The 42,462-nt window shown below is 49.0% G+C and carries 45 protein-coding genes and 1 pseudogene; 5 read left to right on the forward strand and 41 right to left on the reverse strand.

Going from position 1 to position 42,462, the window contains the following annotated elements; translation table 11 throughout:
* Positions 1-279 precede the first annotated feature (279 nt).
* The 14 genes from ACFO8Q_RS01275 to ACFO8Q_RS01340 form a co-directional block, all read right to left on the reverse strand.
* The gene (locus tag ACFO8Q_RS01275; protein ID WP_380023696.1) at positions 280-642 is read right to left on the reverse strand and encodes a hypothetical protein; all 363 of its coding nucleotides are present in this window, start codon (positions 640-642) and stop codon (positions 280-282) included.
* A 38-nt stretch (positions 643-680) separates the two neighbouring features.
* Positions 681-1,628, reverse strand: a complete 948-nt coding sequence (locus tag ACFO8Q_RS01280) for a hypothetical protein (RefSeq protein WP_380023699.1) — start codon at positions 1,626-1,628, stop codon at positions 681-683.
* A 252-nt stretch (positions 1,629-1,880) separates the two neighbouring features.
* Positions 1,881-2,081, reverse strand: coding sequence for a hypothetical protein (locus tag ACFO8Q_RS01285; RefSeq protein ID WP_380023700.1), 201 nt, complete (start codon positions 2,079-2,081; stop codon positions 1,881-1,883).
* A 48-nt stretch (positions 2,082-2,129) separates the two neighbouring features.
* Positions 2,130-2,819, reverse strand: coding sequence for a ribonuclease III (gene rnc / locus ACFO8Q_RS01290; protein ID WP_380023701.1), 690 nt, complete (start codon positions 2,817-2,819; stop codon positions 2,130-2,132).
* A gap of 175 nt (positions 2,820-2,994) precedes the next feature.
* Complete coding sequence (gene fabF / locus ACFO8Q_RS01295) at positions 2,995-4,239, reverse strand: beta-ketoacyl-ACP synthase II (protein WP_380023703.1); 1,245 nt, start codon at positions 4,237-4,239, stop codon at positions 2,995-2,997.
* 154 nt (positions 4,240-4,393) lie between these two features.
* Positions 4,394-4,627 carry an acyl carrier protein gene (acpP, locus tag ACFO8Q_RS01300; protein WP_380023705.1) on the reverse strand — a complete coding sequence of 78 codons (234 nt, stop codon included), beginning with the start codon at positions 4,625-4,627 and terminating at the stop codon, positions 4,394-4,396.
* Between the two features lie 53 nt (positions 4,628-4,680).
* Positions 4,681-5,421, reverse strand: coding sequence for a 3-oxoacyl-[acyl-carrier-protein] reductase (fabG, locus tag ACFO8Q_RS01305; RefSeq protein ID WP_380023706.1), 741 nt, complete (start codon positions 5,419-5,421; stop codon positions 4,681-4,683).
* Positions 5,421-6,362, reverse strand: coding sequence for an ACP S-malonyltransferase (gene fabD, locus ACFO8Q_RS01310; RefSeq protein ID WP_380023707.1), 942 nt, complete (start codon positions 6,360-6,362; stop codon positions 5,421-5,423). Before fabD ends, fabG begins: the two co-directional genes overlap by 1 nt.
* A gap of 14 nt (positions 6,363-6,376) precedes the next feature.
* Complete coding sequence (locus tag ACFO8Q_RS01315; RefSeq protein WP_380023708.1) at positions 6,377-7,363, reverse strand: beta-ketoacyl-ACP synthase III; 987 nt, start codon at positions 7,361-7,363, stop codon at positions 6,377-6,379.
* Entirely contained in the window at positions 7,360-8,358 is a 999-nt protein-coding gene (plsX, locus tag ACFO8Q_RS01320; protein ID WP_380023710.1) for a phosphate acyltransferase PlsX, read from the reverse strand. Before plsX ends, ACFO8Q_RS01315 begins: the two co-directional genes overlap by 4 nt.
* The gene (gene fapR, locus ACFO8Q_RS01325; RefSeq protein ID WP_380023764.1) at positions 8,355-8,948 is read right to left on the reverse strand and encodes a transcription factor FapR; all 594 of its coding nucleotides are present in this window, start codon (positions 8,946-8,948) and stop codon (positions 8,355-8,357) included. The genes plsX and fapR overlap by 4 nt, the downstream gene beginning before the upstream one ends.
* 175 nt (positions 8,949-9,123) lie before the next feature.
* Positions 9,124-9,318, reverse strand: coding sequence for a small, acid-soluble spore protein, alpha/beta type (locus tag ACFO8Q_RS01330; RefSeq protein WP_380023712.1), 195 nt, complete (start codon positions 9,316-9,318; stop codon positions 9,124-9,126).
* Positions 9,319-9,439: 121 nt separating this feature from the next.
* Positions 9,440-9,616, reverse strand: a complete 177-nt coding sequence (rpmF, locus tag ACFO8Q_RS01335) for a 50S ribosomal protein L32 (protein ID WP_380023714.1) — start codon at positions 9,614-9,616, stop codon at positions 9,440-9,442.
* 47 nt (positions 9,617-9,663) lie between these two features.
* Positions 9,664-10,170, reverse strand: a complete 507-nt coding sequence (locus tag ACFO8Q_RS01340) for a YceD family protein (RefSeq protein ID WP_380023717.1) — start codon at positions 10,168-10,170, stop codon at positions 9,664-9,666.
* Positions 10,171-10,285: 115 nt separating this feature from the next.
* On the opposite strand from ACFO8Q_RS01340, the gene ACFO8Q_RS01345 reads away from it, so the two are divergent.
* Entirely contained in the window at positions 10,286-11,515 is a 1,230-nt protein-coding gene (locus ACFO8Q_RS01345; protein ID WP_380023718.1) for a nucleotidyltransferase, read from the forward strand.
* Here ACFO8Q_RS01345 and ACFO8Q_RS01350 read toward each other — a convergent pair.
* The 9 genes from ACFO8Q_RS01350 to ACFO8Q_RS01390 form a co-directional block, all read right to left on the reverse strand.
* Positions 11,499-12,539, reverse strand: coding sequence for a SepM family pheromone-processing serine protease (locus ACFO8Q_RS01350; RefSeq protein ID WP_380023719.1), 1,041 nt, complete (start codon positions 12,537-12,539; stop codon positions 11,499-11,501). The two genes, ACFO8Q_RS01345 and ACFO8Q_RS01350, sit on opposite strands and share 17 nt — an antisense overlap.
* The gene (locus ACFO8Q_RS01355) at positions 12,517-13,326 is read right to left on the reverse strand and encodes a patatin-like phospholipase family protein (RefSeq protein WP_380023720.1); all 810 of its coding nucleotides are present in this window, start codon (positions 13,324-13,326) and stop codon (positions 12,517-12,519) included. The genes ACFO8Q_RS01350 and ACFO8Q_RS01355 overlap by 23 nt, the downstream gene beginning before the upstream one ends.
* 19 nt (positions 13,327-13,345) lie before the next feature.
* Positions 13,346-13,837: a pantetheine-phosphate adenylyltransferase gene (gene coaD, locus ACFO8Q_RS01360; RefSeq protein WP_380023722.1), complete on the reverse strand. Its 492-nt coding sequence runs from the start codon at positions 13,835-13,837 to the stop codon at positions 13,346-13,348.
* Positions 13,834-14,397, reverse strand: a complete 564-nt coding sequence (gene rsmD, locus ACFO8Q_RS01365) for a 16S rRNA (guanine(966)-N(2))-methyltransferase RsmD (RefSeq protein WP_380023724.1) — start codon at positions 14,395-14,397, stop codon at positions 13,834-13,836. Before rsmD ends, coaD begins: the two co-directional genes overlap by 4 nt.
* Before the next feature lie 32 nt (positions 14,398-14,429).
* Entirely contained in the window at positions 14,430-14,588 is a 159-nt protein-coding gene (locus tag ACFO8Q_RS01370) for a hypothetical protein (RefSeq protein WP_380023725.1), read from the reverse strand.
* Positions 14,589-15,021: 433 nt separating this feature from the next.
* Positions 15,022-15,573 carry a hypothetical protein gene (locus tag ACFO8Q_RS01375; protein ID WP_380023726.1) on the reverse strand — a complete coding sequence of 184 codons (552 nt, stop codon included), beginning with the start codon at positions 15,571-15,573 and terminating at the stop codon, positions 15,022-15,024.
* A 261-nt stretch (positions 15,574-15,834) separates the two neighbouring features.
* Entirely contained in the window at positions 15,835-17,889 is a 2,055-nt protein-coding gene (gene recG, locus ACFO8Q_RS01380) for an ATP-dependent DNA helicase RecG (protein WP_380023729.1), read from the reverse strand.
* Positions 17,890-17,901: 12 nt separating this feature from the next.
* On the reverse strand, positions 17,902-19,572 hold the full coding sequence (locus ACFO8Q_RS01385) for a DAK2 domain-containing protein (protein ID WP_380023730.1): 1,671 nt from the start codon (positions 19,570-19,572) through the stop codon (positions 17,902-17,904).
* Between the two features lie 10 nt (positions 19,573-19,582).
* Complete coding sequence (locus ACFO8Q_RS01390; RefSeq protein ID WP_380023731.1) at positions 19,583-19,948, reverse strand: Asp23/Gls24 family envelope stress response protein; 366 nt, start codon at positions 19,946-19,948, stop codon at positions 19,583-19,585.
* Positions 19,949-20,234: 286 nt separating this feature from the next.
* Between ACFO8Q_RS01390 and rpmB the strand changes: the two genes are divergently transcribed.
* Positions 20,235-20,426: a 50S ribosomal protein L28 gene (rpmB, locus tag ACFO8Q_RS01395; protein ID WP_380023733.1), complete on the forward strand. Its 192-nt coding sequence runs from the start codon at positions 20,235-20,237 to the stop codon at positions 20,424-20,426.
* Positions 20,427-20,463: 37 nt separating this feature from the next.
* On the opposite strand, the gene spoVM is transcribed toward rpmB, so the two are convergent.
* From spoVM to ACFO8Q_RS01470, 15 genes are all read right to left on the reverse strand, one after another.
* Positions 20,464-20,547: a stage V sporulation protein SpoVM gene (gene spoVM / locus ACFO8Q_RS01400; RefSeq protein ID WP_380023766.1), complete on the reverse strand. Its 84-nt coding sequence runs from the start codon at positions 20,545-20,547 to the stop codon at positions 20,464-20,466.
* 210 nt (positions 20,548-20,757) lie between these two features.
* A complete protein-coding gene (rpe, locus tag ACFO8Q_RS01405; RefSeq protein WP_380023735.1) occupies positions 20,758-21,405 on the reverse strand; it encodes a ribulose-phosphate 3-epimerase in 648 nt (215 codons plus the stop codon).
* Positions 21,406-21,407: 2 nt separating this feature from the next.
* Complete coding sequence (rsgA, locus tag ACFO8Q_RS01410) at positions 21,408-22,289, reverse strand: ribosome small subunit-dependent GTPase A (RefSeq protein WP_380023736.1); 882 nt, start codon at positions 22,287-22,289, stop codon at positions 21,408-21,410.
* Between the two features lie 15 nt (positions 22,290-22,304).
* Entirely contained in the window at positions 22,305-24,257 is a 1,953-nt protein-coding gene (gene pknB / locus ACFO8Q_RS01415; RefSeq protein WP_380023737.1) for a Stk1 family PASTA domain-containing Ser/Thr kinase, read from the reverse strand.
* Positions 24,254-25,024 carry a Stp1/IreP family PP2C-type Ser/Thr phosphatase gene (locus ACFO8Q_RS01420; RefSeq protein WP_380023738.1) on the reverse strand — a complete coding sequence of 257 codons (771 nt, stop codon included), beginning with the start codon at positions 25,022-25,024 and terminating at the stop codon, positions 24,254-24,256. The genes pknB and ACFO8Q_RS01420 overlap by 4 nt, the downstream gene beginning before the upstream one ends.
* 11 nt (positions 25,025-25,035) lie before the next feature.
* Entirely contained in the window at positions 25,036-26,142 is a 1,107-nt protein-coding gene (gene rlmN / locus ACFO8Q_RS01425; RefSeq protein ID WP_380023740.1) for a dual-specificity RNA methyltransferase RlmN, read from the reverse strand.
* Positions 26,106-27,488 (reverse strand): 16S rRNA (cytosine(967)-C(5))-methyltransferase RsmB, encoded by a 1,383-nt coding sequence (gene rsmB / locus ACFO8Q_RS01430; protein WP_380023741.1) that lies wholly within the window; start codon positions 27,486-27,488, stop codon positions 26,106-26,108. Before rsmB ends, rlmN begins: the two co-directional genes overlap by 37 nt.
* Positions 27,478-28,416 carry a methionyl-tRNA formyltransferase gene (fmt, locus tag ACFO8Q_RS01435; RefSeq protein ID WP_380023743.1) on the reverse strand — a complete coding sequence of 313 codons (939 nt, stop codon included), beginning with the start codon at positions 28,414-28,416 and terminating at the stop codon, positions 27,478-27,480. Before fmt ends, rsmB begins: the two co-directional genes overlap by 11 nt.
* Positions 28,417-28,460: 44 nt before the next feature.
* Positions 28,461-28,925, reverse strand: a complete 465-nt coding sequence (gene def / locus ACFO8Q_RS01440) for a peptide deformylase (RefSeq protein WP_380023744.1) — start codon at positions 28,923-28,925, stop codon at positions 28,461-28,463.
* Between the two features lie 91 nt (positions 28,926-29,016).
* The gene (gene priA / locus ACFO8Q_RS01445) at positions 29,017-31,500 is read right to left on the reverse strand and encodes a primosomal protein N' (protein ID WP_380023746.1); all 2,484 of its coding nucleotides are present in this window, start codon (positions 31,498-31,500) and stop codon (positions 29,017-29,019) included.
* The gene (gene coaBC / locus ACFO8Q_RS01450) at positions 31,497-32,714 is read right to left on the reverse strand and encodes a bifunctional phosphopantothenoylcysteine decarboxylase/phosphopantothenate--cysteine ligase CoaBC (RefSeq protein WP_380023747.1); all 1,218 of its coding nucleotides are present in this window, start codon (positions 32,712-32,714) and stop codon (positions 31,497-31,499) included. The genes priA and coaBC overlap by 4 nt, the downstream gene beginning before the upstream one ends.
* A gap of 71 nt (positions 32,715-32,785) precedes the next feature.
* The gene (rpoZ, locus tag ACFO8Q_RS01455; RefSeq protein ID WP_380023749.1) at positions 32,786-32,992 is read right to left on the reverse strand and encodes a DNA-directed RNA polymerase subunit omega; all 207 of its coding nucleotides are present in this window, start codon (positions 32,990-32,992) and stop codon (positions 32,786-32,788) included.
* Positions 32,973-33,608: a guanylate kinase gene (gene gmk, locus ACFO8Q_RS01460; protein ID WP_380023750.1), complete on the reverse strand. Its 636-nt coding sequence runs from the start codon at positions 33,606-33,608 to the stop codon at positions 32,973-32,975. The genes rpoZ and gmk overlap by 20 nt, the downstream gene beginning before the upstream one ends.
* Positions 33,609-33,618: 10 nt before the next feature.
* Positions 33,619-33,885, reverse strand: coding sequence for an extracellular matrix/biofilm regulator RemA (gene remA, locus ACFO8Q_RS01465; protein WP_380023752.1), 267 nt, complete (start codon positions 33,883-33,885; stop codon positions 33,619-33,621).
* A 25-nt stretch (positions 33,886-33,910) separates the two neighbouring features.
* Entirely contained in the window at positions 33,911-34,792 is an 882-nt protein-coding gene (locus ACFO8Q_RS01470; protein WP_380023754.1) for a YicC/YloC family endoribonuclease, read from the reverse strand.
* A 181-nt stretch (positions 34,793-34,973) separates the two neighbouring features.
* On the opposite strand from ACFO8Q_RS01470, the gene ACFO8Q_RS01475 reads away from it, so the two are divergent.
* Positions 34,974-35,267 (forward strand): HesB/YadR/YfhF family protein, encoded by a 294-nt coding sequence (locus ACFO8Q_RS01475; RefSeq protein ID WP_380023756.1) that lies wholly within the window; start codon positions 34,974-34,976, stop codon positions 35,265-35,267.
* Positions 35,268-35,409: 142 nt separating this feature from the next.
* Positions 35,410-36,693, forward strand: coding sequence for a glycoside hydrolase family 18 protein (locus ACFO8Q_RS01480; protein WP_380023758.1), 1,284 nt, complete (start codon positions 35,410-35,412; stop codon positions 36,691-36,693).
* Between the two features lie 62 nt (positions 36,694-36,755).
* On the opposite strand, the gene ACFO8Q_RS01485 is transcribed toward ACFO8Q_RS01480, so the two are convergent.
* On the reverse strand, positions 36,756-39,485 hold the full coding sequence (locus ACFO8Q_RS01485) for a calcium-transporting P-type ATPase, PMR1-type (RefSeq protein WP_380023760.1): 2,730 nt from the start codon (positions 39,483-39,485) through the stop codon (positions 36,756-36,758).
* 154 nt (positions 39,486-39,639) lie between these two features.
* On the opposite strand from ACFO8Q_RS01485, the gene ppnP reads away from it, so the two are divergent.
* The gene (gene ppnP, locus ACFO8Q_RS01490; protein ID WP_380023761.1) at positions 39,640-39,957 is read left to right on the forward strand and encodes a pyrimidine/purine nucleoside phosphorylase; all 318 of its coding nucleotides are present in this window, start codon (positions 39,640-39,642) and stop codon (positions 39,955-39,957) included.
* Positions 39,958-40,370: 413 nt separating this feature from the next.
* On the opposite strand, the gene ACFO8Q_RS01495 is transcribed toward ppnP, so the two are convergent.
* Positions 40,371-41,843, reverse strand: a complete 1,473-nt coding sequence (locus ACFO8Q_RS01495; RefSeq protein WP_380023762.1) for a flavin monoamine oxidase family protein — start codon at positions 41,841-41,843, stop codon at positions 40,371-40,373.
* A gap of 200 nt (positions 41,844-42,043) precedes the next feature.
* Positions 42,044-42,373: pseudogene (locus ACFO8Q_RS01500) on the reverse strand (RNA-guided endonuclease TnpB family protein); the annotation flags it as partial.
* Between the last annotated feature and the right edge of the window lie 89 nt (positions 42,374-42,462).

Below are 42,462 nucleotides of genomic sequence, written 5' to 3' on the forward strand. Positions count from 1 at the left end.
CTTTCCCTCCCGGTAATGCATGATGAGAATATTTTGCTTCTGGATCAATTGGATCATCTCTCCCGGCCCCGACATCACTGATCTTCTGCTCTGTGAGGATTATCGGTCAAGGTGGGGGAAGTTTCAATGAGCGGTGTGGCGTATTTTTAGGTTACCGTATACAGGAATTTACCCCTCGGCTGATGTGATATAGATTTTCATTATAGAAAAATGAAATTTCATGCCCTTGTTTGATATCATCTTGAAATTGTTCGTACGAATAATTAAACATTATAGTATTCACCCCTGAGCCGTTATTTGATCCTGAACCATTGTTTGTCCCTGGCCAATTGTTAATCGGTTCACTTCTAAAATCTTTAGTACCCAGCTTCGTCCAATCAAAAGTATGTCTATGCGGAGTGGAGTTTTTTCTGGAGTACCATGATCACCATAATCTATATCCAATTCGACTTTACCATCTTGGTCATAATATCTTCTAGTGACAAGACTGCCATCAGGATTTACCAAATCCTTTGATGAGTAGGCTTCGCCTTCTTTCGGTAAGTTTCTATTTTGTGCATCCTTTACTTGAATTGAATGATTATCCGGAACCGATTCACCCTTCTGCTTTGCTTCATCATACGTCGCGTTTGTAATGATCAATTGCCCCGGTTGAACTCCTACAAGTCCGTCAACTGTAGCTACCGGATTCCCAGCCCCGTCTTTTGGTATCGAAACGATTTGCTTGTCAGATCATAGCCAGGCGCCTGAAGAACTTGCCGATCTAAAACTGCTTCTGCTCCTTTAAACAGATATGTGGAATCCACCAGATAGTGAGCATTTCGCAACTCATTCGAATTATCGGAATACAACGACCCTCTATGTGAAAATCTAAGGTTTCCACTAGTATCATTCATTGTAAATGCCTGTGTACCTGCTATATATAATGTCATTGTTGAACCTAATATGTCGATACGAAACGGCATTTGTGAGCCTAAAGCATAGGACTTGATTAAGCCCGAATCATAAATGGGAGCAGATTTGAAAGGATCTTTCACCTGTACTTTATAGTACCTGTAAATAGTACTGCCTATTACCTCCGTACCATATGGCAAAGAGACATAGTAAGAGTAGGAACTCGTATAGTTAGACTTAAAGTAAATTACATTATTAACAGAGGAGTTGTTTTTCATCCAATGATCAGCCGCAAACGACCCCTGAGGCGCGGGGAATGTCCATGTTGCTTTGTTCCCAGCACTTGTATAATTAATGGTACCGTAATCATTGGGGTTAAAATAGTCCAACTTCTGACCCTCTGTATAATTCCAAGAATCGATGTAAGATTTTAACTTAGAGAAAAGAGAAGCAGTCACATAGATGGAACCGGTAAGTGCAGCATCCTGAATCGTTTTCCTATCAATGTCGGGCAATGTCTCTAAAAACTTGTGAGCTGTTGACGCAATTGCATCTCGATTCGTATAGGTAAGGCCGCCTGCAATTAGCAGAGTGGCCGCTGCAGTCAACTCCGTTGCCGTCAATCCTAACAGCAGGGGAGCAATAGCCCGTGCCGTTTGAATTGGTGTGAACACACTTGAAAAGGAAATCATAAACACAACAAGAAAACTAGAGACATACTTTTTTAGCAGCATATAAAAAGCTCCTTTTTCAGGAAAAAATATGTGCATTTTACCAATTCGACATTACATGGAATAATCCTCCAACTATTTTTGCTTTATTTCATGTGCATCCGTCTCAAATCCTTCAGCAATGTACCGCCCGTTTGAAACCCGTTGCATAGCCCTCATTAGTTCGGCAGGAAAATAATATCCCCCTTACCGTTGCACATAACGGATAAGGGGGATTGTTTCACAATGTTCATTTAACATTACGACTCTTTGTTTTTACAGACTCTTTGTTGTGTTGATTTTGGACCTATCGATTTGACCCTGTTGATTCTCGCCCTTCGGAAGCAAATCGGGATGTACAGCTTTCCCGAGCAATTTCGGAATATCGACTTCCATTTGGGACATATCCCAATCGAAGACTTCTCCTTCTTCCTCGGTGCCCCATTGGAATTTGTGATTTGTGCGATCATCCGCCATCCTAAGCCCTCCTTTGCAGTCGGAACTAGTATGCGCAAAATGTCCGATTTATCGTCCCAACATGACCAAAGTTTGATGGGCAGCCCGTTGTTCCGCTTCTTTTTTCGAACGTCCCGTTCCGGTTCCGTAGGGAATATCGTTGATAAAAACACAGGAAACAAATTCCCGATTGTGGGCAGGACCCCGTTCCTCGAGAATCTTATAGGTTAAAGCTCCCAGGTTTTCGCGTTGCACATGCTCCTGCAGCAAAGTCTTGAAGTCAGAGAGTAACAGGCCGTGCACGTTTTCCAACTCCGGCAGTACATGAGTTTGCAAAAACGATCTCACCGCCTCCAACCCCTGGTCCAGATACAACGCCCCCATGAATGCTTCAAACACGTCAGCCAATAAAGCAGGCCGTCTTCGACCGCCGGACAATTCTTCTCCCCGTCCGAGGCGTATGTATTTGTTGAATTGAAGTTTTACAGCAAACTTCACCAGCGACGGTTCACAAACAATCGCCGCCCGCATCCGCGTCAACTCGCCCTCCGGGAGAGTCGGGTAGCGTGTGTACAAAAACTCGCTGATCAACAATTCGAGGACCGCATCCCCCAGGAATTCAAGCCGTTCATTGTCTTGTCCGCTCTCCCCCCGATGCTCGTTCCGATAGGATGCGTGTGTGAAGGCTTGTTTTAATAAAGCAATATTCGAAAATCGGAGCTGCAGAGATTGCTGCAACAAATCAAATTTACCCGCCACGTTTCTCACCTATAAATGGGCCCATCAAAGTGACATAAAGAACACCCACGAAAGTGACCATCAGCTTCGAAGCGAATTCCGAGTACTTTCGTGGGGGCCCCGAAAAAACATCTAGATACCGAGTACTTTGATGGGGACCCGTATAAATTCTTTGTTACATCAAGTTGACAGTCACTTACCCTTCATATTTTCGCAAAATGATGGAAGCATTATGCCCGCCAAACCCAAATGAATTGGACATCACCACATCCACCTTCGCCCGGCGCGCCTCATTTGGAACATAATCGAGGTCACACTCAGGGTCCGGATTCTCCTGATTGATCGTCGGCGGGAGAATTTGATCCTGAAGAGCCTTCACACAAGCAATCGCTTCAACGCCACCGGCAGCCCCCAGCAGATGTCCGGTTACCGATTTGGTGGAAGAAACCGCCAGTTTGTAGGCATGTTCCCCAAATACATTTTTAATGGCAAGGGTTTCAAATTTGTCGTTAAAATCGGTTGATGTTCCATGTGCATTGATGTAATCAATCTCTTGCGGTTGGATTCCCGCATCATGCACTGCTGCACGCATAGCGCGAGCCGCACCTGCCCCTTCCGGTGCCGGCTGGGTAATGTGATACGCATCTCCGCTCATGCCATACCCGATAATTTCCGCATAGATTTTCGCACCGCGCTTTTTGGCATGTTCGAGCTCTTCCAGAACAAGAATTCCGGCACCTTCCCCCATAACAAACCCGTCACGGTCACGATCGAAGGGACGACTGGCCTTCTCAGGAGCATCATTAAAAGAAGTAGCCAGCGCCTTGGCAGATGAGAATCCTGCAACCGCCAGCGGGAGAATGGTTGCTTCCGCCCCGCCCGTTATCATTACATCAGCCGCTCCGCGCTCTATGATTTTATACGCGTCCCCAATCGCATTCGTACCTGTAGCACAAGCTGAAATTGGGGAAGAATTCGGCCCTTTTGCTCCCAAAAAGATTGAAATCTGACCTGTTGCAATATCTCCGATCATCATCGGAATGAAAAACGGCGATACTCGTCGCGGTCCTTTTTCCAAAAGAATCCGATATTGTTCCATGAGCGTTTCAAGTCCGCCGATCCCGGAACCCACATAAACTCCAACACGCTCATCATTTTCTTCCGTAATTTCCAACTTGCTGTCTTCCATCGCCATTCTGGCGGCCGCCACGGCGTACTGGGCAAACCGGTCCATCCGGCGGGCTTCTTTCTTGTCAATGTAGTCCTCAGGATTGAAGTCTTTCACTTCCGCCGCGATCTGGCAAGGATATTCGGAAGCATCAAACCTCGTGATCTTGCCGACTCCTGATTTTCCGGCTACAAGACTTCCCCAAAACGTGGAAACCTCGTTTCCGACCGGGGAAATGACCCCCATACCCGTCACAACCACTCGTCTTTTCATGTAGGTAATCACCCTACCTTTTTAAAATTGGATAACTCGATTGACTGCCTGGTATATAAATAAGTCCTCTTTTCCCTTTTGAGGAACAGTTCTTTTTGAAAAGAGAGTCCCGAGGACACCCGCGGGACTCTGCGCTGCCACGAGAAAACGGAGGTTATGCCTTGTGGGACTCTATGTACTTCACAACTTCCCCAACTGTGCTGATCTTCTCCGCATCTTCGTCAGAAATCTCCAGATCGAACTCGTCCTCGAGTTCCATAACGAGTTCCACAACGTCGAGAGAATCGGCTCCCAAATCATCTTTGAAAGAAGCCTCCATGGTAACAGCAGATTCATCAACGCCCAAACGGTCAACGATGATCTTTTTCACGCTTTCAAAAACAGACATGCCTTTCACCTCCTCCTCAGAGTATACACGATTCCAATTCTCAAGTCAGCTTTTTACATGACCATTCCGCCATCAACCGTCAATACTTGACCGGTGATGTAGGATGCATCGTCAGAAGCAAGGAACGCAACCGCCTTTGCAATGTCATCGGGGTCGCCGAGACGCCCCAGCGGAATCTGTTTGCTCAGCGATTCCTTTACGTCCTCATTCAGCGTTGCCGTCATATCGGTCTTAATATAACCGGGTGCCACCGCGTTCACGGTAATATTCCGGGAAGACAGTTCCCGGGCGTTGGATTTGGTCAATCCGATCACCCCTGATTTGGCCGCCACATAATTGGCTTGCCCGGGATTGCCCATGAGAGCCACGACCGAGGTTACATTGATAATGCGTCCGTACCGCTGCTTCATCATAACTTTCGACGCAGCTTTGGTGCAATTAAAGACACCTTTCAGATTGGTGTCGATTACCGCATCCCAATCTTCTTCTTTCATGCGGATCAACAGATTGTCTCTGGTGATCCCCGCGTTATTCACAAGAATATCAAGTCTGCCAAACGTTTCGGTTGCCGTATTCACCATCTTCTCCGCATCTTCAAACGCGGCTACGTTCCCTTGTACCGCTACGGCTTCACCGCCCATCTCACGAATCTTTGCAACTACTTCTTCGGCGGCTGCCTGATTTCCTGCATAGTTGACCACTACTTTTGCTCCGCGTTCGGCTAACAACAGAGATACTGCGCGACCTATCCCGCGGGATGCGCCTGTTACAAGAGCAACTTTTCCCGTGAGCATCATGACCCTCCCTTCAAAGTGGAGACCGTTTTTTCAAAAGTGGCCGGATCCTGAATCGATAAAGTGGGGATTCGACGGTTCACCTTCTTGATCAATCCGGACAATACTTGACCGGGACCGATTTCAACAAAGGTTTCAACCCCCTGTTCCAGCATATACTTGACAGAATCTTCCCAGAGAACGGAAGAGGCCACCTGTTCGTAAAGAGCGCCTCTTATTTCGTCAGCAGACAGCACAGGCCTTGCCGATACATTGGCCACTACCGGTATCTCCGCATCCCGAACCGTAACTCGATTCAGAACGTCCACCAATTTATCCGCAGCCGGTTGCATAAGGGAGCTGTGGAATGGGCCGGAGACTACCAGCGGAATCACACGCAACCCTTTTTCCGCCAACAGTTCCCCCGCTTTGGCTACCGCTTCCGCTTTGCCTGAAATCACGATTTGTCCGGGAGAATTAATATTCGCAAGTTCTACAACGCCCGTTGTTTGGGAGACCTGTGCACAAACCTCTTGAATATCTGCGCGATCGCCGCCAATAATGGCTGACATGGCTCCGAGTCCGGCCGGAACTGCTTCATCCATCAACTTGCCGCGCGCATGTACTACACGCACTGCATCAGCAAAGTCAATCGCCCCTGCCGCGACCAACGCGGAATACTCACCTAAGGAATGTCCCGCCGTAAAGGCGGGTACGAAGCCTTCCTTTTGAAACACCCGATACAATGCGATACTGGTTGTCAGAATCGCTGGCTGCGTGTAGTAGGTCAAACGAAGTTTGTCTTCAGGACCTTCAAAAATAATCTGGCTTAACGGGAAGCCGAGAGCTTCGTCCGCTTCCTGAAAAACGGACCGGGCAGCAGGATAAGTATCTGCCATTTGCTTACCCATTCCTACCACTTGGGCACCTTGCCCCGGAAAAACAAACGCCAGCTTAGTCATTGACTTGCCTCCCTCTACCAACGAATTGCAGCGGCACCCCATGTTAACCCGGCACCGAAACCGACCAGCATTACAAGGTCACTCTCTTTAAACTTGCCCAGCCGCTTCGCTTCATCGAGCGCAACCGGAATCGACGCGGATGACATATTCCCGTACCGGTCCAAGTTGACAATCACTTTATCTTCCGGCAAACCAAGCCGTTCGCGCGCGTAATCGATGATCCGCGTATTTGCCTGATGAGGCACCAGGAAATCCACATCTTCTGTCGTTAAACCGACTTTCCGCAGTACTTCTTCTGTAGCTGTATTCATGACCCGGACGGCGAACTTGAATACTTCTTTCCCGTTCATGGTGATCGTGTGCTGTCCGTTCATGACCGACTCTTGTGTTGCCGGGTTGCGGGAGCCGCCTGCAGCCAGCAGCAATTGCTCACCACCGCTCCCGTCCGCCCCCAGATCAAATCCAAGAAAACCGCGACCTTCCGGAACCTGCCCGAGCACAACGGCACCGGCTCCGTCCCCGAACAGGACACATGTATTGCGGTCTGTGTAATCCGTAATTTTAGACAGGGTGTCCACCCCGATCACCAGCGCATTCTTTGCCACTCCCGCTTGAATCATCGGCACGGCAGTAGCCAGCGCATACAGAAATCCGCTGCAGCCGGCGGACAAGTCGAACGCTCCGGTCTTCTTGATTCCCAACCGGTTTTGGACCAAACATGCTGTGGCCGGAAACATATAATCGGGTGTAACAGTCGCACAGATAATCAAATCAATGTCTTCCGGATCAATTCCCGCATCTGCAATGGCTTTGCGGGCCGCCTCAACTGACAGATCGGAGGAAGCAGTCTTTTCATCCGCAATCCGCCGTTCACGAATGCCTGTTCTTGCGACGATCCACTCATCAGACGTGTCAACCATTTTCTCAAGGTCCGCATTCGTCAAGACACGCTCCGGAAGCGCAGAGCCTGTTCCTAAAACACCTACCGGGATCCCTTTCATCTTGTCTCATCTCCCTTAACTCCAGAACGTATTTGATCCAAAACGCCATGGAGTAAAAATTGTCTTCCTTGATGAATCGCCATCTCGAAAGCTCGGGCATTTGATGAACCGTGCGCTTTGATGCACACACCGTTTACTCCAAGAAGCGGCGCGCCTCCATATTCCGAATAATCGAATTTCCTTTTAAACTTTCTTAACCCCGGCTTTAACGTGAAAGCCGCAAGCTTCGCAACAGCATTGGCCATAAACACTTCTTTTAATTCATCCAACATGCCGAGTCCCATGCCTTCAATCAGCTTTAACATCACATTTCCGACAAACCCGTCGCAAACCACAACGTCACAAATACCGTAAAGAATTTCGCGTGCTTCGACATTGCCAACGAAGTGAAAGTTCTGATTTTCAAAAATCGGATAGGTCTCTTTTGTTAATGTATTGCCTTTTCCCGGTTCCGCACCTACATTTAAAAGCCCCACACGAGGCATCTCAACAGAGAGAACGTATTTTGCGTACAGATTTCCCATCACAGCATATTGCAGCAAATGACCTGGGTCTGCATCCATATTGGCTCCCACGTCGAGAACCAATACCCCGCGTCCATCAAAAGTAGGCCATACAGTCGCGAGTGCGGGTCGCTCAATCCCTTCAAGTCGTCCGATCACCAGTAAACCGGCGGCCATCAAGGCACCGGTGTTCCCCGCGGATACAAATCCGTCGGCCTTTCCCTCTTTCACCATTTGAGCGGCTACGGTAAGAGATGCTTCTTTTTTCCGGCGAACTGCGCGGACCGGTTCATCGTCTGCGGTAATTGCTTCCGAAGTATGTACAACCGAAATGTTTGAGGGGATCTGTTGTCCAAGAATCGCACGAATCCTCTTTTCTTCCCCAATCAATGTCAATTGCAGATCCGGATATTTCTCTGACGCTTGCAAAGTGCCCCTGACGATCTCATCAGGCGCGTGATCCCCGCCCATTGCGTCAATTGCCAATCTCAAGGTTCCATACCTCCAATGACTGAATCAATTCCAAGTTTTACGACAACGAATTCTCCGGAAAAAATCACGTCTTCTCCTACTCGAGTTGTTACTTCAACTTGCGCGCGATCTGACTTGTTGGAGGTCACTACCGCTTTACAGACCAATCGTTCGCCGAGTCTTGCAGGGCGAACAAAACGCAGCTTCGCAGTACGGGTAAGAACAACATCCGCGTCGATTACAGCGACGGCGAGTGAATTGGCTTGGGCAAACAAGTGATGTCCCCGAACAATCCTCGTTTTGCTGAATACGTGAACCGGTTCTATATCGAAAATCGAAATCGCGATCTCGTTAAGTGTCAGTTCGATTAATTCACCTATTACTTCGGTTCCTTCAAGGGAACGCAGTTCACTTTGTTTTGTTTCGGCGACTGCCTTGATTCTTTCCCGCAGTTCAGGGATTCCAAGCGCAAGTCGATCAAGTCGAATCGTTTGAATACTCACGTCGAATTGTTTCGCCAAGTCCTCGTCGGTTACGAAAGGTTCCTTTTCCAAGAGTTGCAACAGCGCCGCTTGGCGTTCTTTTTTGTTCATTCCCGCCACAGACAGCACCTCCAAGCAGGATAGAGAAAAACTTTGCTGGTTTACGCCATGGTATACAGTATTAGTACCTAGTGCTAAGAACAGTATATATGTAAATTCCAAAACGTACAACCGAAAACAAAGAAATAGGGTATGTAACTGAGAAAGCCCCCTCGCGGGGGCTTTTTATAGCGTATTCATGATGTTATTGCGCTCGACCGGAAAGAGACTGTTCAGCAAACTTCACCAGACGCTTGGTGATTTCTCCACCCACTGAACCATTCTGGCGAGAAGAAGTGTCTGCACCAAGGTTCACACCAAACTCAGAAGCAATTTCGTATTTCATTTGATCCAGAGCTTGCGCTGCACCTTGTACAAGCTTTGTGTTGTTAGCTGGCATGTTGGTTTCCCTCCTTTCCAGTGGTGTATCCTTACGTTGTGCAAAGAACGACCGGTTTACACTAGTAATTTCTGGACTGAGAGAGAAAAAGGCGAAGCCAAAGGCTTCGCTTTTAGATTGATTACTCAGCGTTTACAACAGCGCGGCCTTTGTAATAGCCGCAGTTTTTGCAAACACGGTGAGCCAATTTCATTTCATTGCACTGCGGGCACGCTACCATGCCTGGAACGGTCAGTTTGAAATGAGTGCGACGCATGCGTTTACGGGTTTTTGATGTACGTCTTTGCGGTACTGCCATGTGTTCCACCTCCTTGAAAGAGACAACTGCCTTCATTCAACTGAAATCTATTCTGATTTCAATAATTTTGCCAAGTCTGCCAACCGCGGATCAATCCGTTCCGTCTTACATTCACAGACATGCTCATTCCGATTGATGCCGCATTCCGGACATAACCCGGCACATGACTCCTTGCATACGGGAGTGTACGGCATTGCAAGCAGAATTTCCTGTTCCAGATAAGGATCCAGCTCGATTGCATCTCCTGCTACCGGATTCCGTTCGTCTTCCTCGGACAACTGATCGGCATCGGCTCGAACAAACTGTTCGGTAAAAGAGGTTGAAAGCTCGTCCTTGAAATCCGTCAGGCAACGAGAGCAACGGTAGGTAACAGGACCACTTAACTTCCCGTTTACCGTAAGGGTATCGGACACTACCTGGGCGTGCAGATCCATTTCGATGGGCCCCAAGGCGATTACCTGCCGATTTTCCTTCACCAAATTCGGTAATTCGATCGTTTCACGCAAATGAATGCCTTTAGGCTGCTCGTGAACCTCTCGCCAACGCAGAATCAACGATATCACCTCATTAAGCAACGAATCTCATTATATCTACTTGCCGAGAAATTGTCAACGACAGATAACCTCTGCTATAATAACCAAGAATTAACAAAAATGCGAGGGGTCCACCATGCCTGTAGCCGGAATCGTTGTTGAATACAATCCCATGCATAACGGTCACTGTTATCATATACAAAAAACGAAAGAAAAAACAGGCGCCGACACTGTAGTTGCCGTAATGAGCGGGCATTTTCTCCAGCGCGGAGAACCTGCCATAGTAAACAAATGGGCCCGCACCCGAATGGCCCTGCAAAACGGCGTTGATTTGCTGCTGGAACTGCCTGTTGTTTACAGTACGCAAAGTGCTCGCTTGTTTGCATTCGGATCGGTGGCAACTTTGGACGCCCTGGGTCTTGTCGACGTTCTTTGCTTTGGGAGCGAAAAAGGGGACCTGGGCTCCCTGATGCAGCTCACCGATCTCATAGCGGAGCCTCCGGCGTTATTGCAGACAGAGCTGGAGAAAGAGCTGGAAAAGGGTCTTGCCTATCCGGCTGCTTTCGCTGCCGCACTTCGCTCTTATGTTTTACAAACAAAAGAATTGGATCCCGATTTGGTTAACCATCCAAATAATATGTTAGGCCTTGAATACCTGCACGCTTTACGGAAATTGAAGAGCCCGATCCGCCCTTACACGATTCAGCGTTTGGCAGCCGGTTATCACGATGTCACTTTCACTCACGCAGAAATCGCAAGCGCAACCGCGATTCGAAAGGCAATCGCGGAGAATCGGGCAATGAATGCATTCCTGCCTTCCGTCAATTTCGACATCTTAAAACAGGAGTTTGACAACGGACGAGGTCCGGTTACTTGGAATTCCTTCACACAGCCATTATTCGCTTTAATCGCTCGTTCTACCCCTGATGATCTGCGGTCGTATGCTCATTTTGACGATGAAGGGTTGGAAACGAGAATCATCGAGGCTTTACCCTACGTATCATCCGTTTCAGAACTTATCTACAAAGTAAAGACCCGCCGATACACGTGGACACGAATACAACGTGCTCTTACAGCACTTTTGCTTGGGTTCACCAAAGAAAAACTGCGACCGCTGAAACTGGACAGCGGGCCTGACTCAATACGCGTACTTGGTTTCACAGAAAAGGGGCGCACCCTCCTGAAAAAGAGTGCGTCCACTGCCCGCTTGCCCATATTCACTAACATATCGGAGAATGTTCCGGCGATGATTGATCTGAATATCCAGGCAACAACCGTTTACAGCCTGGGTTTTCCGCAAAGCAGCGCGGACAATCGTCTTCGGGAACCGCAAATCCCCGTTGTTTACATCAAGGAAGATTTTTAAGGTATTCCACGGCTTCCCGTAGTGTACGCACGGGGACAACTTTCATTGAAGTGCCAATTTCCTCCGCTCTTGCTTTCGCAACCTTCGTATTTGTATCATCAGGTTGTACATCTGCCGGGCTGAAAAAGATTTCGGCCCCTTTTTCATGGGCCGCAACGATCTTATGCTCGATCCCGCCAATCTGCCCAACGTTCCCATCCGCATTGATTGTACCGGTACCGGCAATCTTATGGCCTTTTGTCAAATCCCCCGGGGTCAGCTGGGAAACAATTTCAAGGGCAAACATGAAACCGGCGGAAGGGCCTCCGATATCCTCCGTTTTAAAATTCACCCGCAGCAAATTTTCCACCTTCTGTTTTGTCATCGGCTCAATGCCTAAGCCCGCCCGCCCCGGGACCGGATTTCCGCGAGGATCCAGGAGAGTGACAAGTTCGACTTCCTCAGTTTTTTTGGCGTTATCACGAACAAGCTCTACTTTTACCTTCTCACCCGCCTGCTTGGTTCCAAGATACTCCAGAAGGTCTTCGGTTTTGGAAATCTTGCGATTATCCACTCTTTCAATCAGATCCCCGATCTGAAGAATTCCTTTCGCCTTCGAATAGTTGGCGACTCTGCTTACGATCACGCCCATATAGTTGATAGTAACCGGCCTGTTCAGATACCGCATTGCTGCTACGATTGAATTTTCTTGCGAAGTGCTCATCATATGCTCCAGCAATTTTGAATACTCCTCATGAGACATCCCTCGATTCACCTGCTCTTTGGGAACAATCTCACTGTGCGGCATCACTCGGCCATATAAGTAATAGTAGATGTTCTCGGTCGGAACGGAAAGAACAGTGGTTAGCATAAGTGCCCCTTTTTCGTCTTTCTGTCCCCCTTCCACAGACAGGATCGGCTGAAGTTCCTCAGCCGAACCGGGTCGGTACACGTAATAGGGCAAAGGAATAAAAAAGGAAAGAATCACGAGCAGCAGAACAACTACCCGAGTTACAAATCTTTTAGCCGTTAATCTGGTCGCCAACCGCCAGTTCCCCTTTCCAATTCTCGATTGTTTGCCGTATGTGACCCATGACTTGTCTGGCGGCATTCCGACCTTCTTCAATGCACTCCTCAACCTGAACAAACGCGGTTGTCGAGATATGTCCCACGTCCGGACGTATTAGCACATTCGCATCCAGAATCCTGGTTTTTAGAATTTCCCGTTCCATAATTTCGATTGACTGAAAAAACACGTCAAATATATTTTTAACCGGCAGTTCTTTATTATAAAGCCCGACATCGACCGCGACCACCAAGTCAACCCCCAACTCGCGGCAAGGGGTAATCGGAACACGATCGATAACCCCTCCGTCCACAAGAACCCGGTTGTTGTACACATAAGGCACAAAAACCCCTGGAATTGAAATGCTTGCACGAACCGCCTTATACATGGGGCCTTCCCGGAATACTACCCGTTCTCCTTTTTCGATATCGGTTGCAACAATTGCCAAGGGAAACTTGGCATCCTCAATATTCATGTTCTTTGTCAATAATTGAATGATTTCACAAGCCTTGTTCCCGGCAACGAAGCCAAGCTTCGGCACGGTAAAGTCGGTGAAATGTTTACGCTTCAGGTTTGTGGCCAAGAGTTCCATATAGCGCGTTTCCATGCCGCTCGCATAAAAAGCTGCGATCAAACTCCCCATCGAACTGCCGGCCATCGCGTCTATCGGAATGCCTTCCTCTTGCAGCACCTCCAAAACGCCGATATGCGCTAACCCTCTCGCTCCTCCTGCCCCAAGAGCCAATCCGATTTTCGGCATGGTCATGGAAGCTTCCCCCTAGAGCTTATTTGTTCTGCTGTAATTTATATGCAGCATGAACCGCCTCTTCAACGTGCGGCGGCACAAAATCTTCAATGATCCCGCCATGGCGGGCAATTTCTTTGACCAGACTGGAGCTGATGTACGAATATTTCGAATTGGTCGGAATAAAAAACGTCTCCGCATCCGGGTACATCTTCCAGTTAATCGAGGCCATCGACAGTTCGGACTCAAAATCGGATACAGCACGCAGCCCTTTCACGATCACTTTGGCCCCTTTACGCTGGACATAGTGAACCAGTAGCCCGAGAAAGCTGTCCACTTCGATATTGGGTGTATCTTTTACCGCTTCCCGAATTAATTCCACTCGCTGCTCGACGGTGAACAGAGGGTTCTTGTGGGGGTTGACCATCACTGCGATAATCACTTTGTCAAAAATTTTGGCAGCTCGCACCGCGATATCAATATGCCCGAATGTTACGGGGTCAAAACTGCCCGGATAAACAGCAATCTTCATGAAGGAAACGACCCTTTCTTATAAAAACTTACAGCAATGTCGCCGTATGTAACAAACTTCCACCGAAAAAAGGCTTCAATCCGGTCGGGGAGCTCTCGTGCCGAACTGTGTTCACCAACAATGATGGCGGTGTCCTCCAACAAATTTTGTTGACTCAAAGCGGATATCATTTTGGGGATTAAGTCCAAATGATACGGAGGATCCATAAACACAAGGTCGAAAGTTTCTTGATTTTTCGCCAACAAAGAAATCGCTCGCCGGGCGTCATTCCGAAAAATCCGGACGCGATTCTCCACTCCGCAGGACTCTACATTTTTTCGTATGATCTGCAAGGCTTTCGGATCTTGATCAATAAAAACCGCCCGATCCATTCCGCGCGAAAGCGCTTCAATCCCGAGTGAACCGGTTCCTGCAAACAAGTCCAATACCGTTCCCCCATCAAAATACGGTCCGATAATATTAAAGATCGACTCTTTCACCTTATCTGTCGTAGGGCGTGTGGAGTGTCCCGGAACCGGAGTCAACCTTCTGCCTTTCAATTCTCCTGAAATGACTCGCATCAGGCACTTCAACTCCTTGTGCTTACTATAAATCACCCATTCAACTGACGCAAGTCTTCGAACAGTGCAACATCGAGCTCAAAAAATTTTTTTCTAACAGTAGTATAATTTCCCATCATCCTGTACAAGATAATCGTAGCAACGGCGACAGCTGTTGCAGGCAACCGCGGAGAAGACTTAGGTTTCCCCATAAGCTCTTCCTCCGGTTTCTCCTCTCCCAGTCTCTGGAAACAGAGACAAAAACCCGCGTATACCCGGACGCGGGTTTTTGTTTTGTTGTGAATATAAATATTTTTAATCTCTATTTAAAATAATTTTTACATATTACCAAACTTACAATAATATGGTATGCTTAGCCTAGGGTGCTTGTCCCCTCCAATCTCGGCTGAAAGGAGGTGAACAGGAATGCCGTGCCTGGATCGATGGGAAGCGGTCGTCAAAGTCATTGGTCTGCTGTTTTCGACTTTCAACGCCATCCTCGCCTTCAGGCAACACGTTCAGGGAATATGGAAAAAAGCACGAAAAAAGAAACAAAAAAGTCCCCACCGTTCGGCACGATAGAGACTTGAGTAAGATCGAGAAAGGGCGTTTTCTCGATCTTCTTTCTTTATTTTACCATAAATCCTATGGGATTTCATAAAACCAGGTATTCTTCACCGGATCTTCCGTTTGTGTCTCATGTTCTTTCAAGAATTGAAAAAACTCGGATGTGCTTTGTCCGGAACCGGACATCGCGCTTTGCGTCATTTTCTTCTGATGGTCACTGCCCAAAGATGTTCCCAACACAAGGTGGTTGTCTGATGTGATGTGAATGCTTGCCTCAGCAACCGTTACGCCCGTTTTATAAACGGCAACCGTAAACTTATGGGCAACCTCCCGGGCCAACTGCTTCTTGTCTGATTCAGGTGCGGTACCTATTTCCGCAGTTGCCGATACAATCATTTTCCCATCTGCCGTTTCGTCAAACAGCACATCGTTGATGTACGGAACAAGACCTACTTGCTTTAGGATCTGTTCTTCTTTTTCGTTTAGAACAAATGTATTGTTCTCCGTATTTGCCTGCTTGGTTTGGGCAGATTCCGATTGCCGGAAACCGTTTGGCAAGACGACTGTGATAATCAACGCGCTCAATACAAGAAGGCTTGTCAGCATGTAAACGGAACGACGCTTCTTCATCTCTCCCCCTCCATAGTACCCCGATAGAACATCTGATTTGCAATTAGTACAAGCCTATGCTCGGAGGAGACAAATGATTCCTGAATAGGAATTCCACCTGAATGCCATTCTACGAATGAGGTGGTTCAGTTGGAATGGAACGTCGTTACCATGTCAATCGTCGCATCCTTAATCTTTATAGTTGTGATATTATTCAATTTCTTTATCGTGATGGCCATGCCTCATAACAAAAAAGACAGGGGCAAACGGAGATCCGAATAATCAGTCCTGAATCGGCGCCTTCAACACCTTCTCATCTTTCAGGTATTGAACAAGATCCCTGTATTCCGGCAGGATCCAAAAATCCTGCAAACTCATACAATACTGGGCTTCTTCCCGGGCTACCCTCATCACATTCGCGTCTGCCACCAAATCACCTAAACGAAATTCGGGCATCCCGCTTTGGCGAATTCCAAAAAATTCACCTGGTCCACGCAGCTCCAAATCTTTCTCAGCCAACACAAAACCGTTCTGTGTGGAAACCATGGCTTGCATTCGTTCCTTCCCGGTTTCCGTAACAGGATCCGCAATCAGAATGCAGCTTGAAGCGTGCTCGCCACGTCCAACCCGTCCACGCAACTGATGAAGTTGGGCAAGCCCGAAGCGATCTGCATTATAAATCACCATCACCGTTGCATTTGGCACGTTTACTCCAACCTCAATGACGGTGGTAGAGATCAAAACCTGGATCTCATTCGACTTGAAACGGCCCATGACCTCTTCTTTGTCCCGAGCAGACAATCGGCCGTGCATCAGCCCTACCTTAAAGCCAGCTAACGGGTCAAGCAGCCGGTTATACAGATCGACCGCGTTCTCGACCCCTTCCATTTTTTCCGATTCTTCGATTAAAGGCGCCACAATGTAGGCCTGGCGACCTTTCGCCAACTCTGCTCGCAGGAACCGGATTGCCCGTTCCTCCTTGTCCGAAGTAATCCAATGCGTCTGAATCGGCTTTCGGCCCGCCGGCATCTGCTCCAACACGGAAACATCCAAATCTCCGAACAATGACATTGCCAGAGTGCGGGGGATCGGGGTGGCTGACATAAACAGCACATCCGGATGATGCCCTTTTTGCCGAAAAATCGACCTTTGCTCCACCCCAAACCGGTGCTGTTCGTCCGTTACAACCAAACTCAAGCTGGCAAATTCGACACCTTCCTCGAGCAGAGCATGGGTGCCAATCACAATATCCAACTGCCCTTTTGCCAGACAATCCAGCAGTTCATTACGTTCTTTTTCCTTGATGCTTCCAGTCAACAAACCTATGCGAAGCCCAAGTGGCCGCAAAAGGGCAGCCGCCGATTCATGATGTTGTTCCGCCAAAATTTCGGTCGGAACCATCATGGCTGACTGATACCCTGACAGATAAGCCGCATACATCGCACAGAACGCAATAATCGTTTTTCCGGACCCTACGTCCCCCTGCAGCAATCGGTTCATGGGATGAGGGGAGCGCATGTCCGTTAAAATTTCACGAATCGCCTTCTTTTGACCCTCTGTTAACTCGAACGGCAGTACCCTGAGAAAATCGGCCCACTGCTCCTTGGTAAAGGAGTGCGACACACCAGGCTGATCTGTTTTGTGCAGGAAACGGAACGCCTGCAGTTTCAATTGAAAGAGAAAAAACTCTTCAAATACCAACCGTCTGCGTGCTTGCCGCAATGATTCTCCGTCTTTCGGCAAATGAATCTGAAAGAGCGCTTCCCGCTTTGGGATCAGTTTATATTTGACAAGCAGATGATGCGGGAGAGTTTCGGAAATCTGTGTTTCAAACTGTTTTAATGCTTTCACGAGGATGGAACGCAGTACTTTCGGGGTAAGATCGCCACGTACTTCGTAAATCGGGACTAGCCGGTTGCTGTGAACGGAACTCGAACCTTCGCCGAATTCATAGTGAGAAACCGCTAAACTTCGCCTTCTCGCATCGTATTTACCGGTTAAAGTAATTTGCTCTCCCGGTCGCAACTTGTCCCGAAGGAACAGTTGATTGAACCAGACGGCCACCATCGGCATTCCATCCGATGTTTTGACCTGGACTGTCATAATGGAACGTCTACCCTTATGACGCACCCCGGGAGGTGCTTGCACCGTCACGTGAACCGTCACCCTAGCATCATGCTGCAGAGATTGTCCGGCCTGTACGGTTCGATCATCATAGCGAAACGGATAATAGCAGATCAGATCGGCTACCGTATATATGCCAAGCCGGGCCAGGTCCTTCTCGCGAGAAGGACCTACCCCGGCGATGTGGCTGACAGGAGATTGCAACGAAATCATCGTTCCCAGCACCTATTCCACAGAAAATATATACTCATACAGCGGTTGACCGCCATAATGCAGTTCGAACTCACACTGGTTAAACTGTTCCGCCAACCGGTTGACAAAGGCTTCTGCTTGCTCCTGAGAAATCTGGTTCCCGTAAAAAACCGCTATGATTTCAGAATCCTCGTCGACCATCTTCGCAAGCAGCGATTGAGCTGTTTCTTCCAGATCCCGGCCGACAGCTACAACTTTTCCTTCTGCCAGCCCCATATAATTGCCTTCTTTAATGTCGAAGTCCTGGAAATGCGAATCCCGGACAGCCTGTGTGACTTGACCGGTTTTGATTCGACCCGCGTTTGCCGTCATCTCTTTAACGTTTTCCTCCGGACTGCTGTCCGCCTCAAAGGCAAGAACCGCAGCAATCCCTTGCGGGATCGTTTTGGTCGGAATTACACTGATCCGATCGCCCAACACAGCTTTCGCTTGTTCGGCGGCCATAATGATATTTGAATTGTTCGGCAGAACAAATACATGGTCAGCATGTAAGCTTTCAACTGCTTTTATGATATCCTCCGTGCTCGGATTCATGGTTTGCCCGCCCTCTACAACGTGACCGACACCTATGCTCCTGAAAATATCCGAAAGTCCTTGACCTGCAGCCACTGCCACCAATCCGTAAGGCTGGCGGACCAAAGGCGTATCCTCAGTGGCTTCCTCGTACTCATTGCCAAGGTTATGATGCTGCTCTGTCATATTATCGATTTTGATCCGTGTCAAAGCCCCGAAGTTCATAGCTTCTTCGAGAACTTGCCCCGGACGGAGAGCATGAATATGTACCTTTACCAGGTCATTTGCAGCCACCACAAGCATGGAATCCCCATACTCCATGAGAGCGTTCCGAACCCGGCTTTCCATTTCCTGTTCCGATTCAGGCGCTTGGTCTAACCGAATGATAAATTCGGTGCAGTAGCCAAATTCCTCTTCCTGTTCCGTAAAAACGGCCGCTGGCGCAGGCATTCCGTGGGGAATCGGTCCCGTGACACTTTCTTCATAAGCGAAAGGCATGTCCACTGTCTGTTTGCCAGCCAGTGCGGAAAAGAACCCCTGATAAATGTAAACCAGACCTTGTCCGCCGGAGTCGACTACGTTGGCTTGCTTCAACACGGGCAGCAGATCAGGTGTTCTTTTTAAGGAGCGTTCCGCTTCTGTCAACACAGCCTCCATAACCGATTGGACGGTTGCAGTCGCAGAACGGGCAGCTTGGGCAGCCGCTTTGGCAGCATCTTTCGCAACTGTCAGAATCGTACCTTCCACAGGCTTCACAACTGCATTATATGCGGTTGTAACACCCGATTGGAAAGCTTCCGCAAACTGCTTCACATCGATTTGTTCAAATTTTGATACCGCTTTCGCAAATCCGCGAAACAATTGCGACAAGATCACCCCGGAGTTTCCGCGAGCGCCCATAAGCAAACCTGTTGCCAATGATTCCGCGACCTTATTTAAAGGCTGGTTGATCACTCTGCGCATTTCATTAACTCCCGAGGATAATGACAAACTCATATTGGTTCCGGTATCCCCGTCGGGAACAGGGAATACATTTAAAGCATTGACCTTCTGTTTATTGCTCTCAAGACTTTGGTGTCCGGATAGCACCATCTGTACAAACAGTGCACCGTCCAAATGCTTGTGGTTCATAATATCCTCCTTACTTATCGCCACTCACCCGGACACCCTGCACAATCACATTGATTTGATCAACATCGATCCCGAGGGTGTTTTCCAGTGTATACTTCACTTTATCCATTACGTTGTGGGCAACAACCGAAATCTTGGTGCCATAGCTTACGATGATGTGCAGGTCGACAACCACATGATCGTCCTGAATGCGAACTTCCACACCCCGTCCGGGATTTTCACGCCCCAACAGTTCACTGATACTGTCTTTCACTTTCTTCTGGGAAGCCATTCCCACCAAGCCATAGCAGTCCAACGCTGCAAAACCGGCGATTGTGGCAATTACTTCTTCCGCAACTGCAATTTTGCCTAATTCGTTTTGCAAGATCTTCGGCATGTTGAACACCTCCATAGTGTACCCAAAAAATGGGCACCAGTCCCACCTGTACTCAAGCGCCATGGTTGGGCAAGTGAAATTGTCCCGCAAAAAATTTTATAATTCGGGTCCCCGCAAAAGTATTCGGAATAAGCTTCAAAGATTTGCGTCACTTTCGTGGGTACCAATCTTGTCCAAGAGTACCATCATTCTACTACATTTTCCGACAAAGGAAAAGCCATCTTGCAACGCTTCTGTTCTCTATGGTAAGATAAGCAGGTCAGTCTTATGCAAGGAGGTGCGGTTCATGGCTAAACGTTGCGAAGTTTGTGGAAAAGATCCGAAGACTGGAAATCAGGTCTCCCATTCCCATATTCTTACCAAACGCCGTTGGTTGCCGAATATTCAACGTGTTCGCGCAGATGTAAATGGTACAACAAAACGAATCAATGTATGCACTCGTTGCCTGAAAGCGGGCAAAGTGAAACGCGCGATCTAAGAAATCGCGCGTTTTGCTTTCATGATTACTTTCCCTCCTATTCTTTTTTCTGAAAAACGTTGAGCATTGCTTTCACAAGTCCGCCAAGAAACTTAGGTAACTTGATGGTATAAAAACGCAAAGTGACCCCTCCTCAATTAATATCAGTCCGTCCCGCACGCACCTGCCGCCTGAGGCGGGTTGAAGGATCTGCCCGCCTCTCATGGGCGGTTTCCATCGTCGCTACTATATATATTCCCGATCACTCAAAATGTGCTTAACAAACAGAAAGGGCCATGAATCCTCTTTTAGGAAGATTATGACCCTGGACTGACAAATATGATGGGATTTTTTATCCGCGAATTTTCCGAATTGCGTCAGCGGGATCAGCAGCCCCGTACACAGCGGATCCGGCGACCAGTACGTTTGCTCCTGCTTCCCTAACCAGCACAGAGGTTTCCGGATTGATTCCGCCGTCCACTTCTATGTCGATATGTTGAAGGCCCTGAGTGTCCAATGTTTGACGCAGAGAACGAATTTTGGGGACCACAGAGCCGATGAACCGCTGACCTCCGAAACCGGGATTTACGGTCATCAGCAGCACCATGTCCAATTCTGCCAAAACATGTTCGATCATTTGCAGCGGAGTGTGCGGATTCACTGCAACAGACGCTTTCACCCCTAATGATTTGATCAGTTGGATTGTCCGGTGGAGATGCGGCGAGACTTCTGCATGAATTGATATAAGATCCGCACCGGCTTTGACAAAATCGGGTATGTAGCGATCCGGTTGTTCAATCATCAAATGAACATCAAGCGGTAATTTCGTATGCGGTTTGATCGCATCGACAATCAAAGGGCCAATTGTAATATTCGGAACAAAATGTCCGTCCATAACGTCTACATGGACATAATCGGCTCCCCCGTGTTCTATCACCCGGATCTCATCCCCCAATTTGGAGAAATCGGCTGACAAAATGGAAGGGGCAATTTTTATCATGGTTAGTACCTTCCTTCTTTTGAATCCCGCACTTCATGCAGGAATTCCAAGTAATGTTGATAACGCAGTTCATCCAACACGCCTTCCTGCCGCGCTTTCAGAACCGCGCAGTCATGTTCCGTCTCATGCTGACATTCCCTATAATAGCAATCCTTGCTTAATTGTGATATCTCCCGAAAATAGCTGTCCAATTCCTCGGGCTCCATATGCCCAAAATCAAGCTGGCTGAAGCCCGGAGTGTCGGCAATAAAGGAATTCGAGTCTACCGCGATCAATTCCACGTGGCGGGTCGTATGGCGTCCCCGTCCCAGCTTCTGGGACACTTCCCCCATTTTCAGGTCGAGTGACGGATATAATGCGTTTAAAAGAGATGATTTCCCTACACCGGACTGCCCGGCCAAAACGGAAATCTTGCCGTTGATCAAAGAACGCACTTCTTCAAGTCCCGTCCCTTGTTTGGAGGAAACCCTGTACACCGGATAACCGATTTCCCTATAGGGGCGAATTTCGTTGTCAATTTTCTCGAGCGTGTCCAACAAATCGATTTTTGTAAGGACCAGGGCCGCCTCAATGCCGGCCTTTTCAATCAAGACCAGCATCCGGTCCAATAAACGCCGGTTGAAGACAGGTTCCCTGACGGAAAAGACCAACACAGCCTGATCGACATTGGCAATCGGCGGACGAACCAATTCCACCGAGCGGGCAAGAACTTCTTCCACCACACCTTCTTGTCCGCCCACGGGGGTAAAGATCACCCGATCGCCAACCAGAGGGGCAATTCCCCTTTTTTTAAAGATTCCGCGAGCCCTGCACTGATAAAGACGATCTTCCGCCAATACATAGTAAAAACCGGCCAATGCCTTGACGATCATTCCTTCCGGCATGCGATTCCTCCAGTCTTAAGAAGGATATGGTACGATTTTCTTTTCCTTCAGCACTCCGTTTTCGTACACTTCGATTACGCCGTCGATGTTCGGGGTGACATACAGTTTAACAGAAAACTCCTTGGGTGAGGATAATTTCTCCTCAGCGACTGTTTTGGTACCAAGCGCATCCGTCTTAACTATCTTATACGTAATTGTTTTCCCTGCCTCAGGATTGGCAACCACTTTAAAGGACAAATCTTTCGTATCCGGGGGCATGCCTTTGGAGATCCAAAGATCGATCTTCGATCCTTTCGGAGCATCCTGATTGGGCTGAAACGGTTCTTGTTTTGTAACCTGACCGTTTGCAACGGTGTAACTGAATTCCTGGATAACATTTCCAACATCGAAACCGGCTTGACGAAGTTTGCTTGTTGCGTCCAAATAAGAAAGATTTCGAACATCCGGCACTTTTGCGGTTTCCGGTCCGGTGGAGATATGAACTTCAATTTGCGATTGGCCGGGTGTGATCGGTACTTGAGGGCCTGGAACCTGATAAAACACTCTTCCCTTTTCGACTTCATTATGGGGTTTGGTTACAAATTTGATCGTGCTGAGATCCAAATGCAGATTGGCCAGCTCATCTTTTGCCTCCTGCTCCGTCTTGTTTTGGAGATTTGGCATTAAGACTTGTTCAGCACCGAGACTTACCTTTAACGTAACCGTCCGACCGGTTTTCACCCTCTTCATCGACTCAGGATCCTGCTCAAACACCAATCCCGCAGCAAAAGGCGGCCGGTTGTTGGGCCCGCCCGGATCTTTCGCTTCCTCTTTTTTAATATTCTTTTCCTTGAATCCGGCCTCTTTTAACCTTTTAACGGCTTCCTCGTACGGCATCCCGACAACCTTGGGCATTTCCACTTCCTCACCGGCCAACACGTTGTTCATGATGGTATAGCCGGTTGCCACCCCAGCCGTTCCCAAAAGCAATAAGGCCACAATAATACCAATGGTTTTCCAGATGTTTCGCTTTTTTGGTTCTTGTATTTCATTGGCTTCTGCGGCTGCCGTCAGCTTCTCAGGGGAATGCTCCCTTAACGCGGCTGCCGGGATCTGCAAAGTCGGTTGTGTTAAAGCCGTAACATCCGGCGCGGTAAACTTCTCAACGTTCGGATTCTGCAGTGCTTTATCAAGATCGCGGAACATCTCTTTTGCTGTCTGGTACCGCACTTCAGGATTTTTGGCCAGGGCCTTCAAAATAATGTTTTCAACGCTTTGCGGGATCTTGGGATTTAATTGTCTGGGCTCCACAAAATGTTCCTGCAAATGCTTCAACGCGACCGAGATAGGCGTCTCGCCGGAAAACGGCAGTTCTCCGGTTAACATTTCATACAGCACAACACCTAATGAGTAGATGTCCGATTTTACATCTGTTATGGCTCCCCGTGCTTGTTCCGGCGAAAAATAATGAACCGATCCAATCACAGATCCATTATGTGTGATCGTGTTCGATGTAACTGCCCGGGCAATCCCGAAATCGGTCACTTTCACATGATCGTCCTTCCCGACCATGATGTTGTGAGGCTTTATATCCCTGTGCACAATTTGATGTTCATGTGCATGATGCAGGGCCGAACAGATTTGTTTTGCGATATCCACCGCCTCTGCAATGGGCAGCGGCGACCGTTCTTGAATGATCTCTTTTAACGTTTTGCCATTGATGTATTCCATGACGATAAAGTACGTTTCATCCTCAACGCCAACATCATAAATATTTACCACATTGGGATGCGAGAGGCTCGCGGCAGATTGGGCTTCCCGCCGAAAACGGCGAACAAACTCTTCGTCTGTAACGAATTGGGCACGCAGTACTTTTACCGATACGTATCTGTTCAATACGGTATCCAAAGCGCGATATACGATGGCCATCCCGCCGCCGCCAATACGCTCCAGAATCTCATATCGATTCGCCAATTTTTTACCGATCACTGCGTCTCACCCCGTTTCTCTCCGACTGTATTACGCAGCGCTACAACGGTAATATTATCATTACCGCCCTCCTCCAGGGCACGTTCGATCAGTCGGTTAATTTTATCGTCCAAGCTGCCTTCCTCTTTCATAACCTGTTCGATTTCCCGGTCGGTCACCAGGTTGGTGAGCCCGTCCGTACAAAGAAGAAGAATATCTCCTTCTGCCCACTGGGCGCTGATCAGATCCACCTCTACCCGCTGATCGGTTCCCAATGCGCGCGTTAAAATATTTTTCTGTGGATGAGTGCTCAGTTCTTCCTCAGTCAACTGTCCGTTTTTGAACAATTCATTCACCAAGGAGTGGTCATCCGTCAACTGCTTGATCCCGTTTGGCGTCAGCAAATACCCCCGGCTGTCACCGATATAGCCCATGGTAATGGAACGCGGACTGACAATGGTTGCAACGATTGTTGTCCCCATTCCGGAGCAGCCGCTCGAACTTTGCCCGCGTTGATAAATCGCCTCATTTGCAAGTAAAATGGACTCCACGATAAAATCACTCAGGTCAGACTCTACCTCTTCCTCCGTCTTCCCCTGGAGTTTCTCCCGCAAGCTGAGACCGGCCACCTCGACAGCGATCGAAGAGGCGATTTCACCCGCCATGTGTCCCCCCATCCCGTCTGCAACCAAGACGACCTGATAGGAATTCAGGTCCACATGAACGGCAAACTCATCCTCATTGATTTGCCGAACCAACCCGATATGGCTTTTCGCTGCGTATTCCATTTAACTCACCCCTAGATTCTCCCCTGTTCCGCCCGCAATTGCCCGCAAGCGGCCGCAATGTCGTGCCCCATTTCTCTTCTGATGGTTGCGTTGATTCCCAACCGGTTCAGTTCGTCCACAAAAGCGCGAATCTGCTCTTTTGGAGTGCGCTGGTAATTTCTCTCCGGCACATAGTTTACAGGAATCAGGTTTACATGGCATTGGACGCCACGAAGCAAATCCGCCAGAGCACGGGCATGCCGCAAATCGTCATTGACCCCGCCGATTAAAGCATACTCGAAAGACAGTCTGCGTCCGGTCTGATTCCAATAATATCTGCATGCATCCATCAATTGTTCGATATTCCAGGCGCGGTTCACAGGCATCATGGAAGACCGCAGTTCATCAAACGGCGAGTGCAGAGAGATTGCCAGTGTAATCTGCCGTTTCTCATCCGCCAGTCTGCGAATCGCCGGAACCAGTCCGCTTGTCGAGACTGTAATATGGCGAGCCCCGATATTGATTGATTCCGGAGCGGTAATGATATCAATGAATTTCATGGCTGCATCGTAGTTCTCAAGAGGTTCGCCCGACCCCATGAGAACAACGGAGGATACACGCTGTTCCTCAGCGTCCAGCAAACGCTGAAAGAACATGATCTGCTCAACGATTTCCCCGGCAGAAAGGTTACGGATCAGTCCGCCCAGCGTAGATGCACAGAATGTACAGCCCATGCGGCAGCCTACCTGACTGGATACACAAACCGAGTTTCCATAGTTGTGCCGCATAAGTACGGTTTCCACAGTGCTCCCGTCGTGGAGTTCAAGCAAAATTTTAATCGTCCCATCCCGCGACGTTTGACGCGTCACTTCCTTCATCGTTCCCAGCACCGCTTTCTCCTTTAACACTTCCCGAAAGGCGGCAGGCAGATCTGTCATCTCGTCAATGGACGTCGCCCGTTTTTTATATAACCAATTATACACCTGCTTGGCACGAAACTTCGGTTGTCCGAGTTTCGCCATCCACTGTTCCATTTCGTCCGGACGCAAGCCGTACAATTCCGTTTTCTTTTCCGTCAGTTCAATAAGCGTCTCCAACGTGTTCACCTCCCTGTTGCACTCATTTTTCTCAATCTGCATATGAAAAATCCGTCTGTGCCGAAATGGTGAGGCAATACCTGCACCCACCCTTCCGGTGCTCCGCTTCTCTTTCTCACCACGTCAGGCAAAAGCTTGTCAAGCGGTTCAATTTGAAAATCGACCCTTTTCTCTAATAAAGTTCGTATAATTTCATCGTTTTCCTTCCGCTCGATTGTGCAGGTTGAGTAAACCAGAACGCCCCCGGGCTTAACCGCATCGGCGACCCGAAGGATCAAATCTTGTTGGATCTCTTGGATTTCAGCCACATTCTCCGGCGATTTGCGCCATTTGATATCCGGTTTTCGGCGGATCACCCCAAATCCGGAGCAAGGTGCGTCCAGCAGTACCGCATCAAACTCGCCAAGCGTAGGGAGAAGTTCCCGAATATCCCCCGTCACGGGTTGAATGGAAGAGAGTCCGAGACGAGCGGTTGCATTCCGGATCAATCCCACTTTGTGCTCATGTATGTCTGCCGCCACAATCTCTCCCTGATCCTCCATGCACTCCGCCAGATGTGTGGTTTTTCCTCCAGGCGCTGCACAGGCATCCAGGATTCGCATTCCCGGCTTTGGGTCCACACAACGGGCGACAAGCATGGAGCTTTCATCCTGCACCGTACACAGCCCGTCACGAAACGCGCCGAGTTTCGCAACATCGACTCCCGCCTCCAATACAATCCCCTCCGGGCATAGCAAAGACGGATGCGCGTTAACTCCACCTGCCTTCAGTGCTGACAGTACTTCCTCAATGCTTGCTCGAAGCCGGTTCACGCGAAGCGACAAAGAAGGTCGATCATTATTCGCTTCACAGATCGCCGCCGTTTCATCGAGTCCGTACTGGTCGCTCCACTCTTTCACCAGCCACTCGGGATGCGAATGCAGCAAAGAGTAATGGCGAATCGGATCCTTTTCAAGAGAAGGAAAATTGGGCTTGCCGGAACGGACCACGTTCCTCAGAACCGCATTCATGAATCCGGATAATCGGGCATTGCGCCGCTTGGCAATCTCCACTGCCTCATGGATCGCTGCAAAAGCGGGAACCCGTTCCAAATAATCAATTTGATAGACAGTCAAGCGCAGGAGATTTCTCACCCAACTGTCAAGTCTATGCAGCGGCTGCTTCAAAAATGGCTGAAGTCGGTAATCAATTGTATTGGAACGCTGAACCGTCCCATACACGATCTCTGTAACAAGCCCTTTATCATTAGCAGGAAGCGAATGTCGTGAGAAAGCGGATTGCAAGGCCAGGTTGCTGTAGGCGGATTGATCATCTATCGCGATCAGCACCTGCAGGGCCAGCTCTCTTGCGTTCATTTTGTGATTCCGGTTTCTGATTTCATTCGCCAAATTGATAACCTGCCTCTATAGTTTGTCCCCGGAGCAGTTCCTCCGCGGTCATCCGCCGCTTTCCTTCAGGCTGCAATTCCTTTATCGCAAGAACTCCTTCACCGGTTTGCACTTCAATCGCATCTTTTGTAGTACGGAGTACGGTGCCCGGAGGTTTACCGGTGACGGTTTTCTCATCCACAATCTCCGTCCACCAAATTTTATAGATTTTATCGTTCATTTTGGTAAATGCGACCGGCCACGGGTTCAGTCCGCGAACTTGGTTGTATAGCTTCTGGGCGCTTTTCGACCAGTTGATCCGTTCGTCATCCCGCGTCAATGTGGGTGAATATGTAACTGATGATTCGTCCTGCGGAGTCTCGGTAACGGTACCGTCCGCTATCTTCGGCAGTGTCTCCAATAACAGTTCGGCGCCCGCCTGCGCAAGCTTATCATGTAAGCTGCCAACCGTATCTTTTTCATCAATCGGCACCTTTACCTGCGACAGCATGTCTCCCGCATCAAGTGCCAGTACCATTCTCATGATGGTGACGCCGGATTCCTTGTCCCCGTTTATGATGCACCGGTGAATGGGAGCACCACCCCGGTGTTTCGGGAGCAAGGAGGCATGCACATTTATACATCCAAGCCTGGGCATGTCCAGCAGACGGGCAGGAAGAAGCTGCCCATAGGCCGCGGTAATGAGAAGATCCGGCTGTAAGCTTTCCAGATGGGACAGAGCCTCTTCACTTCGAATCTTTTCAGGTTGAAATACAGGTATTCCTTTCTCCAACGCGGCCACTTTTACAGGAGGGGGTGTCAATTGCTTCCCTCGCCCTTTTGGTCGATCCGGTTGGGTTACCGCACAGACAATGTTGTATCCTCCCGCATGCAGTGCATTCAAGCTGGCAACGGCAAAGTCCGGAGTTCCCATAAATAGAATACGCATATCCCCACCCCCGCTTTCTAGTTTTTGCAAAAAATCCAATTGTACTACTTCTTGGTTTTCATCAGATCCAGAGGATTCACATAATCGGTAAACAGAATCCCATCCAGATGGTCTATCTCATGCTGAATGCAGCGGGCAAGAAGCCCTTCCCCTTCAACCGTAATCTCTTCCCCGTGTCGGTTCAATCCTTTCGCCACTACACGATTCGCACGGTTCACCTCGGCGGTAACTCCTGGAATTGAAAGACAACCTTCAGGTCCGATCTGCTCTCCTTCTTTAGAGACGATCACCGGGTTGATCATTTCAATCAAGCCCTCTCCGCAGTCCATCACGATCACTCGTTTGGAGATCCCGACCTGCGGTGCAGCAAGACCGACGCCATCTGCGTCATACATGGTTTCCGCCATATCGTCCAAGAGCTTCAGAATATTTTTTGTAATTTCCGGAACCGGCTTCGCAACTTCACGCAATACCGGATCGCCTTCCAGACGAATCACTCGAATCGCCATCTGTCTTTCCTCCCCAAATAAATTCTTTTTCGGGTCCCCATTAAAGTACTCGGAATTCGTTGCGGAGCTATTCGTCACTTTAATGGGTGGTTTACATTATCATTTGAGCGTTTACGTCGACCGCAAGTATTCCCTCTTCCTGCCGGGCAAGTCGGGAATACTCAAGATAGCCTTCCGTCAACCCTTGCTGAACAAGGGGAAATTCCATAAATTTAACACATAGATGATAGCGGTATTTGCCCTGCAGTTTGGCCAGTGGTGCAGGACATGCAGGAAGCACCTCGACCTGATCCAGGTGTTGAAAGAGCGAGCGCAGCTTGTGTTCCAATCCCCGAATCAGACGCTCCGCTTTTGCTTGCTGCTGATGCTGTACGGTAAAAACGGTCAATTCGCAAAACGGGGGGTTCTCCAAAGTGCGACGAATCCGGATCTCTTCCCGATAAAATTGTTCATAATCTTGCGTTACCGCGTATTGTATCGCGTAGTGATCCGGATGATACGTTTGGATCAGGACGGCTCCTTCCAATTCGTGACGGCCTGCGCGACCCGCCACTTGGGTCAGCAGCTGGAAGGTTCGCTCGGAAGACCGAAAGTCGGGCAAATTCAATGATATATCAGCAGTAATGACCCCCACTAAAGACACGCGCGGGAAGTCGAGTCCTTTGGCGATCATCTGAGTGCCGAGCAGGATATCCGCCTCCCCTTCCCGAAACTGCTGAAGCATCCGTTCGTGACTTCCCTTTGTACCGGTCGTGTCCACATCCATGCGGATTACGCGTGCGCTTGGAAACACTTTCTTCAGTTCTTCCTCCACCCGCTGAGTGCCTGTACCAAAAGTGCGGATATGCGGACTTGTACAGGAAGGGCACTTCGAAACCGAAGGTTCCGAATGGCCGCAGTAATGGCAGCGCAGAACCTCAAACCCTCTTACGCTGTGATACGTTAACGACACATCGCAATCGGGACACCTCGCGACAAAACCGCAGTTGCGGCAAAGAACGAAGGTGGAATGACCTCTCCGGTTCAAAAACAAAATCATCTGCTCTTTTTTCTCAAGCCGATCCAGAATCAGCCGGTGCAGAGAGCGTGAAAACATGGACCGGTTCCCTGCTTGCAGTTCATCCCGCATATCAACGATTTGCACTTTGGGCAGGGTATTGTTATTAAAGCGGGTCGGGAGGAGAATTTGTCTGACTTTCCCTTGATCCGTCAGATGGCGGGTTTCAAGCGAAGGCGTCGCAGACCCAAGCAGCAGAACCGCCCCGTGATGGAGAGCCCTCTGCCAGGCAACCTCCCGGGCATGGTATTTCGGTTGGTCTTCCTGTTTGTAAGACAGTTCATGTTCTTCATCAATGACAATCAGGCCAATATTCTCAAACGGCGCAAAGATGGCGGAACGGGCTCCCACCGCGATCGAAACTTCTCCTCTTCGAATCCGTTTCCATTCGTCATACCTTTCCCCCTGCGACAAGCGGCTGTGCAAAACGGCCACAGCCTCTCCGAAACGCCGTTTAAACCGTTCCACCATTTGAGGCGTTAACGAAATCTCCGGCACCAGCACAATCGCTTGCCGACCTTCCCCAACACAAGCTGCGATCGACTGCAGATAGATTTCCGTTTTTCCGCTGCCTGTAACTCCCTGCAGCAGTATCTGATGGGCCCGTTTTGCAGAGAGAGCAGCCACAATCGACTTGAAGGCCTGTGCCTGGGAATCTGTCAGTTCAAGCGGTTGTTCCAAGGGACCGCTGAATCGATTCGCGTAGGGGTCTCGGCGCTCCTCTTCCTCCGTCATGTGCAGAATTCCTTTTTGCACAAGCGCCTTGATCACCGGGTAGGTTGCAGAAGTGGCACGAAGTACGTCTCTTACAGGAACCGAGGGTCCGTGGTTCCACACCCATTGGGCGACTTCTTTTTGCTTGAACGCCCGCGCCGGAATCTGATCCAGAGCCTCTTGAAAATCGGTCTCTGAGAGAGTGCAGCTTACCACATTTATATAGAGCGTTTGCACGCTTTGTGACACTTCATGTTTTTCCCGCACGATCCCCGACTGAATCAATCGCTGCAGGGAAGCTTTCAAGCCGGGGCTGTCTTTCAGCAGTTTCTCTTTATAGACCGGTACCCCCTCTTCCAGAAGGGAAACCACTTCACGATCCTTGGGAGACATTTGCCGAGCCGGATTCCTGTTGGCAATCTGTTCTGCCGCATCCTCAGCCAGCAGCAATCGTACTGAGGTTTTGGATCGAATCCCGGCCGGCAACAGCGCTTGAACAGACGCCGCTTTGGATGCCAAGTAGCGATAGGACAACCAGTCTGCCAACTTGACCAGTTCTTCCGTCAAAGGGGGGATCTCATCCAGCACTTCCAGAATTTCTTTCACGTTCTCCACTTCTGCACAGTCGGAAATTCCGATTACATATCCTTCAATCCGTCTCGAACCAAACGGAACAATCACACGGGTTCCTACTTGCATCTGCCGGTCAAAACGGTCAGGGATTCGATAATGGAACGGTCGATCCACATCTCGGGAATGCACATCGACAATTACTTCTGCAAACAGACCGCCGGCAGTAGTCATGACCGATCCATCCCGGATTTGGAAGTTCGAATCGTTACGATTTCATCCAGTATCGCTTCCGCCACATCCCGCTTTCTCATCTGCGGCAGGCGACGGGGCGGCTGATCCGGTCTGATAAACGAAACAATATTCGTATCAACGCCAAAACCCGCGCCTTCTTTGGAGACATCGTTGGCGACGATCAGATCGGCATTCTTTCGGCGGAGTTTGTCCATCGCATTTGTTTCCACATCATTCGTCTCTGCAGCAAATCCGACAATCACCTGTTTGGATGTTTTACGGGTCCCAATTTCCGCAAGAATATCCGGATTACGGACCAGCTCAATGGTCATATGATCCTTCGTCTTCTTGATTTTCTTGTCCGCTGAAACTGCCGGACGGTAATCGGCAACCGCAGCTGCCTTGATGACCGCATCTTGTTCCGGCAGCAATTCCATAACCTTGTCATACATCTGCAATGCAGATTCGACGGAGATGACTTTCACGTTCGGAGGAGGGTTCAATGACGTATTGCCCGACACAAGCGTCACATGTGCACCACGTTGAGCAGCCGCTTCCGCCAACGCATAGCCCATTTTTCCGCTGGAGTCATTTGTCAAATAGCGAACCGGGTCGATTCGCTCACGTGTGCCTCCGGCGGTAACCAACACTTTCAGACCCTGCATGTCCTGTTTCTGCTGAAAAATCGCCCGGATCACAGCCACCAGCTCTTCGGGTTCCGGCAGCCGCCCTTTCCCTGTATATCCGCAAGCCAGCGGACCTTCCCCCGGTTCCGCCAGCAGGTAACCGCGATCCCGCAAACGGGCGATATTTTCCTGCACAACCCGATTGTTGTACATGTTGACGTTCATCGCAGGTGCAAACAGAATCGGAGCGCGAGTCGCCAGAATGGTGGTGGACAGCATGTCATCCCCCAACCCGTGAGCCGCTTTCGCAATCATGTTGGCAGTAGCGGGGGCTACCACCACAAGGTCCGCTTTGTCAGCCAGCGCAATATGACTGATTTCCGCCGGATCCGGCTCTGTAAATATGTCTGTTATGACCGGGGTTTTCACCAGACTTTGAAAGGTAAGAGGTGTAATGAATTTCATCGCGGATTCGGTCATTATTACGTGCACCACGGCTCCCTCTTTGACGAGAGCCGAACAAAGCCCAGCCGCTTTATAGGCAGCAATCCCCCCTGAAACCCCCACCAGGATCACTTTGCCCTTCATGACGCTATCACTCCTCTGCTTCCCAAACAAGTAACAAACAAAGAAACAACCCAGCCAGGTTGTTTCGTCAATTACTTGATCCCCTCTTTGGTACGGATGTATCTGACTTTATCCTGAAAGATTTCGTTCAAAGCAACAGTTACATCCTTGTTGGTGTGCACCTGAACCTGCCGATCGGCACCGTCTTGCAGTTGACGTGCTCTTTTGGCTGCGGCCACCACGAGAAAATATTTGCTGTCTGCCTTTTCCATTAATGCATCAATCGAAGGATACAGCATGTTTGGTTCCCTCCTGAATCAGCTTGTTGTAATATTCGCGATTGCGTTTTACGGAACACAATTCCGCATAAATGATGGAGCGAATCCGGTCTACTGCTTGTTCCACCTTGTCGTTGACCACGACATAATCATATTCGTTAATATAGTTCATCTCTTCGGCAGCAGACCCGAACCGGAGTTTGAATGACTCCTCCGTTTCCGAACCGCGTCCGAGAATCCGCTTTTTCAACTCTTCCAGCGACGGGGGAATCAAGAAAATGAAAACCCCGTTCGGATACTTCTTCTTCACCTGCAATGCTCCTTGAATATCAATCTCAAGCAGCACGTTGCGACCTTCGGACAGCTGTTCCTCCACATAGCGAAGCGGGGTTCCGTAATAGTTCCCGTACACCTCCGCCCATTCAAGCAGCTCGTCATTGCGGATCATTTGTTCAAACTGTTCACGGGTTTTGAAGAAGTAGTTCACTCCTTCAACCTCTCCCTGGCGGGGTTGGCGGGTAGTACAGGAGATTGAATAGCCCATCTCCGGCATCGCCGGCAGCATCGCCTTGCACACCGTCCCCTTCCCGGCGCCGGACGGGCCTGATAAGACGACCAGCAGACCTTTTTGTATCATCGCATACACCCTATTCTTCGTCGTCTTGAGTGTTGTCTTTGGCTACCAGACGATGGGCAACCGTTTCCGGTTGGACGGCGGACAGGATGATATGGTCGCTGTCCGTAATGATCACCGCGCGTGTGCGTCTGCCATAGGTAGCATCGATCAGCATTCCGCGATCGCGCGCTTCTTGAATAATTCTCTTAATGGGAGCGGATTCAGGCGATACGATCGAGATAATGCGATTCGCTGATACAATGTTTCCAAATCCAATATTGATTAACTTGATGCCCACAGGAATTCCTCCTCTGCTTTATTCACTACTCAACGTTTTGAACTTGTTCCCGTATCTGTTCCAGAAGGCTCTTGGCTTCCACCACGTATTGGGAAAGGATCAGATCATTCGATTTCGAACCGATGGTATTGACTTCCCGGTTCATTTCCTGCACGAGAAAATCCAGTTTTCGGCCGACGGGTTCGACCAATTTTAGAGTTTCGTGAAACTGCTTGATATGGCTCCGCAAACGGACCAATTCTTCATCAATATCAGCTCGTTCCGCAAAGATTGCAACTTCCGTCAGCAGCCGGGACTCGTCCAACTCCATTTTTCCCTCAAGCCATTCCTGCAGACGTTTTTGCAGCCGTTCCTGGTAATCCTCAACAACAAGCGGACTTCTCTCGCTCATTTGTTGTACAGCATCGGCCAACCGATCCAGACGTTCTTGAAAATCGGCCGCCAGCTGAGCCCCTTCGCGTGCTCTCATTTCGAGAAGCTTGTCGACAGCTTGCGATACAGCTTGGGCAATGACTTTTTGAACTTGTTCGGGATCTTCTTCCGCAGTTCGGACCTGCACAACACCTTCAAATTGAAGCAATTGTGCAACGGACAGATCGGACTGTACTCCCAGTTCTTCCGCCAGTCTGTCGGAAGTCTTCTTCAATTCTCTTGCAAACTCCCGATTCACTTCGATTTCCGGAACACTGCCGGATAACCGCTCAAAAGTTATGTAGACCTCAATTCGACCACGGCGGATCTTTTCGGTAATCAACTTTTTGATCGAGTCCTCGTAAGCAAGAAGATCGCGGGACATACGTACGTGAATCTCGGCATACCGGTGGTTAACCGCTTTTAACTCGGCTACCGCCCGATAGCCTTGTTGAACAACATCTCCACGACCATATCCGGTCATGCTCCTAATCAATGGAAATCCCTTCTTTCCGTGCTTCCTATTTTACTGCATTCGGGCCCCAATAGACAAGTTTTTCACAGGTTTTCTTAAAATATCTCAATGAGACGGAGAATGACAACCATTTTGGATCATTCATAGATTTATTTGTTGGAATCCTTTAAAATAATGAAAAGTTTCCGGGAGGATTTTAACCATGCATATATCCGTAACACAACCTGCTGTCGAGTGGTTCAAAAAAGAAATGGATGCAAAGGAAGGGGATTCGCTGCGTTTTTTTGCAAGGCTGGGGGGATGCAGTACTGTACAGAGCGGTTTTTCATTAGGCGTGACAAAGGAACTGCCTCGGACGGTGGGTATTCATAAAGTTGTGGAAGGCATCACCTTTTTTATGGAACAAGAAGATGTTTGGTATTTAAACGGCCAAAATTTACTTGTGGATTGTGATGAAAAACTGAATGAATTGAAATTCCTGGTGAATCAGGAGTAATCCAAAAGAGACCCTCGATCAGACGTCGAGGGCTTTTCCATGGTTGAGGAAACTGTCGGAACAGTTTGGGCAGATACCTAAAGCCTACGGGACATGAGCCGAATATAGTAACAGAAGATTCGGAGGTAAAGAGGGGATATCAGTGCAAATCCATGTGGTGCAAAGAGGAGAAACTCTCTGGCTCATTTCCCGTCGATACAATGTCACCATCTGCCCAATTGTGCAAGCCAATGAACTTCCCAATCCCGATCAATTGGTAGTCGGGCAAGCTCTTGTCATCCCAATACGCGATCAGATGCATGTTGTGAAACCGTGTGAAAACCTGTGGATGATTGCCCGCCGCTATGGTACAACAGTCGAATCGATTGTTCGAGCCAATCGAATCGTCAACCCGTCACTTATTTATGCGGGCCAGGTCTTGCGGATTCCGAAACCGCCCCAACCGACCGTCGAAGTCAACGGCTACCTGACGCAAACCGGAACAACCGGACAGCAAATTGTCCGTAAAGTTGGAGACCGTTTGACATACTTGAGTCTGTTCACTTATGGCATCCGGTCAGACGGCACTCTCATCCCGATCAATGACACCGCTGTACTGGAAACGGCCAAAGAGGAACGAGTGGCTCCTTTACTGGTAATCGCCAATTTTATCGGCAGGAAGTTCAGTTCGGAGTTGGCCCACACGCTTTTAACCAGCACAGATATTCAGGACAAACTCATCGGCAACATTTTGGATACGATGAAGAGCAAGGGATATCGCGGGTTGAATATCGACTTTGAATACGTATTGCCGGAAGACCGGGAAAGGTACAACCAGTTTCTGCGCCGTGTCGTCAGCCGCCTGCGTCCCGAGGGATATTCGGTCTCAACTGCACTGGCTCCAAAAGTCAAGGCCGAACAGATCGGTTTGCTTTATGAAGCACATAATTACCCGGCACATGGGGAGATTGTTGATTTTACAGTAATCATGACATATGAATATGGATGGGCGGGTGGCCCTCCCCTGGCGATAGCTCCCATTAACGAAGTGAGACGGGCATTGGATTACGCTGTAAGCGCAATTCCGCGCAGCAAAATCTTAATGGGCGTGCCTTTGTATGGTCGTGATTGGACATTGCCATTTGTAAAAGGAGGCCCCTATGCACCCACCATTCGTCCGCAAGAAGCCATTCTCCGGGCGGTGAAATACGGTGCTGATATCCAGTATCATTCACTCTACCAATCTCCTTTTTTCCGCTATACCGATGAACAGGGGCGTGAACACGAAGTCTGGTTTGAAGATGCTCGCAGCATTGAGGCAAAATTCGATACGGTTGATGAATACGGGCTTCGCGGCGTAAGCTACTGGGAAATCAGCTCGCCGTTTCCACAAAATTGGCTGGTGCTCGAAGATCATTATCAGACCCGCAAGATCCCCGGTCCGTAACCCGCATTCAGGCGAACAGCCCTCCCGCCATTGGGCAGAAGGGCTTTTTCTTATGATCTTCTTTATCGATGAAACGACGGCCTCGTACGCCGAACCATCCGGTTGGCGGTACGACGGGCGGCCAACGAAAAGGTGGGAACTGCCGCAGCTGTCAGAACCACAATCCAATCCCACAGATTGAGCGGAACTGTCTTGAAGATCGGCTGCATCGGTTCGATGTAGATCACTCCACCCAGCAGCAGAGCCGATGTTAGAACCGCAAGAATCAACCAGGGATTCTCAAAAATATTGCGGGAGAAGATCCCCCCTTCGACACTTCGGCAATCGAACACTTGGATCAGCTGTGCCATGACCAGCGTGGAAAATGCCATGGTTTGCGCTTTCACCAGGTTATTCGGATCGGTTGAATACATGAGCCAGAATACAGCCAAAGTTGACAACCCGATCAACATTCCCCGTGTCATGATCTTCAGGCCGACTCCATTTGCAAAAATACTGTCTTTCAGATTGCGCGGTCGTTTCTGCATAATATTTTTTTCAGCCGGATCCACTCCCAAAGCTATTGCAGGCAGACCGTCCGTGACGAGGTTGACCCAGAGAATCTGGATCGGTAAGAGCGGCAGCGGAAGACCTGCCAGCATGGCGAAGAACATCACCAGGATTTCGCCTACATTGGAAGCGAGCAAATATCGGACAAATTTGCGGATGTTATCGTAAATGCCGCGCCCCTCTTCAATAGCTGCTACGATCGTGGCAAAATTGTCATCCGACAAAATCAGGGCGGACGCTTCCTTCGCTACGTCTGTGCCGGTCCGTCCCATAGCAATTCCAATGTCGGCCGCTTTGATAGCCGGAGCATCGTTTACACCATCGCCTGTCATCGCGACCACATGCCCATTTTGTTGCAGAGCTTTCACAATCCGCAGTTTATGTTCCGGTGAAACACGGGCATATACATAAATGTCTCCTACACGTTCTTGCAGTTCTTTGTCAGACATTGTGTTGAGTTGAGCGCCGTTTATCACCATTCCGCCAGGCGGGAGAATTCCAATTTGACGAGCGATTGCTTCAGCGGTTACCTGATGGTCGCCCGTGATCATGACCGTCTTGATCCCCGCTTTTTTACATTTTGAAATCGCCTGGTAAACCTCCGGGCGAGGGGGATCAATCATCCCTAACAATCCAATAAACACCAGCCCTTTTTCCGGATCTGCAGTTTTTATCTCGGCCGGATTCCGGACGGGGCGGTATGCGATCCCCAAGTTGCGGAGCGCCCCTGCAGCCATTGATTCATTGGCTTGAGCAACCGCTTTGCGCAAAGAGGAACTCATTGAAACCGGTTTGCCGTCAATCAGCATATGGGAGCAGCGTTCGAGCAGGACATCGGGAGCTCCCTTCACAAGCAATTGGGCTTCCCCTGCCTGGTTCCTGGTCAGCACCGACATCATTTTCCGATTAGAGTCAAACGGAAGCTCATCCAAGCGAGGTTCGACTTCGGCCAAGCTTTCCGGCGTAATTCCCGCTTTCGCTCCCAGTACCAGCAGCGCCCCTTCGGTGGGATCTCCATAGACAACCCAACGCGGTTCTTGTTTGGAACCGGCCTTTTCCCGGGTTAATTCGGCGTTGTTGCACAGCACCGCGATTTCCAGAAGACGCCGCAGGTCATCCCGTTTGCGCGGATCCACTTTTTTGCCTGCCAATTGAAACTCTCCGTCAGGTTCAAACCCGTTCCCGGTTATGTCATAGAACTGCCCGTTCACCCACAGCTGTTGAACGGTCATCATATTCTGTGTAAGCGTTCCTGTTTTGTCGGAACAAATAACGGACGCACAACCTAGAGTTTCGACTGACGGAAGCTTTCTGACAATCGCCTTGCGCTTGATCATGCGCTGCACGCCGAGTGCAAGCGCAATCGTCACAATCGCCGGCAGCCCCTCCGGAATAGCCGCAACCGCCAAAGAAACACCCGCCAGGAACATCTCATAAATGCCGTGTCCATGCATGATCCCTGTAACCACGACCACCGCCGTAATCGCGAGAGCCACATACACCAGAATCTTGCCCAACTGTTCCAAACGGCGCTGCAAGGGAGTTTCAGTGTCCTCCGCAGTCTGGATCAGATCGGCAATCAGCCCCATTTCGGTGTCCATTCCGGTCGCTACCACCACACCGATCCCTTTCCCCCGGGTAATCATGGTACCCATATAGGCCATATTTCGGCGATCCCCGATTCCCGCGTGCGGGTCTTCAATCGGTTCGGTTGTTTTGGGAACCGGGAGTGATTCTCCGGTTAACGACGATTCCTCGATTTCCAGAGACTGGCAGCGGATCAGACGGATGTCTGCAGGAACACGATCCCCGCTCTCCAAATGGACAATGTCACCGGGTACCAGTTCGGCTGCGGGAATCGTAACCTTTTTTCCGTCCCGGACGATGTGAGCGGTCGGGGCGGCGAGCTGCTTCAAAGATGCCAGGGACCGCTCGGCGCGGACTTCCTGCAGGAACCCCAGAATCCCATTGACGACGATAATTGCAATAATTGTAACCGCATCCGTATATTCGCCTAACAGCCCTGAGATCAATGTTGCGGCCATCAAGACAAGAACCATAAAGTCTCGGAATTGATTCAGGAAAAGAGACAGCAGAGAAACATGTTCTCCCTCGGACAAACGGTTTTCCCCAAACCGCAGCCGTCTTTGTTCCGCCTCTTTCCAAGAGATGCCGTTCACAGTTGTCTCTGTAAGCTGGAGGCATTCCGGAACGCCCAGTGAATGCCAGTTGGTCTTTTGCACCGAGTGCCACCCCTTTTTCGTAACGTTTGTCCCTAGTGATGTCTATGCTTGACCGGGAGCGAAAATGACCTGTCCGCCGCTCTATGCAATTTTTAAATCTTGTAGTAGGATAGGGAGAAAATGTTTACAGAATTTTCGGAGGGGCTGGAGAAACATGTCAGAATTCAAGAATGTTACAGTGGTGAAGAACGCGAATGTGTATTTTGAAGGGAAAGTAACGAGCCGCACTGTATTATTTGCCGATGGATCGAAGAAAACGCTCGGTGTGATGCTCCCCGGGGAATATGAATTCGGTACCTCCGTAGCGGAAGAAATGGAAGTATTGGCGGGGAAAGTCGAGATTCTGCTGCCAGGAGAATCCGAATGGAAGCTGTTTGATGGGGAAGGATCTTTCTTTGTTCCGGCGAACGCGAAGTTCAAATTGAAAGTGCATAGTGTGTTTGATTATTGCTGTTCTTATTTGGCGGGGTAACTGTCTCTATCAAAAAAAATGAACTACGACGGACCGATTTAACAAACGCGGAAGGAAAGTTTGGTTTCGGAATAACGGATTTTCCGGGCGCTATTTGTCTCCGTTTTCGCTTGTAACCAGTAATTGCCGACTTTCAGGGCCCTATTTGATGAGATTTAAGTAGAAAAACAGTGGAATTTGGCTGTTTCTTAAAAAATAGGAGCCTAAAAAGGCGCTATTCTGTTATAAACGGGTTAAAATCACTATATAAGGGTTCGAAAGTCCGTTTATGCATGCACCATTTGGACTGAAGCCACTTTTGCTCGTGCATGTATGCTACCCCGTTGTAGAAAAAAACAAGGAGTCTGCATTGTTCAGACTCCTTTGCTCCTTTTGTTTAAGGATGAAAGGGGGTTCTGCTGCTTGTTTTATCGCTATCTCGGCAGATCATTCACTTCAAAAGCAACCCGTATGCCAGACTCAATCGCACCTTGCATCCAACCGTGGGTAAGGGTTGTATGTTCCCCGGCAAAGTGAACGCGCCCTTCAGGGGCCGCAATAAATGGATGCAACTCAGTTTGCTGTCCCGGTTTGAACATCGCCCATTCTCCACAAGAATATGGGTTTTGGGCCCAACTAAAGGAAGTGCCTCTGACAAATTCTCGATAAATTTGATCCCCATGAATCACAGCCAGGTTCTTTAAGGCATACCGAATACGCTCTTCGTTCGGTAAACCATCCCACGGCATAACATCGTCCCCCAATGTATAACTTGCCAAAATTACGGCCGGTCCGGGTGAACCGATCCCGTAGCTTGGATAATAAGTGAACCGTATCGGCAGGTCCGTCACTGTTCTGCCACCCAATTGCCCGGCCCTTTCCCAGAACCTGCTCTTGAACTCGATCCCGATTTTAGTGTCTATCACGTAGTGCAGTTCGCGAATCGCTTTCCACTTATTGTACGAAAATGAATCACGAGGTTCCACCTCAACAAATTTCAGAACAGTAAAAGGAATGGCCACAATCGCAAGATCACCTGTAAGGCTGTAAGTATCCAAAGTTGTTTCATGAGTCGAGTAGATTGTTACTCCGTTTTGATGCTGGACAATTTTCGTCATGCTTTGTTGGAACAAAATGTCTTCCTGCAATTTCGGCAGAAAGGCTCGGGGCAGCAAATCATTACCACCTGTAATCTCGTAGAAGCGATTGTGTCGGAAAGGCATCAAAAATCGTTTAATATCCAGGAAGGACTCCTCCATGAATCCTTCTATACCCAGGAGCACTCCGATCATATCAATGGCCCCTTCGGAAAAAGCACTTCCAAATTGATGAGGAAAGAATTTCAAAAAAGTATACATCGAATATTTATCGAAATTCCTTTCTACCATTGGCCAATTTTGACTTGGATCTTTATTGATAAAGTCAAAGATGGGCTGAACCGCCATATTCAGCAGTTCCTGAGCGGTTTTCCCCTTTTCTTGCGGAGCTACCGGATACTTTAGTATATCCGGCTGCCGCAGGTAACTTTTCAACCTGGTTTTGATTCCGTTGACATAAATTGTGTCCTCAGGAGTTTCGTTGATGAATTGTTGAATCGGTAAACCGAATTTTTGAATGTACTCCAAAACCAAATAATGAGATTCGGGAATGCGCATTGCGCCTACGTCCAGATACAATCCATCGGTGAACGGGGCTCGCAGGGTGTAGACGCGTCCTCCCACCCGATTGTTGGCCTCAATGATTTTCACGTTGTGACCTGCATCTTTCAGCAAAGAACCAGCAACCAGCCCTGCTAAACCTGCACCTACAATAACGATGTTTTTCGGAACTTTTGATTTTCGGAGCCCGTATCTGATAATTCGGATCATTTCATTAGGCGGAAGTGACGTTGGAATCAAAGGTTCCAATCGGACATCACGCTCCTAAGCAAGTCGCCATCGCACTCTACGACTTAACCAAGTCTTATCGCTATCTTATTCAACCGGGTATTCTCCTATAACAGTAATTCTTGAACCTCCCGTGACTAAAGTCACGGGATTCTTGGGTAAAGCCGAGTAACCTCGACTAATTTACCAAGCTATCTCCGTAGTTCCTACGGTTCCTGCGATCAGGCAGATAGTAGTCTTTTGCCTTCGGCAAGAATGTTTCTACTTGCGTTAATGTCTCTTTGATGATGCGTATTGCAAGAAGGACATGTCCATTCACGTAGATTCAAGTTCTTCACTTCCTTGTTCTGATAATGACACTTCGAACAAAGTTGAGAAGAAGCGAATGCTTTGCCTACTGCCACTACGGTACGCCCGAACCATTTCGCTTTATATTCAAGCATGGTACGGAACTGATACCAAGATACTTCACTGATGGCTTCGAACCACTCAAAGGCTAAGCGATGTCCTTCCAGGAAAGCCTCCAGCTTCTCTGTGGAAAATCCGTAGACGAACGGAACTCCGCTGTTACCTCTTAAGCCCCGTAATCAAGTTGGACAACCTCCGAAATAAGAGCGATACTATACGTAGGAGGATTGAT

The organism is Effusibacillus consociatus (assembly GCF_042652925.1).
GTDB classification, from domain to species: domain Bacteria; phylum Bacillota; class Bacilli; order Tumebacillales; family Effusibacillaceae; genus Effusibacillus; species Effusibacillus consociatus.

Excerpts from the sequence above, each read along its gene's own strand:
- ACFO8Q_RS01280 (WP_380023699.1), bottom strand. The coding sequence starts at position 1,628 with ATGCTGCTAAAAAAGTATGTCTCTAGTTTTCTTGTTGTGTTTATGATT.
- ACFO8Q_RS01285 (WP_380023700.1), bottom strand. The coding sequence starts at position 2,081 with ATGGCGGATGATCGCACAAATCACAAATTCCAATGGGGCACCGAGGAA.
- fabF (WP_380023703.1), bottom strand. The coding sequence starts at position 4,239 with ATGAAAAGACGAGTGGTTGTGACGGGTATGGGGGTCATTTCCCCGGTC.
- acpP (WP_380023705.1), bottom strand. The coding sequence starts at position 4,627 with ATGTCTGTTTTTGAAAGCGTGAAAAAGATCATCGTTGACCGTTTGGGC.
- fabG (WP_380023706.1), bottom strand. The coding sequence starts at position 5,421 with ATGCTCACGGGAAAAGTTGCTCTTGTAACAGGCGCATCCCGCGGGATA.
- fabD (WP_380023707.1), bottom strand. The coding sequence starts at position 6,362 with ATGACTAAGCTGGCGTTTGTTTTTCCGGGGCAAGGTGCCCAAGTGGTA.
- ACFO8Q_RS01315 (WP_380023708.1), bottom strand. The coding sequence starts at position 7,363 with ATGAAAGGGATCCCGGTAGGTGTTTTAGGAACAGGCTCTGCGCTTCCG.
- ACFO8Q_RS01330 (WP_380023712.1), bottom strand. The coding sequence starts at position 9,318 with ATGCCAGCTAACAACACAAAGCTTGTACAAGGTGCAGCGCAAGCTCTG.
- rpmF (WP_380023714.1), bottom strand. The coding sequence starts at position 9,616 with ATGGCAGTACCGCAAAGACGTACATCAAAAACCCGTAAACGCATGCGT.
- ACFO8Q_RS01345 (WP_380023718.1), top strand. The coding sequence starts at position 10,286 with ATGCCTGTAGCCGGAATCGTTGTTGAATACAATCCCATGCATAACGGT.
- ACFO8Q_RS01355 (WP_380023720.1), bottom strand. The coding sequence starts at position 13,326 with ATGACCATGCCGAAAATCGGATTGGCTCTTGGGGCAGGAGGAGCGAGA.
- coaD (WP_380023722.1), bottom strand. The coding sequence starts at position 13,837 with ATGAAGATTGCTGTTTATCCGGGCAGTTTTGACCCCGTAACATTCGGG.
- rsmD (WP_380023724.1), bottom strand. The coding sequence starts at position 14,397 with ATGCGAGTCATTTCAGGAGAATTGAAAGGCAGAAGGTTGACTCCGGTT.
- ACFO8Q_RS01370 (WP_380023725.1), bottom strand. The coding sequence starts at position 14,588 with ATGGGGAAACCTAAGTCTTCTCCGCGGTTGCCTGCAACAGCTGTCGCC.
- ACFO8Q_RS01375 (WP_380023726.1), bottom strand. The coding sequence starts at position 15,573 with ATGAAGAAGCGTCGTTCCGTTTACATGCTGACAAGCCTTCTTGTATTG.
- recG (WP_380023729.1), bottom strand. The coding sequence starts at position 17,889 with ATGATTTCGTTGCAATCTCCTGTCAGCCACATCGCCGGGGTAGGTCCT.
- ACFO8Q_RS01385 (WP_380023730.1), bottom strand. The coding sequence starts at position 19,572 with ATGAACCACAAGCATTTGGACGGTGCACTGTTTGTACAGATGGTGCTA.
- ACFO8Q_RS01390 (WP_380023731.1), bottom strand. The coding sequence starts at position 19,948 with ATGCCGAAGATCTTGCAAAACGAATTAGGCAAAATTGCAGTTGCGGAA.
- rpmB (WP_380023733.1), top strand. The coding sequence starts at position 20,235 with ATGGCTAAACGTTGCGAAGTTTGTGGAAAAGATCCGAAGACTGGAAAT.
- rpe (WP_380023735.1), bottom strand. The coding sequence starts at position 21,405 with ATGATAAAAATTGCCCCTTCCATTTTGTCAGCCGATTTCTCCAAATTG.
- rsgA (WP_380023736.1), bottom strand. The coding sequence starts at position 22,289 with ATGCCGGAAGGAATGATCGTCAAGGCATTGGCCGGTTTTTACTATGTA.
- ACFO8Q_RS01420 (WP_380023738.1), bottom strand. The coding sequence starts at position 25,024 with ATGGAATACGCAGCGAAAAGCCATATCGGGTTGGTTCGGCAAATCAAT.
- rlmN (WP_380023740.1), bottom strand. The coding sequence starts at position 26,142 with ATGCAGATTGAGAAAAATGAGTGCAACAGGGAGGTGAACACGTTGGAG.
- fmt (WP_380023743.1), bottom strand. The coding sequence starts at position 28,416 with ATGCGTATTCTATTTATGGGAACTCCGGACTTTGCCGTTGCCAGCTTG.
- def (WP_380023744.1), bottom strand. The coding sequence starts at position 28,925 with ATGGCGATTCGAGTGATTCGTCTGGAAGGCGATCCGGTATTGCGTGAA.
- priA (WP_380023746.1), bottom strand. The coding sequence starts at position 31,500 with ATGACTACTGCCGGCGGTCTGTTTGCAGAAGTAATTGTCGATGTGCAT.
- coaBC (WP_380023747.1), bottom strand. The coding sequence starts at position 32,714 with ATGAAGGGCAAAGTGATCCTGGTGGGGGTTTCAGGGGGGATTGCTGCC.
- rpoZ (WP_380023749.1), bottom strand. The coding sequence starts at position 32,992 with ATGCTGTATCCTTCGATTGATGCATTAATGGAAAAGGCAGACAGCAAA.
- gmk (WP_380023750.1), bottom strand. The coding sequence starts at position 33,608 with ATGATACAAAAAGGTCTGCTGGTCGTCTTATCAGGCCCGTCCGGCGCC.
- ACFO8Q_RS01475 (WP_380023756.1), top strand. The coding sequence starts at position 34,974 with ATGCATATATCCGTAACACAACCTGCTGTCGAGTGGTTCAAAAAAGAA.
- ppnP (WP_380023761.1), top strand. The coding sequence starts at position 39,640 with ATGTCAGAATTCAAGAATGTTACAGTGGTGAAGAACGCGAATGTGTAT.